The organism is uncultured Fibrobacter sp., from assembly GCF_947305105.1.
Lineage (GTDB): Bacteria > Fibrobacterota > Fibrobacteria > Fibrobacterales > Fibrobacteraceae > Fibrobacter.
Genome location: NZ_CAMZCS010000023.1, coordinates 1 through 52393 on the forward strand (window position 1 = coordinate 1; position 52393 = coordinate 52393).

The window sequence follows — 52393 nt, forward strand, 5'->3', positions numbered from 1 at the left end:
TCGGGCAAATCCTGGTTATCAAATAATCCGCATCAATATCAATAGATTGTTCTAGAACTTGCGTTCCCACTAAAATTCGACCACAAGTATTTCGCTTAGAATAGCCATTTTTTCCGTACAGAGAAACCCACTTATTTTCTATTTCAGAGCGTTGCTTCTTTATAAATCTGGAATGAATCAATCCACATTCCAAGCCCATTTCAGCAGATTTAGCGGCCAGTTTCTTGAAAACATCCTGAGCATCAGCAACAGTATTTTCTATCCAAAGAACTTGTTCCCCATTTTCAGCTTTTTCCAAAGCAACGTCAAAAGCCTTTTTATCATCTTTGCTTATTTGAATAGAGACATTCCGGTTAGATTCTCCCAAACTCGAAATTTCAGAAAAAGTCTTGTCCGTTTGGCTAGAAATTAGGGGATAACTATCGTTTAATACTTGTTCAAACGGTAAATCCAAAATTTTCTTTTTCTGGGATGAAGTCAATGTTGCACTTAAAATGATTACAGTACATCCAATGTGCTTTAATTCATCAACAAGGGCGTTCATTATCGTTCCTGTATAGGAATCGTAGCTATGCACTTCATCAAGAATCACAACCTTCCCAGCCAATCCAAACGCACGCACCATACTGTGCTTTACATTCATTGCCGCCATAAGCGCTTGGTCAATAGTTCCAACGGCAAAAGGAGCCAGAATTCCTCGCTTTTTGGAATCAAACCAAGACTTACCAACTTTGGCATCTTCACCAAAAGCGTCTTCTTCGAGCCAAGCTGAACTATGCAACAACTTTAAGCAATACGAGGATTCTTCGCCTACGATTTTTTCGAGAAACAACTGCACGCGTTCATAAATTTTATTAGATGTCAACTGAGTCGGAAGACCAAAATAAATTCCAGAAGCAAGACCTTTTTCAAGCATTTTATAAGCCGCATAAAGAGCCGCTTCAGTTTTTCCTAAGCCCATCGGAGCTTCCAAAACATAAACTCCGGGAGAAGAAACAGATTCAAAAAGATCCGACTGAATTTTTCTAGGAGAAAATCCAAAAATATCTTCGAATTGGAGTCCTTTCTTTATAGAAAGTGGAATAAAACCAGCATTATGGACAGCCCTATGAGCAATCTTTTTCAAATCATCTTTACTATAAGAATGATTTTGCTGAATATTGCCAAAATAACCACCAGAAGCAAGCCAGTCTGCAACAGTAATGAAACCACCTATAACACAAGCCTGCTTCCATTCGTTTAAATTATTTGAACCAGAATAAGGGAAACTCCGCTTCAAGTTCTCAATAAGCTTATGACGTAATGAGGTCCAATTATCACCGCCATAAATATCACTATTCTCCGCAACAGGGCTAAAATTAGGTTTAAAGCCGTGATGCATTCCTTCAATAATTGCAAGCATTTTTTGTTCAGGAAAGCTACTTTCAACAGATACCTGAGAAATCTTTCCATGAAAACTCACATCTTTTCGTTTTGCTCTATTTTCATTAGCGCTTTGCAACTGAGGAAAATCTTTAACATTACCAAGCCAAGATGTGTATATCATCCGTTGAAAATCTGGACTAATCTTTCCAACATCATGTATAGACGCAAAAAACGGAGCCGATTCTGTAAGAATCTGCTTCATATTATCAATTAAAGACCTGCATAATTCCTCTGCAACAAAACCCGTTATCAAGCAATGCTCAGCAACAGAAACACCGGGCTTTGATTCGCCCGTTTTTTCATCAACAACAAGTTTAGCAAGGCACATACCCAATGGAAGAGCCTCTATATCTTTACTAAAAAAAGTTTTTTGTTTACATCCAAGCATAAATCACATATAATATAAGTAGTCACTGCGTCATTTTTTGACGCAATGACTACTTAGTGGCGTAAATTTTTATTAACATTTCGCAAAAAAAATTGAAAGAAATTCACAATGAGCTGGAAAACTTTCAAAAAAGGATAACAAAGAAGGTCTTCATCTATATAAAAAAATGTCCATATTGATGTTGACAAAATTCAAAAAGTGGCGATAAAATCGTCTCTAACGGCGCAATTAGGAATAGAACATATTCCATGAAAAAAGTGCGGCATTTCCTACCCACAAAAATAAAATTATATTTAACTTCGATTGCTGCAAGGAACTCCGATGCGAAAGAAACCGTCAGAACTGGATTTTGAAGAATACATTCGTCAGGTCGAGCCCGCCAAGCGGGAAAAGTCCTACGCATGGTCTACGGCTATCGGCTTGCAGCAGGTTGATGGCCTGACGCCTTCAGATTATCTGCTCGAAGTTGCCAAGAAAAACATCGAGGGGAAAATTTCCCTGAACAAGGCGCAAGCGCTCATTGATTCTTATTACGAATCGAAGACTGAACGGGCGGATGACCAGGACGAAACGGAAGAAGCGGACAAGGTTTCGACCCGCATTGCACAGGTTTTGAGTGAAAAGGCGTTCAGTTTCTCGCCGTCTTTCTTGATAGCCATCCACAAGCGTCTCTTTGATCGGATTCTCAAACATGCCGGAGAAATCCGCAAATACAACATTTCAAAAAAGGAATGGGTGCTGAACGGGGATTCCGTGATGTATGGGGCTTCATACGAGTTACGGATGGCCCTGGATTACGATTTTGAACGTGAACGCGAATTCAATTACAGCAACTTGAGCATGGACGAGATTGTCCGGCACTTGACGTTTTTCGTATCGAGTCTATGGCAGATTCACGCCTTTGGCGAGGGCAACACGCGTACGACTGCGGTTTTTACCATCAAGTACCTGCGTTCCATGGGATTCAAGGTCGGGAACGATATCTTCGCCAAGAATTCGTGGTATTTCAGGAATGCGCTCGTCCGTGCCAATTACAAGAATGTGAGAAAGGGAATCCAGCAGGAGCCGGAGCATCTTGAAAAGTTCTTCCGGAACCTGCTAATGGGCGAACATAACGAACTGAAAAACCGCTATTTGCATGTTGACTACAAGAAGACACAAAGCCGCATCAATACTGAAAAATCAAGTCCAAAAGCAACGAAAAAACGTGGTAAAAATGTCCCTGTAAATGTCCCTGTAAATGTCCCTGTAAATGTCTCTCTAAAAGACCGACCAAAAAAGATTATTGCAGTTCTCTCCAAAGACCCTCATGTGTCAGCCACAAAGCTTGCTGAAAAATTTGGCGTTACAGAAAAAACAATCAAAAGAGATTTGCAGTTACTGAAGCAGCAAAATTTGATTACCCGTGTTGGTGCCGACAAAAACGGCTATTGGAAATTACGATAAAAAACCATCAAAATTTCAACAAAATTCATTTGTGTCATTTTATGTCACACTCTAAATCTATATTTTCATTGTAACCTTCAACAAGGAGGCCTACAATGGCAAACGAAATCTTCTACGTCAAGGTCGAAACTTCCAAGGCGGCGACTGTCTACGCCTTCAGCCGGAGCGATACCGGCATCATGGACTACGCGGGCACGGCATCGCCTTCTGCCAGCGATCTTTCGCAGATGCAGTGCGTCGAGGGAAGTTCGTATTTCACGCCTTCGTGGTACACCTACCTGCCCAAGGCTTTGCAGGCAGAGATTACTGTCTTTATCCCGGCGGCTATCAAGGACCTGGATGCAAACCAGTACTCCTTCTTACTGCACGTGGGCGCCCTGCTGCTCGCCATCCAAGAACGCGACAGCCTTCTCACGGCCGAGCTCCTGCACCGGCGTTCGATGGTATTCGCGAACTTCACGCCCATCTTGCTGCATATCCTGAAGCCCATTGCAGCCGAGGCGCTTTTCGCCTGGGTGTACGGGAGTTTCCGTGGCGACAGCAACTTCAAGAATGTCTACGCGGTCGATGCGCCTATTTCTACTGGCGAGACCGACACGGCGACAATCCTCCTTGCGGCCGCGCGCGACACGCTCAAGCCCGCTCCGCACAAGGAATCGCCCGAAGAGATGTTCATCCGCTACTTCGGCGAAGGCGACGCGCAACATTTCGATTTCACTATCGGGATTGTCGGCGCATCGAACCACCCGTGGGTCGATGGTGTCGAGAAATTCGGAGTCCTCTCCGATGCTGCCGTCAGTTTCCATTTCGGCGACGACCCTGCGGCCGCTGGCAAAAAACATCAGGAAATCTTTGCATCGCTCAAGGCAAAGGTGCAGGCGGAGCCGTACAACCCGCACGACCACAACGCCATCTGCGTGAGCATCGACGATCTGGAATCTATCTTGAAGGGTGTCCCGAGCAAGAGCAAGGCGGGTTACCTGCGGGCAACAGGCGCCGCCATTCTCCGCAAGGCGCGTCCGAACCTGTACAGCTACGAATCTGCGCTTTGGCGCATCGGCGGCAATCCCGATTACTTCGAGAATGCCATCGTGATGCGGGTCGGTTTCTAGCGGAGCAAGCGCCTGCGTTTATTCTTCGTGGGCGTTGACTTCTTCGGGGTTGAGGACGCGGATTTCGATCCTGCGATTGGCCATGCGGCCCGCCTCGGTGGAGTTGTCGGCCTTGGGGCGGGAATAGCCGTAGCCGGTAGCGGTCACGAGGTCTTCGGGGATGCCCTTGCTGATCATGTACAGGCGCACGCTGTAGGCGCGTTCTGCCGAGAGCACCTGGTTGAAATCTTCGCCGCCTTCGCTGCTGGTGTGGCCCTCGACTTCTATTTTCGCCTTGGGGTTGCGCTTGAGCCCGGCAATGGCCGCGTCGAGCGTCTTGAGCGAGCTCGGGACCAACTCGGCACTGCCCGCCTTGAAGGTGACTCCGGTGAGTTCCGCGCGCGTGTCGTCGAACACGACGGTGATGCCGCCGGTACTTGCCGTCAGCGACACGTACGGCGTCTCGCCACATTCGAACGGCCCGGTCAGGCTTTCGCAAAAGATGGTGTACTTGTCTTCGCGGGGAATCATGAAGCTCGCCTCGCCCTCGGCATCCGTGGTCACGGATATTTTGTTCTTGGGCTGGGCCTGGCCGACAAAGATCAGCTTCTTGCGGGCGTGGGGCGAATCGTTATCATCTACATAAGAAACATTCAGGACGGCATGCGTTTTGTTCGGCGCGAGGGCATAAGAAAGATTGAACGCAATCGACACGGCGATAACGAACTTGGGAAAAAACATTTGTACTCCATTCATAATGACACCTCCCCAAATGGAGGAAATCTGCCACAAAGATACATTTAGAGGGGCAAAAATGGACAAAATGTATTTGCAATATAAGATGTTTTTTTTAAATTTACGTCACCTTTAAAATAGGAGACTTCCATGAAGTTCACCAGTATCGCAAGCATGCTCCTGATTGCGGGCATGGCCAGCTCCGTTTTCGCTGCCGATGACAGTTTCAACCTCAAGGGGAACGTCCAGACACAGGTCACCAAATCCATCGCCGACGAAGACAATAACTTCAGCAGCGGCTGGATCCGCGCCAACGTGGGCGGGCAGTACAAGAGCGAAAGCCTCGACGGGCTCATCATGCTCCGTATCTTTGCCCCGGAATTCGGCAACAAGAACGTGACGGACGCGACGACCGACGAAAACGGCAAAGTCAAGGCGACAAAGTCTGCACAAGACAAGATTCTCGCCGACCTCTACTGGGCCAACTACAAGTGGAATCTCGGCGAAAAGGACAAGATGAACCTGAAAATCGGTCGCTGGAAGACCGACTGGTCGCAGTCCACCCACTTCGGTACCTACCTCGACAAGGACCTCACCAAACGCGGTCTCTGGATGCGCGATTACAGCCACAACGCTCTTGAACTGGGCTGGATTCACGGTCTCAGCACCCTCAACATCATGTTCGCCACACAAGACGGCCATGCAAACAAGGGCTATGTCCGTGTGGAAGAAGACATGAAGTTCACCTTCCCTCTCGAAGTCAAGGTCGGCTACCGTGCCAACCATGGGGACCCGATACAATATACGGCCTACACCACGCACAGGGTTGCAACCTACGCGAGCTATAAAATTGTTCCGGCCTTCCGTGTTTACGGCGAATATGCCTGCATCTACACTCAAGACGAAGAGCTCAGCGAAACAGCTCCTAACTATCTCGCTCCCGAATCCAAGTATTTCAAGCCGGGCATCTATTTCCAGCCGTTCTACCTGGGTATGGATTTCGCACCGCAAAGCGGCATCCTGAACACACTCATGAGCAACCTCATGGTGGAATGGGAATACATCAACAAGCGCGAAAACCTCTACCAGGACTCGGACACCTACGACGAATGGGCATGGACTGTTGCCTACGTGAAGAAAATCGCTTCTTCCAAGCTCCAGTTCAGCGTCTACAGCGAAAACGAACTGAGCGACGTCGGCCTCGCCTTCCGCCTCACGACGACACTCAAGTAATCTAAGCAGTATTTGGACATGGACCATCGGCATTAGCCGATGGTTTTTTATTTCAGGTCGATAACGCAGCGCACATAGAGACCTTTCTGCACGCTTTCGTCGGAGCGGTTGATGCTATGCGCCTGGCGGCGGAACTCCCATGCGCGGCCGGTGCCTTTCTCCACCGAAGTGCTAGACCAGTAATGCCCTGTGTACGTCTCGTCGCAGTATTCGTCCCAATCGCGGCACCCGCCACGTCCTAGGTTATCCCAATCCAGCTTGGACTTGTCTTTTTGATAATCTCTCCATTCACCGTCGTTCGGGAGGTGCCAGCCCTTCGGGCAGACTCTCTGCGCCTCGTCGAAGGTATAAAAGCGCCCATGGCGCTTGCAGAACACTGAATCTTCCAAGAAACACTGCTTTACGCTCGTGAGGTTGTACTGGAGATTCTGCTTCATCCACACTTTGGTGCTGTCGCGGATTTCCACCTTGTACTTTTTCCCGTCGCGGGGGTCCGTGAACACCATCTTGTCGCGGGAGATGCCCATATCTTCGAGCGGGTCGTAGTCGCCGACGCAGCGCACGGGCAAGGCCATGCTGTCGGTGACGGCGATTTCGCTGAACATCCCGCGGTTGAGATCGAGCATAATGCCGCGTTTCTGTTCACCGGCCACAGCAAAATAGCCGACTTCCGGGCCGACCTGCTTGTTCTCGTTTCCGCCAATTTCGTAAAAGCCGGCCGGGGCTCCGACAAAGCTACGCATGTTCTGCTTCTTGCGCGCACCGACAAACTGGTCGCGAGCAAGCATTTCCCATTCCTGCCAAGACGGAATACGCGTCTTTTCGGGGCAGACCTTGTCCCAGACCTTCGGGGTGTAATACGCCCTGTTCCTTACGACGAGCGAAGCCCCCTCTTTGTATGAAAGATTTCCTGTAAACCAGTTGAGAGTCCCGGAGCGATACACTCTGTAGACACGATTGTCGCGCGAATCGCTATAGTCGTTCGCGGCAAACGATACTCCCGCCACCATTGATAAGGCCACAACCAAACGGCCTAAATAACCTAACATTTTTCACCTCTACAAAACAGGTACAAACTACGGCCACTCTTAAAAGAAACTTTTAGGGGCGACCCTACCCTGAATATACAGGAAAAATCTCCAGGTTTTTGTAAAAATTAATTTAGAGTGGGTCCTATAGGAGGAATATCACACCCATGAAGCCCGGACCGACAACAATTCCATAATTTTGCGGTTTTTTCTTGTGAAATTCAAGTATGGAAAGGCTCACTCCCGTGCCCACTAGAGCACCTGCGACCACGTCTGTAGGGTAATGCTTGCCGGCGGCAATCCGGAGCGCACCGACAAAACCGGCGAGCGATAGCGATCCTGCCCACACAAGCCCGCTATACGGGGACGAGGGGTATATTTCGTCGAATGCAGTCGCCGTGAATATGGCGGTCGTAAACGCCGCGGAGGCATGCCCGCTAAAGAAGCTACCGTAGGCCTCGCCCTTCGCCTTTTCTGCGGCCTCTCTCCCCTCTCCGTCTTCGGCATATATATAGGGGCGCGGCCAAAGCTGCATCGAGCGCGCAATCGTGTTGAGACCATCCTGAATGGCGAGAGCCTGCGCATACATCAGCGTGTAACCTAGGAATCCGGAGGCCGTACCGCCATTATACCAAGCGTAACCGGCAAGCGCAACTGGCGCGACAGCCACGGGAGATGCCCAGTCGCTCATCCTGTCGGCCAAATCCGAATAGCGCCCGGCAACGGGCCTGTCCCAGGGCAGCAGTTCCGCCTTGGGCTTCACGTCGGCATCGTCGGGTTTTTCCATGTCGGAGTAGCGCATGTTGCCATAAACAGAGACCATGGCGGCACCGATAGTGAGCGGAACATCCCAAAGCGTGAGGACATATTCCGCAGCCACGGGAGAAAGCGCCCCCGAAACGAGAAACCAGGAAAAAAACAGCGCTTTCGGCAAAAAAGATTTCATTGACCTATAAACTAAAAAATTATATTCAACCTGTATATTATCAGGAGCTTCCGTGTCCAACCAAGAAAATATAAAAGAGCCTATCCGCCCCGACATGGGCCTGTTCTCCGCCATTTCCGACGAAATGCGTCTCAAGATCCTGTTGCTCCTCGACCAGGCCGAATTCACGGTCAACGAAATCAAGGACATCCTGGACATCCACCAGAGCAACGCAAGCCGCCACCTGGCCAAGCTTTCGGCATGCAACTTGCTGAAGGACCGCCGCGACGGAATCAAGGCCTACTACGGCTTAAGCGACGACCTCTACTTGAGCCGCCGGGTGCTTTCGGTCATCCGGGACGCCTGCGAAGCACTGCCAGACAAAGATATCATCAAGTGCCGTGCCGCCCAGATTCTGGAAGACCGCACCGACAAGACCAAGGGGCAAATCCACAAGCTCGACCAAGCGGGCGGGAGCCTCAAAGCGCAGATAAGCCTGTTCGCCAAACTCATGTACCCCTTCGAGAACGTCGTGGATATCGGCTGCGGCGAAGGCGGCGACCTCACGCTCATGATGGCCGGCCGCTGCAAGCACGTGACCTCCATCGACTGCGACCCCAAGGTGATTAGCGGGCTGCAAACGACGCTCGCCCAAAAGGGAATCAAGAACGTAAGCCCGAAAGTCGCCGAAATGACGCAGACCGGGCTCCCCGAGAATTTTGCCGACCTCGTGTTGATGAGCCAGGTGCTCCACCACGCGACCGACCCGCACCTTGCCCTCAAGGAAGCTGTCCGCATCCTCAAGCCGCACGGTACGCTCGCCCTTTTAGACCTCGCCCAGCACAAAGAAGAATCCTTCCGCACGACGCACGGGCATATCTGGCTCGGATTCGACAAGAACCAGATAGAATTTTTGCTCAAGGAACTGAACTGCAAGACGATTGTTTCCGAAATCATCCCCAGCGAGAACGAGGTCGACAAGAAACTCCCCGTCATTTGCATGATTCTGGAAAAACAGTAACTATTTTTTAACTAACCTCTTGCTTTTTCGGCGAGAATCGAATAGATTAGAAAAAAACAGCTAAGGAGTCCCGCATGGCAAAACTGATCAAGTTCATCGTCTTCGCCGCAGTTTGCATCATTACGGCATTCGGAATCTACAACCTCATCAAGACCACCAGGATTGACGAAAATACACTCGACTAGCCCGGTGCATTCCTAGCGCCCTTCTGGCACAAGCAAGCTTGTCACGAAGCCCGTCCCCGACGGGCTTTTCTTGTACCCTCCCCAAAAAACGATATATAAAGCATGAACAGCCCAGCATTCCTTATGTTCCGAGCGAGATATTTATTCAGTCATTGAGAAATTCATTTGTCGTTGTGAGAATAGAAGCGTCGGCCGGGGAAGGGGAGGGTGCAGGGAGGGGACCGGGCGGCCTTCGCAACTCCGAGCGCGGTCCCCTCCCGCATATATATAATTGAGTCATAAGAAATTCATTTTGAACACTAGATGGCTACCATTTTTTTATTTTATACTCTATGAATCTCTTGCAAAAGAAACCTGTATTTTTCACGGCAGCCGCCGTGCTCTTCCTCGCAGTCCTCATGATTATCTTCAGGGACTTCGCGTTCGACCCGAACAAGCTCATGCTCAACAGCGACCAGCTGAACGGCATCGGTAGCCGAATCCTCCGCGCCGAAAACGTCGTGCTCACGGAATGGGACGACAGCCGCTTGGGTGGCGTACCCACCATCGACGCCTTGTTCGGCGACGCCTACCACCCGCTAGTGTGGGTGCAGTTCCTCACGGACCCGGCCCGCGCCATCGGCATCAAGTTTATCCTGACCATCTGGGTCGCCTTCATGAGCGCGATGCTCCTCGCCTGGAACCTCACTGGGAACCGCTGGTGGGGCGCCCTACTCGGGTTCCTCTACGCTCTGTCGCCAGAATTCTTCACCTACTTGTACGGCGGTCATGACGGCAAGATGATGGTGTTCGCCATCGCGCCGCTCGCGCTGCTCGCCATCCGCAAGATTGTGCGCGACGGGAGCCTCCCCTACGTGGCCGTACTCGCGCTTTCCATCATCTGGATGATTCTCGGGAGCCACCTGCAGCTCACCTACCTGTTCCTGTGGGGTGCGGGGCTTTATACGCTCTACGAAGTGGCGTTCCATTGCGATGGGCTCTCGACGCGCGGCAAGCGCATTGGGCTTACTGCAGTAGGCCTCGCCTTCGGCCTTGCAATCAGTTGCTTCCAGCTTGTGCCACCTTACCTCTACACCACAACGCAATCTGTGCGTGGCGAAGGGGACCACACTAATTATGGCCACGCCGTCAGCTGGTCTTTGCACCAAGAAGAAATGGCCCAGATGCTCCTGCCCGGGTTCGTGGGCGTCGACGTCTATGAGCAAGATCCCAACACAAGTGACCTGAACGGCAGTTCGTTCGTGAACGTCACCATGCAGGAATACCGCCAGATGGCCGAAGCCGGTAGCCAGGGTTCGCCCTTCTACTGGGGCCACAACAGCTTCAAGCTCGACCACAACAACGCAGGCGCACTCCTCACCTTCCTCGGGTTCCTCTGCCTGTTCTTGCCGGGCAAGCGCCGTTGGGCTGCCTTCTGGGGGCTCGGCGCAGTCGTCGCACTCAGCTACGGCATGGGCGACCACTCCCCGTTTTTCAAACTCTGGTACAACGTTCTCCCGGGTGTCAAGAATTTCCGCGCACCGGGCATGGCTTTGTTCTGGTTGCCGCTTTTGCTCGTGATGATGGCGGGGCCCGTCCTCAAGTCGCTTGCCGGTGACGATGAAAAATCCGCTGCCGAACGCAAGGCTCTCTTGCACGGAACGGTCATGTACGTCATCCTCCTTGCACTCGCTGTAATTGCCCGCTTCTACTGGACAACCTTCATCGGCCCGGTCGGCTTCGTCGTGCTCCTCGCCTACGCCATCGCATGTCTCGGCGTCATGAGTCTCGACGATCAGGGCAAGGCATTCACCTTTGCGAACTTCACCGATGCGTTCAAGTCTGGGCTCCCTGGCACGCACCGCGCTATTCAGGTTTGCGTCCTTCTCGGGTTCGCTGTCATCGGCGTGTTCATGATGAGTGCGCAGAACTTGCTGAACGACCCTGTCACGGCACCGTACTTCAAGCCGCTGAACGAAACCGTGATGAACATGACTGCAAGCAAGGTGATTCCCGGATTCATCTTGATTCTCGTCGTCATCGGTATCACATGGGCGCTCACCAAGTGGAAGGGCACAACACCGATCAAAGCAACCATTCTCGCCGTCGCTGCTGGCGTCGAACTGTTCTTCATCGAAGGCGCGTTCGTGCAGAACGTCCAAGCAAACGAATACCTGCAGCCGGACAACGGAGTTGTCAAGGCGCTCAAGGCACCGTTCCGGGGCGATTCCCTCAACACGCCGCGCGTACTCTCGCTTTCGCGCAACAAGGCTTTAAGCGGCAACATATTCACGCAATACCACATGCGTAACGCCGACGGCTTCCACGACAACGAACTCGCGAGCTACCGCACTTTCCGTGGTGGGCAGGGCAACACCAACTACTTGATGAACATCAACGATCCCACAGCCCCGCACCCGTTCCTCGACCTCATGAACATCGGAGCCATTGTCTTCGACACTCGCCAGGGCACTTCGTACATGCCGATTGCAACGGCGATGGGCGAAGCCTACCTCTACGGCGAAGCCGTCACGATGAGCGACGAAGACGCCATCAAGACTTTGCAGACCCAGGCATCCATCCGCAAGCCCAAGGCTAAAACGGAGCAACCGGCAGAAACTGCCGGAGACACTTCCGCCGCGGCCGTGACCGCGGACAGCGCGGCCACGGACAGTTCCGTCGCTACGACGGAACCGGACGCTCCCGCCTTTGCCGACGAGGCCGGAAAGTTCTTCTACCGCGAAAAGGTCATCCTCTCCGAGAAGCCTGAATTCGACGGCAAGGGGAGCGTTGCGGCGGAAGGCCCCATCCAGGGTTCTGCCAAACTGGTCGAAAGCCCCAAGATGGACACGCAAGTGTTCAAGGTCAACGCAAGCCGCAAGGGCTTCATGGTCGTCGCGGGCAACTACCACCCCTACTGGAAGGCCTACGTGAACGGAAAAGAAGCCAAGGTCTACAAGGCGTTCGGCGCACTCCGCGCTGTCGAAGTCCCCGAAGGGCAATCCGAAGTGCGCATGGAATACCGCAGCGTTCCGTTCCACGCTTGCCTCAAGGTGAGCCTCGTCTTCGCCATTCTCCTCGTAGCACTGGCCGCAGGCCTTGTCGTGAAGGCGAAGGTCCTCGCAAAAAAATAGGCGCCAGAAAAATTATTTTCCTGGACACCGTTTAAATTTTTTTTGAACTGCCTCTCCATTTTGGGGCAGTTCTTTTTTTTTGAACTTTTTTATTCGGCCTTCATGCCGCTCAACACGGCACGGACGGCCGAACGGGCAAGCTGGTCTGCAGCAGCATCGTCATCAGCAGCCTGCTTCCTGGGGAGGATTTTCTTTTCTTCTTGCATGTTGAGCACGAGGCGCTTGATGCAGTAGATATCGTAATCCACTTCTTCGGAATACTTGTCAAAAACAAACGTCGGATCGGGAGTCTTGTCATCTTGGTAATCACCGAAGGCCGCTTCACAATCCTTCTTTTCGTAAGTGTTGCGAAGTTTGAACTTGATATTGCAAGTCTTCTTGCCGTAACCAAGCGTAATCGTTCCCGAATTCTTGGTGAAGTTGTTCATGCCGATAGAGACATCCCCGTTGTACATGGTCAGCTTGTTGCACTTGGGCGCACGGAGATCATCCATCATTTCTTTCGCATCGAAATGCCTGTCGTTTTCGGGCTGGAACATCACGTAGAACTTGGCCAATGCGGAATCGGCCTGCTCTATGGCACTGTTCTTATTCATCAGCTGGTGCAACAGCGACGAGGCAAAGCATTTCCCTTCGTAGCGGAACACGGATTCTACCGTACCGTTCTTGAGGAAGCGCTTAGCGTTCATGATGTTCTGGTCGGCCGCCTTGGGTTCGTACCACACTCCCGTGGGGAACGACTTGCCGTTGTACTCGAACTTTGTCCAGTTGTTCTCGTGGATTTTACGGATCGACGCAATTTCCCCATTACGGTAAGCCTTCAACGAATCGTGTTCTTCGCCCTTCTTGTTCCATACAACATAGCCGAGCGTACTCGCCTTACATTCGGGAGCCGTTATCACGAGCAAGGAATCCTTGGAACGGTAGGAGTAAGAAGCCTTACTCAGCACCATCTCAAAGGATTCATCGAATTCGATATGCGTCGGAGAATCGTCCCCGCAGGCGGAAAGAGTCATCATTCCGGCGGCAAAAGCCGAAATGGACAAAAGTTTCAGAGTATTTTTCATCGGCGGTTCCTCGGAAAAAATGTTACTTCTTCAATTGTTTCGGTTTTGGCAAATTCAGAGTAGGGCGATCCTTCCGCAATGCAGCCGCAATCTCATTGATTACGTTCGCCATAGATTTTGCATTGTCCAAGAAGTCGTACGTAAGGAAGTTCACTTCTACCACCTTCGCACCGAAATCCCTCTTAAATGACTCAACGGCCAACTTGTCGAACTGTGGCGGCACGAATACCATCTTTGCTCCGGTTTTACGCCCCAACTCAACAATTTTCTTGACATCCTTTGATTTCGCCACCTTCCCCGACACTTCCACAACTTGCGGTTGCAGGTCATAATCTTGAGCAAGGTAGGTGAACAACGGGCGTGTCGCAATAAATGTCCTGGCATCCTTGGGCAACCTGCGAACCGCAGCTTCCAATTCGTCATCAACTTGATTCAACTTCCGCAAGAAAAAAACATGTTTTGCAACAAAATACGAATCCCTCTCCGGGCGGAGTTTAGACAAAACAACACGTATGTTCGTAGATATCTTGGCCATCTGTTTTGGAGAAAGCCACAGGTAAGGATTGGGCTCATTGCCTTCGCCAGCAAGCCACACGATACCTTCGGAAATATCAACAATTTTGATTGTCTGCTTGACCTGTTTGAAACGCGGGAGCCAGGCCCTATCTACACCGGAACCATCCGTAAGGTAGACATCAGCCAACGAGAAATCCTTGATTTCTTTGGGCTGGGGCTTATAATAACGCATGTCGGTCCCAGGAGGCAGCAATGTCACCACCTCGACCTCGTCTCCTCCGATGGCTTGCACCATGTTTGCATACGGAGCAAACGAAACGGCGATGACTATCTTGTCCCTGGCGACAACAGAGCCTGCAAATACAATGGACATGACAACGGCCAATTTCAAGGCGAGAGAAAAACGAGACAACTTTTCAAAAAGAATCGGCATCAAATAGTTCCCTTAAAAAAAGAATCGAAGTCTATTTCGCTTACGTTCTCTACAATGAACTCGGGCTTGCATTCAAGCGCATCGACATCGGCACGCTTGGTCTCGCCGCACAAAGGCAGTACAAAGCGGCAACCAGCGCGCTTGGCCAGTTCGAAGTCCGTATAGAGACGGTCCCCGACAAAGAGAATCTCTTCGGGTTCAAAGCGGTTCAGCACCCCGGCAAGCATGGCCGGGCTCGGCTTGCCAAAACTGCGTTCGGGTTCCTTGCCGTATGCCGCCTTGAGGAGAGCCATGAAACTCCCGATATCTGGAACAGGGCCTTTCTCGTCGGGGCAGACAAAATCCGAGTGGGTCACCCAGAAGGGCACACCGCGCTGCACGCGGAAGGAGAGTTCGCAAAGTTCGCGGTAATCAAACGAATTGTGGTAAGCGACAAGTACAAGTTCCGTTTCTTCAACAGACGGATTCAAGTTCAACGATGGATCCTGTGCTGCAAACCATTCGAACACTTCTGGATTCGCAAAGAAGAATACGTTCTTTATGCCCTTCGCATGGATAGCTTCGAGCGAAAGGTAGAGCGCCGAAATGATGGAGCCATCCCGCAACGGCAGGCCCATACATTTGAGGCGGTTTTCGTAAAAAACGGGAGACTTGCTCGTATTGTTGCTCAAGTAATAGACGGGCACCGACTGTGCCACGCGACAAACCGTCTCGACCGCTCCAGGATAAGGACGGCCGCTCAAATACAGAGTTCCATCCAAATCAAAAACAACAGTCTTAACGGGTTTATGCAACATGCGTAAAAAATAACTAATTTCGCGATTCAAAACCACAAAGATTTTCTACCTTAAGGGTATGAAATCACCTGACAGCCATTTTTACTGTTCCGCCATCGTCAAAGGCCGCGCAACCCTCGACGAGAACGAAAGCAGCCACGCTATCCGCGTATGCCGTGCCACCGAAGGCGACACGTTGCAGCTTTGCGACGGGCTCGGGCATTTCGCCAATGCGACCATCGTTCGCGCCGACCCGAAGGCATGCGAGGTAGAGATTCCCGAAGTCATCACGGCATCGTCCGAACGCCCCAAGGTTTCGCTGGGCATCGCTTGCCTCAAAGATGACGCCCTGGAAGAGGTGGTTTTTCACGCGGCACAGACCGAAATAGACAAAATTATCTTCCTCCGCACGGACTTTTCGCAGGAGCCCAAGAATTCCGACCTCCACAAGACCGTCCACAGAGCCGAATTGAAGAGCCTTGTCAGCCTGAAGCAATCGAAAAAGCCTTGGCTTACGCAAATTGAAGGACCCATAACACTAGACGAATGGCTCAAAAGCTATACTGGCGACATCATCCTCTGCGACGAAAAGGGTTCATCCCTCCCAGAAAGCGTTGAGGACGAGACAATGTTGCTTATCGGCCCAGAAGGAGGGTTTTCTCCTCGAGAAATCGCTTTGATTACATCCCGCGAAGGCAAAACGCGGCTCCTCGGCCTTGGAAAAACACGGCTCCGAGCGCGCACAGCGGCAATAATCGCCCTCGGAAAAATCGTTTGCACATAAATGAACTTTACAACTGAAAAATACGTTTCCCCGACGGGAAACTTATTTTTTTATACATTCAAAAAAATTACTCCTCTTTTCAAAAAATTAAGTATAGATTCAAAACGTAAAAAGCAATAAACATTAGAGAGAGAAAAAATTGACGAACCCACTGATTGTCTATGTCGGAATTACTGTTGTATTGTCTTTGATCAACACGATTTCCCTGATAAAGGTCTACCCGAGAAGTGCAAACACTTTTTATCCGTCCTCCTTCTACATAGCGACAATTACCATTTTTGGATTCCTTTTCCAAATTTTATCGTCAAACATCGAAGAAGCCCTGCTTGCGAACAAAATTGTGCTTACCGGCGGTATTTTCTTGCCACCGTTCCTGCTGATGGCGCTTTTGAACCTCTGCCACATCAAGATTCCCGCATTTTATCGCATGGCGCTATTCGGCTTCAGCAGTGGTGTGTACCTTTTCGCCATCACGAGCGGCTATACCGATATTTTCTACAGCAATGCCGAACTTATCACCGTCAACGGTATCAGCAAGATCAAGGCGGATTTCGGGCCAGGATACTATCTGTTCTGCATGCAGTTGGCCGCCTACGGAGTGACCTACCTAGGCATCATTATATTCTTCTTGTTCCACAGGAAAAACGTCTCGTTCCAGAACCTATGCAGTCTGGCTTTCATCGGAGCGGTCACGCTCGCCTCCTTAGCCATATCCAAGAAAATGGAAATGGAAGCCCTCGTAATACCTGCCGTATTCCTGTTGGACGAATACATTTTGCTCATCCTCGTCCACCGCATGGGAAAATACGATATCGAGACGACCGTCCTGAACTCCCTAGTGCAATCAAACACCAGCGCCTACGTGACATTTTCCAAGAGCAAGCGTTACATCGGCTGTAACGAAATTGCCCGCAGCTTTTTCCCAGAAATGCAAGCACTCCGCGTAGACTACCCGCTCAGCAACAAAACGGAAATCGAAAAGACATTCTCCAAACTCCTGGACCAGTTCAGCCCCGACGATTTGAACAAAACCATGTATTTCCAGATCGGGCGACGCCACTACAAGTGCCTCATCAAGCACCTTTTCCACGGCAACAGTGACTGCGGCTACATGATGCGTATCGAAGACGACACCCGGACGCAGCGTTACATCCGCTTCCTCGACAAGTACAACAAGGAACTCGTGAACGACGTGCAAGACAAGGATTCGCACATTCAAGCCATGCAGGAGCAGATGATTGTGGGCATGGCCAACATGGTCGAAAACCGCGACAGCAACACGGGCGGGCACATCAAGCGCACAAGCCAGGTCATCCGCATTCTCATCTCCGAGATGCGCAAGGATGCAAGGCTCGGTCTCAGCAGCAAGTTCTGCCGCGCCGTCGTCAAGACAGCCCCGATGCACGACCTCGGTAAAATCGCCGTCGACGACATCATTCTCCGCAAGCCAGGCAAGTTCACCAACGACGAATACCAGATTATGAAGACCCACGCCGAAAAGGGTGCGGCAATCGTAGAAAACCTGTTGCGCGATATCGAAGACCCGGAACTCGTGACCATCGCGAAAAACATCGCAAACTACCACCACGAACTTTGGAACGGCGATGGGTACCCGGAACACCTCAAGGGCACACAAATCCCGCTGGAAGCGCGCATTATGGCCATCGCCGACGTGTACGACGCCTTGGTGAGCCAGCGTTGCTACAAGGAGCGATTCTCGTACAACGAGGCTTACGACACCATCATCAATTCTATGGGCACACAGTTCGACCCCAGTCTCAAGCCCTACTTCGTCAACTGCCGCGAAGAACTCGAAGCCTACTACGACTCTGCCCTCGTCAGCTAACAGGCGCAAAGCAACAGACAAAGAAAAAATTCTGAAAAACAAAAAAAACCTAGATTGTGCATCTAGGTCTTTTTTATTTAATCTGAAATGCGACCGAAGGCCGAAACCCGTTACGCCATCTTGCTATGGAACGTACGGTTGATGACGTCCATCTGCTGTTCGCGAGTGAGCTTCACGAAGTTCACAGCGTAACCAGACACGCGGATAGTAAGCGTCGGGTACTTCTCGGGATGTTCCATCGCGTCGACGAGCATTTCGCGGTGCAGCACGTTCACGTTCACGTGGTAACCCGTGGCGTGGACAAAGCCGTCGAGGCAGTTCGCAAGGTTCGTGATGCGGTCCTCAAGATTGTTGCCCAGGGCTTCCGGCGTTGCCGTTGCCGTCCAGGAAATACCGTCGAGGGAAGAATCGTAGTCGATCTTGGCCACAGAAGCGCCCGCAGCGACAAAGCCGCTCACGTCGCGACCGTTCATCGGGTTTGCGCCCGGGGCGAAGGGTTCGCCAGCACGGCGACCGTCCGGGGTGTTGCCCGTGTTCTTGCCGTAGACAACGTTGCTCGTAATCGTGAGCACGGACTGCGTCGGGACGCTGTTGCGGTAGGTCTTCTGCTTCTTGAGCTTGCCCATGAAGCGGTCAACGAGGTCCTTTGCGATGCTGTCGGCGCGGTCGTCGTTGTTGCCGTACTTCGGGAAGTCGCCTTCCACCTTGAAGTCCACGGCAACGCCGTTCTCGTTACGGATCGGCGTCACCTTGGCATACTTGATAGCGCTCAGGGAGTCCGCCGCCACGGAGAGGCCGGCAATGCCACAAGCCATCGTGCGGTAGATGTCGCGGTCGTGCAGAGCCATCTCGATGCGTTCGTAGTAATACTTGTCGTGCATGTAGTGGATGATGTTCAAGGCCTTCACGTAGGTCTTGGCGAGCCATTCCATCATGGCGTCGAACTTTTCCATCACGGTATCGTAATTCAGGACTTCGTCCTTGATGGGTTCGAAACCCGGGGCCACCTTGGCCTGGCTGATTTCGTCGACACCGCCGTTGATGGCGTAAAGGAGCGTCTTCGCGAGGTTTGCGCGGGCGCCGAAGAACTGCATCTGCTTGCCGACGCGCATGGCCGACACGCAGCAGGCGATGGCGTAGTCGTCGCCCCACTTCGGGCGCATCAGGTCGTCGGATTCGTACTGGATGGCACTCGTCTCGATGGAAGTCTTCGCGCAGAAGCGCTTCCAGGCGACCGGCAGCTTTTCGGACCAGAGCACGGTCAAGTTCGGTTCCGGAGCGGTGCCCAGGTTATAAAGCGTGTGCAAGAAGCGGAAGCTGTTCTTGGTCACCATCGGGCGGCCGTCAAGACCGATACCACCGAGGGATTCCGTCACCCACGTCGGGTCGCCGCTGAACAGGGCGTCGTATTCCGGCGTGCGGAGGAAGCGCACCAGGCGCAGCTTGATGACGAGATCGTCGATGAGTTCCTGGGCTTCGCTTTCGGTAATCTTGCCTTCGGCGAGGTCACGGGCGATATAGATGTCGAGGAACGTGGAGGTACGGCCAAACGACATGGCGGCACCGTTCTGTTCCTTCACGGTGGCGAGGTAACCAAAGTAGGTCCACTGCACGGCTTCCTGCGCGGTCTCTGCCGGGCGGGAAACGTCGAAGCCGTAATTCTTGGCCATCTGCACCAGCTCGCCGAGGGCGTTCAGCTGTTCGGAAAGTTCTTCGCGGAGGCGGATGACCTCTTCGGTGAATTCCACATCGTTGAGTTCGTCTTTTTCCTTCTGCTTCTGCTGGATGAGGAAATTCACGCCGTAAAGCGCGATGCGGCGGTAGTCACCGATGATGCGGCCACGGCCGTAGGCATCCGGAAGGCCCGTAATCACGTGGGACTTGCGGCATGCGCGAATTTCGGGGGAATAGACATCGAAAACGCCCTGGTTGTGGGTCTTGCGGTAGCTGGAATAGATTTCCGCAATCTTCGGGTCCATCTTGTAGTTGTAGGCGTCCAGGCTGTTCTGCACCATGCGGAGGCCGCCGTTCGGGGCAATCGCGCGCTTGAGCGGAGCATCCGTCTGCAAACCGACAATCTTTTCGAGGGACTTGTCGATATAGCCCGGAGCGTGAGCGAGGATGGACGTACCCACCTCGGTAGAAATATCAAGGACAACCTTTTCGCGTTCCTGCTTCAGGAGGTCGCGGACCTTGTCCATGATTTTATTTGTGCGTTCCGTCGCCGGAGCGAGGAAAGAGCCATCCCCTTCGTAGGGAGTGTAGTTGTCCTGAATAAAATCACGGACGTTTACGCTGTTGCGCCAGGATTCACCCTTGAATCCGCGCCAAGCAACGCTGTTACCTTCTGAGTTACTCATTTTCACCTCTTAAAAAAATCCTTTTAAAGTTTAACCTGAACCTTTTCGCGCATGGCCATGACCGCAGCCTTTGCTTCTTCTACGGTATCGCGGCGCGCAAGGAGCACGCCCATACGGCGGTGCCCATTGAGTTGCGGCTTGCCGAACAAACGGATATTCGTGTCCGGCTCGGCGAGAACTTCGCCCAGGTTGCCAAACTGCACGTGGTCGGACTCACCCTCGACGACAATTGCCTTGGATGCGCTCGGGCCGTGGAAGGCGATGTTCGGGATCGGCAGGCCGAGAACGGCACGCGCATGGAGCGCAAACTCCGAAAGGTCCTGGCTGATCAGCGTCACCATGCCGGTATCGTGCGGGCGCGGAGAAACTTCGCTAAACAGCACGTCGTCTTTGCACACGAACAGTTCCACGCCAAAGATGCCGCGGCCGCCCAGGGCGTCCGTCACCTTTTTCGCAATGTCTTTTGCCTTTTCGAGAAGTTCGGGTTTCATCGGCTGCGGTTGCCAAGATTCCTGATAGTCGCCACCCACTTGGTGGTGACCGACCGGTTCGAGGAAGCTGGTACCGCCCACATGGCGCACCGTGAGGAGCGTAATCTCGTAATCGAACGGCACAAAGCCCTCGACAATCACGCGGCTCGCTTGGCCCGTGCGGCCACCCGTCTGGGAAATGTTCCAGGAATTTTCAATGTCGGCTTCCGTCTTGATGACGCTCTGGCCGTGGCCAGAAGAACTCATCACCGGTTTCACGACGCAGGGGATGCCGATTTCCTTCACGGCGCTCTTGAATTCTTCAAAGTTGTCTGCAAAGCGGTACGGGCTCGTCTTGAGGCCCAGTTCCTCGGCCGCGAGGCGGCGGATGCCTTCGCGGTTCATGGTAAGCTTGGTCGCCTTGGCTGTCGGGATGACGTTGAAGCCTTCCTTCTCGAGTTCCACGAGCGTATCGGTCGCAATTGCCTCGACCTCGGGAACGATATAGTCGGGCTTCTCACGCTCAATCACCTCGCGAAGGGCCAGGCCGTCGAGCATGTTGATAACATAAGAACGGTGAGCAACCTGCATGCCCGGAGCGTTGGCGTAGCGATCGACAGCCACGACCTCCACCCCCAGTCGCATCATCTCGATGATGACTTCCTTACCCAGTTCGCCGGCGCCACAGAAAAGCACCTTGGTAGCAGTTGTGCTGAGCGGGGTTCCGATTTCAAACATACCTAGACTCCTTCTCGAAAAATTACTGTACAATTTTACTAAAAAAACTATATCTTGTGTAGGGTACAAGGTTAAATATACAAGATATTGGGGTTGGCATTCACTGCGTAACTAAACATTTACAGCAAAATGTTTAAATATGCAACCTTTTGATGTTCAACGAGATACGATTTTACCCCTCAAAAAACGGGGAACAGAATTATACATCCCTGCAAAAGCAAGGACCCCCTAGAGGCACTAAATGGCCCCTATTTAGAACTTCGTATCTACAGGGTTGAAAGTCATCTTGACGCCCAGGCGCAGCCAGCCGTCGACACCTTCCTTGCCTACTATATGTGCCAGATTGTCGTAACGGCGCGCCCCTCCCCCTAGGTAGAAGGAGAAATTGCTGTTGTATTGCATCTGGTACAGGGCATCCAATATATATTGGGCCTCTTCGCGGCCCGACGGAGAAGATTCGGTCGCCACGGCACGGTCGTAGCTCGTGTAAAGTTCGTTGTCTCCCTGACGCAGCCAGGCCAGCTCGAGCCTCGCGGAATGGCGTCCCCATTTCCAGCCCAAGTCAAGCCAGAGGTCCAAAGCATCGGAACCGCGGCGGTAGCCGATGGGATAATCGACAAAATACATGTCGGCAAAATCGGGGTCGTTCTGGTCGCGGTAGTTGCTGCGGTAAAGGCGGCGGCTGGAATATTCAAGAAGCGGCAGGCGTCCGTTGTTATGCACGGGGTCGGTACGCACCACGTCGAATCGCCACGAGAACGTTCCATAACGGTGCGTCGAGACTTCGTGGTAATAGCCGGCCATGTAACTGATCATGCTGCGGTTCGTGCCCTTGTCGTCATCCTCGCCCACAGGACTGTTGACATCTTCCAAGTTCACCTGCCCGTAGAACTTCGCGCCCTTGATTGGCGTAAGGCCGAGTTCGAACGTCGTGACCGCCTTGGTATAACCGCCACCAAAGTTATTATGCAAGAACATGAAGGGGTTGAGCGAACGGAGTTCCAGTTCCTTCCCGCCCACCATGCTTTCTTCGATGACATAAGTCCAGAAATGTTTCGTTTCTACACCCAAGCGGTGGTACACGAGGTTTTTCACATTCTCGTCGTAAATGCGGTTTCGCTGATTGTTCGCCTGCTTGTTCGGCGGAGTACACTTTTGTTCGTAGGCTTCGGTCCCTTCGGGAGGGCAGCCGGTCGCGGGGTCCACCACATCACCAAAAAGCCAGGCATTCAGTGAACTCACCATAAAATCGTAGCGGAAAATGCTCGGTTCGAACTTCCAAAGGAGCGCATCATGATAAGGCGCGCCGCCCAAGGCGAGATCGTTCGGAGAAACCTTCAAGTCGTCGGGGCTGAAGCGGCCCAACTGGACATAGCCGACACCGTTGTTCCACTTCGCATAGGCGTTTATAGGGACAGCAAGATCGAGTTCGCTCGGCTTGTAAGTAAAGTTTGTCTTGAGGTCGGAATCGTACCACGCCTCGATATCCTTGCGCAGCGGAGCCTCAATCAAAAAATGGAAATCCCTGTAACCCGCACGGAAACTGAGCATGAAGAACGGGTCCACATGGTCTTCGTAACTGCGCGCCGTCTCTAGCGGGATGCGGAGCCCGCGCCAGTTGTTCCCATAAGTTTCGACCGTATCCACAGCAAATGTCGGATCGGTGGGGCCACCATTCAAGCCAAAGTTGAAATCCGTACCAATCTGGAAATAACCTTTGTACGCCACGGAATCTGCCGGGGCGGCCAGAGCAGAGCCTGCAAATATCGCAAAGACAGGAAAAACGTGACGCAATTTCAGCATATTGTTAATCTAGTAATATCCGCAAACAAAAAGGACCGCCCAGGCAGGGAGTACCCAGGCGATCCCTTGTGTTGTGGAGGGTGCGCTCTCACGCACCCTTGTGTGTGTGTGACTCTCTAAGACGGTGTCGGCACCCCGACATCGCCACCATTCATTTTTGAACGGGATATTTAAACCGATGGCTAGAAAGCATCGGAATTCATGTTCATACGGCACCAGGTCGGCAAGCTGTAGTCGACCCCGCTGTCCTTGAACGGATCCGCTTCCTGGCTTTCAGAAGCCCTGGAAGAACCTTCCGTCGACATCGTGTTGCGCGTATAAGCAGGAGCCTGCAGGCCAGCCGTATTCAGGATACCGGACTGTCCGAGGGGATCTGTCTCACTTGCGCTCGGGATTTCCTCTTCGGCCACGGCGGTAGCCGTTACGGGGTCAACGGGGCTCAGCACGAGTTCTTCTTCGGCAGAGCGTGTCGCGTCAAAGCTGGGCTGCGAATAAGCCGACTCGGCAACCGCGGAGGTCAGCGTCGGCATTTCGACCGTGCTAGCATCCGGGAAAACGCGGGGCAGCGGCTGCGTTGCATGAGCGAGCGCGACAAAGTTCATGTCTGTCGGGCGCGGGGTCGCAGGGACCGGGCGGGCGCTCACGGCAGGCTGTTCCACCTGAACCGGCTGGGCAGCGACGGGCTGTACCGGCTGTGCAGCCACCGGCTGCACAGGCGCAGCAGCAGGTGCGGGAGCAACATGCGGCTGCATAATCGGAGAAGCCATGGTCGCGGCAGCGGCGGAAGCCCTCAGGGCGTTGACCGTCGCAGCCTGCTGCTGGGCGATTTCCTTGTTGGAACCGCCACAGCCCGTAGCGATAATGGTGATGCAAACCTTGTCGCCGAGTTCCGGGAGCAGGATGTCGCCGATGATGATGTTCGGGTCGTTCCTATCGCTCACAGCTTCGTGGATATGTTCCATAGCCTCTTCGTATTCGAGCATCGAGAAGTTTTCGCCGTGGGAGACGTTCACGAGCACGCCCGTGGCGCCATCGACGTTGATGTCTTCGAGGAGCGGAGAAGAAAGAGCGAGGTCGGTAGCCTTGACGCCGCGGCCTTCGCCTTCGGCGATGCCGGTGCCCATCAGGGCGCTGCCGCCGTTCTGCATGACGGTCTTGATATCGGCAAAGTCAACGTGAATGAGACCATGACGGAACATGATGTCGCAGATGCTGCGCACGGCGTTGCCGAGGATTTCGTCGGTGAGCTTGAAAGCGCCATCCAAGGTGAGGTTCTTGTCGGTGCTCTGCACGACGCCGAGAATCTTCTTGTTGTCGACCACAATCATGGTGTCGACATTGGCGCGGAGTTCCTTGATACCGTCGGCAGCGAGCTGGCCACGGCGCTTGCCTTCGAAGCCGAAGGGCTTGGTCACAACGGCCACGGTGAGGATGCCAAGTTCACGGGCAATTGCGCCCACGACCGGGGATGCACCCGTACCCGTGCCACCGCCCATACCGGCGGTAATGAAGATCATGTCGGCGCCCTTCATGGCTTCCTTCAAATCTTCCATGTTCTCTTCGGCAGCCTTGCGGCCGATTTCGGGCTTCATGCCCGCACCGAGAGTCTTCGTGGTCTTCTGCCCGATGGCGATCTTGTGGTCTGCGCTGCTCAGGTCGAGAGCCTTCGCATCCGTATTGACGGCGTAGTATTCCACGCCCTCAATATTCATCTTCACCATACGGTTCACGGTATTGCCGCCGGCACCGCCGACGCCAAACACCTTCACCTTGGCATTGTTTGTATCCGTTTCGTCCACCGCTATGCGGGACCTTGTCTCGAAGTCGAGGTTGTTTATTTCACTCATTGATTATTTCTCCCTGATGTGAGTGGTTGGTTGTTGTTAGAAATACGTTTTCACGAAATCCTTGAAGCGCTGCAAACCCTTCTTGACGGATACAGAAATCTGCGTACCCGTTTCGCGCTTCTTATTTTCGCGATGTTGCTTGGCCGCGTAGTACAAGAGGCCAATGCCTGTTGCATACGACGGCTTCTGGAAAGCGTCCTGTATCCCGCTCATGCCGGTCGGGTGACCGATGCGCACGGGTTTTTCAAAAGCCTGCTCGGCAACGGCTTCAATTCCTTCGAGGGCACAGCATCCGCCCGTGAGCACGACGCCCCCGTTGATGAGCACGTCCAAATGGCGTTTCTGGAGGTCCTTGGCGAGCATCTTGAAAATTTCCTTGACGCGGGCCGTAATGACATTCGCAAGGAGCTTGCGGGAGCACTGCACGTCGCCGCGCCCACCGACAGCCGGCACCGGGAACGTTTCGTCCTCGATGAGGTTGCTTATCTTGCATGTACCATACTTCTTCTTAATTTCTTCGGCCTTGGCAAGGGATATAGGCACCTTGAGGCACTTGCTGATATCGCTCGTAACCGTATTGCCGGCCAAATCAAGCGATGCTGTATAGCGCACAGAATCACCGACGAACACGGCGATGTCTGCAGAACCCGCACCAAAGTCAACCAGCGCGACACCGAGTTCACGTTCGTCGTCGGTCAACACGGCGCTTGCCGCTGCAAGGGGTTCCAGCACAAAATCGGCAATAGTCAAACCCGCCGATTCTACGCACTTGGTAATGTCCATGAGGGCATTCTGCCTAGAGGTGACAACTTGTACATCCACACCGAGTCGGCATCCTGTCTTGCCCTTCGGGTTTTTGATACCGCGTTCTTCGTCAAGCGTAAACTCGCCCGGGAACACATGGATAATCTGGCCTGCAGACGACGGCACTGTACTCGCCTGCTTGACGACGGCCTCGATATCGACATCGCGGACTTCACTTGTCGGGAGCGTAACCAGGCCCTTGTAATTTATCGAGGAAACATGCTTGCCTGCAATACCCACATAGACGTTGTGAACATCAATGCTTGTCGAGGATTCAAGCATGTGGACAGCCTTCCCGAGAGTTTCGACCACCGAGTCAAACGCATCCGGATTTGCAAGCGGGAAATCCCCACATTCCAGCACCCGGACCGAATTCCCTTCGATAGCCCCCACGAAAAGGTTTATTTTGGAGGTACCAATATCAAGGCCGAATATGTAATCGTCCTTTTTGATCATGTTTTGTTTGTTGTCATCCATTGAGACACCTCTTATCAAAATCCCTTATATAGGCAAAGCCGTCAAAACGCAAGTCGACTTCGCCCGCGCAGCGCAAGTCCCCAGAAAATCCCTTCCGGAGCGAATCGTACAACCTAAACTGACTTTCGTTCCAGCCCGAAGACGGGAACAACGTGCGGTAAGCCGCATCGCTAAAAAACACTTCCATCGCAGAATCCGCATCGTCCCAAGCCACCTGAGACACCTTGCCATAAAGCAGCGGTGCATTTTTCCGCATCGTTGAAAGGAACTCCGTAACCGTCGCAATCTTGTCCATTGATTCGGGTGCGACAATCGGCAGGTGGAGCGCCAACGTGAGCGCCATCGGGAGCACAAGGCCGCGTTCGGTATAAACCGTCGCCTTCCCTTCTTCGATAACCGACGCCACGGGAGTCGCCTCCTGCACATGAATCTTCAGGAACGAGGGGAACCTTTTTTCCACCTCGACCGAATGAATCAGCGGAATCTGCAAAAGCGAAGCCTTCACGGAATCGGCATTGAGTTCAGACATCGGCATGCCCGTTTCTACCTGGGCACCCTGCATGATGTCTTCCCATGTGAGCATACGATTTCCATCAATCTCGACAATTTGCAGATAACGGAATTCCAGCGGATTGAATCTTTGTACATAGAACCTGAAATGCCAAAGGGTCATGCCCACGGCAGCAAGCAACAGACAGAAAATCCAGCCACGACGCCTAAACCAGGAGCAGGCATGGCCCACACCGGACTTCATCTTCTTCGCCCGGGCGCGCTTGCGCTGTTCCTCGTTCAAGCCGATTCGACGGCCTAGAAATGTCGTCTTGTTTTGGTTCAAATACATTCCTCCAGAATCTTCGTACCGAGTTTCCAGACGTTACCGGCACCCATAAGGACCACCACATCGTTCGGGCGGAGTTCCTTCTTGAGAATCGGGAGCAGATTCATCTGGTCACCCACGAAGCGGGCATCGCGATGGCCACGCACGGTCGCGCTGTCGGCAACGAGCGCACCGGTAATGCCTTCGATGGGCTTTTCGCGGGACGGGTAAATGTCGGTCACCAGGAGCACATCGCAGTTGGCAAAAGCGCTGCCGAAGGATTCGTGCTGGTCACGGGTGCGCGAGAACAGATGCGGCTGGAAAGCGACAATCACGCGCTTGTCCGGGAATGCCTCACGGAATCCTAGAAGCGTCGCAGTAGCTTCTGTCGGGTGGTGAGCATAATCATCAAACACCATGACGCCGTTCTTTTCGCCGATAAACTCAAAGCGACGCTTGACGCCTTCAAAGGCGGCGGCAGCGTGGCGGGCGATCTCGATATCAATGCCTTCTTCGACCGCAAGGGCGATAGCCGCCGTCGCGTTCAGCACATTATGACGTCCAGGAATCTTCAGCTGGAACTGTCCCAGGCTCACCCCATCGTTAAAAATTTCGAAATGCGGATAGCCATGGTCAAAGCGCAAGTTGTCGATACGGTACTTGGCCTGGCGCGTGAAACCGTAAGTAATCACGGGCTTCTTGAGCTTGGAGAGAATCTGCTGCACGTTCGGGTCGTCGAGGCAGACAATCACTTGGCCGTAGAACGGCACCTTGTTCGCAAATTCCACGAACGCGGCCTTGATTTCTTCAATATTACCGTAAGTATCCAAATGGTCCGAATCGATGTTGGTGATGATGGCGGAACTCGGCATCATCGAAAGGAAACTGCGGTCGAACTCGTCGCTTTCGGCAATCAGGTAATCACCGCGGCCCACCTTGGCGCCGCTGCCCTTGCCCTTCACCACGCCGCCCACGATAATCGTCGGGTCACGCTTCGCCTCTTCCCAAATCTGGCCCACGATAGAGGTGGTCGTCGTCTTGCCGTGCGTACCGGCAATAGCGAGCGTGTACTTGAGGCGCATCAGTTCACCGAGCATTTCGGCGCGGCGGATAATGGGGATGCGACGGTTGCGCGCTTCGACCAGTTCCACGTTGTCGTAAGGGATCGCAGAAGAATACACCACCAAGTCGGCGTTTTCCACATTTTTTGCTTCGTGCTTAGGAGCAATGCTTATGCCCAGTCCCTTCAGGTAATCGATGACCTGGCCCTCGCCCATGTCGGAGCCGGTGACCTCGAAGCCGTTTTCCTTGACGACCTCGGCAATGCCCGACATACCGGCACCACCGATACCTACAAAATGCAGGCGACGGACACGCTTGCTGTACATAATCGGCATTATAAGCTCTCCTTGTCCAAAATAATTTTCGCAATCTGGTCGGCAGCATCGGGCATTCCGAGGCCCTTCGCTGCGGCAGCCATTTTCGCAAGTTTGGATTCATCGAACAAAAGCCCCTCGACCTTGTTCCACAAGTCGTTCGGCTCGGAATCCAGTTCCACGAGGCACGCACCCGCCTTCTCGACCACACGGGCATTGAATTCCTGGTGGTTCGCTGTCGCATGCGGGTAAGGCAGCAAAATGGAAGGCTTGCCGAAGGCGAGAATCTCGGCCAACGCCGATGCTCCCGCACGGCTGATAATCAAATCGGCATGCTTCATGTACGCATAAATATTGTCGAGGAATCCGCGAACAGCCACGTTGGGCAAAATGCCCAGACGGCGATTGATGTCGTCGACGTTCTTCACGCCCACCTGCCATACAACGGATACATCGCCATTTGCTGTAATCTTCTCGATGCTTTCTTCAATCTTCGTGTTGATGCCCACAGCACCCTGGGAACCACCCACGATGAACACGGCCTTCTTCCCTTCGCGGAATTCCACGGGACGCGGCAAGTCGTTCTCGTTGGGCAGTTCACGGACCGGGTTGCCGAGGATGCGCGTCTTTTCGATGGGGAATCCCTTCGCCGCCTCTTCGGAAGTCACAAAGATTGTCTTGGCGTAACGGGCACCCACCTTGTTCGCAATGCCCGCAACGGCGTTCTGTTCTTGCAAATACACAGGCAGGCCGAGGCTACCGGCAGCGAGCACGATGGGGAGCGACACGTAGCCACCCGTCGCCACGACGACATCCGGTTTTACCTTCTTGATGACACTTTTTGCACGGACAAGCGACTTGCTCAGGTTGAAGGGCAGCGTCAGGTTCTTGAGGAACGGGCCACGATGCAGCGGAACCGCCGTGATGAATTCATACGGCCAGTTCTTCGACACCAAACGTTCTTCCATGGAGTCCTTGCGTCCCGCGAACACGATGTCTTCTACGCCCATCTTCTTGAGGCTTTCCGCAATCGCTACGGCCGGGAAAATATGGCCTCCAGTGCCACCACATACAAAAAGGAACTTTTTCATGCGCCTCTCCTTGCATAGTCAGGTTTTTTCATAAAGTTGATGTTCAGGGATACCGTATTGTTCATGAATGGTTCACGAATCGTACGCCCCGAAGTCGGCTTGGAAATGTTCAGCATAACACCAATCATTGCCGAAGAGAAAATCAAGTTCGTTCCACCAAAGCTGAGGAACGGCAGCGGCTGCCCCGTCGTTGGGAAAAGCCCCGTGCAAACACAGGTATGAATCATGAAGTTGCAGAACAACGAGAACGTAATCGCAACAGCCATATACTTCCCGAACCGAGAAGACGAAGACCGAGCGACATTGAACCCTTGCCAGAACAACGTTGCAAACAAAATCATCACGATAAACGTGCCCACAAATCCAAATTCCTCGCCAATCACCGAGAAGACCACGTCTTTGTGAGCTTCGGGCAAGTAGCCGAGTTTCTGCATACCCATGCCCACGCCCGTGCCGAACAAGCCTCCATTACCGAGTGCCTGCTGCGAATGCATCAATTGGAACGCCGATTCCGCATGTTCTTCGGGATGCAAGAATGCAAGCAATCGCTTGGAACTATGCGCCTTGTACATGAGCCCCCCAATCCCGACCGGGATAGCGGAACAAATGCAAATCAACAGATACTTGCCCCGCGCACCAGCCGCAAAAAGCACGGCCAGCAACACCAGGGCAAACAAGATAAGCATCGACATGTTCGGCTGCAACGCAAGCAGCACGGCAGAAATCACAAACGGGACCGCCGGTTGGATGATACTGCATCGGAGAGTCTTGATCTCGTCGCCAGCATCGGAGAGCTTCGCGCAGACCATCGTGATAAAGCCAAGTTTCAAAATTTCGGAGGGTTGGATACCCCAAATCCAGCGGGACGCGCCCTTGACCGAAGTTCCCGACACGAGGGCCGCAATCGTCAGGATTACTCCCACGGCAAAGAACACACGCGCAAACTTTTTCCACGCGCTGTAATCCAGCAAGTAGCAGAACACCAGGGCCGCAATCGCCACAAGGACTTTTTTCAAATGCGAAAGGAGGTAATACTCGGTAGAAAGGCCAAGACGCTCCGCCAGCGGCGCTGACGCAGTGTACACAATAACAATCCCCAATACCATCAGCAATACAGCCGGTAGCAGCAGGAGTTTGTTAGAGCCTTTGTTTTGAGCAGAGACCATTCCTTAAACTACTCCTTGAAAATCGGGGTGGCTTGGAGCAAGGCTTCGACAACCTGTTCCATCTTCATACCGCGAGAGCCCTTCACCAGCAGCACATCGCCTTCGGAAACCGTATCGATCAGGAAGTCAATCACCTCCTGCACATTCGAGAAATGGAATACGGAGCGCATGCCACGGCTCTTGGCGCCCTTCACGAAAAACTTCGCCATCTCGCCCACAGTCACGAGGATATCGAAATTCGCCTCGGGAACCATGGTGCCAATCTGTTCGTGCAAGTTACGGCTTTCTTTACCGAGTTCAAGCATGTCGCCAAGTACGGCAATGCGGCGATTCACCTTGCTCATGTTGCCAATCGTCAACAGAGCCATCTTCGTCGAAGACGGGTTGGCATTGTAGCAATCGGAAACAATCTTGAAACCGTTCGCACTCTTCACGTCCATGCGCATACTCGTACCGCGGAAAGCATTGAGCGCAGAGGCAATGCGAGCCTTGGGAACCCCGAAAGCGAGCCCGACAGCTATCGCTGCCAGTGCATTGTACAAGTTGTGTACACCGGGGACATTCAGCTGGATCTTGGTGCGCCCAATGCTAAAGCAGGCGCAGGAATTTTCGTCCCAGGTGAGCCCTTCGGGCTTGATCACGCCACGACGCATACCAAACGTGACAACCTTGTAATTCTTGTTGCTGCGAGCCTTGCAGAGGTGTTCATCGTCGGCGTTCACAATCAAGACACCGCCCTTCTTGAGGCCTGCGGTAATCGTCATCTTTTCCTTGAACACACCGTCCAAATCGCCGAGGCGTTCCAGGTGGCTTGCGCCCACATTGGTAATCACGGCCACATCGGGTTCTGTCGCGAGCGAAAGCGGGCGGATTTCATCCGGGCCGCTCGTACCCATCTCGATGACTGCAGCCTCGTGGGTGCGCTTGAGCTGGAACAACGTCATCGGCACACCGATATGGTTGTTGAAGTTGCCTTGTGTAGCATGAGTATTGTAGCATGTCGAGAGGACAGCCTTCACCATTTCCTTGGTCGTCGTTTTGCCATTGCTACCGGTAATGCCGACCTTCTTCACCTTGAAGCGGCGTTGGTAGCCTTTGGCCAGTTTGAGCAAGGCCTTGGTTGTATCGTCCACTGGGGCGTACATTTTGAACGCACCCTGTTCTACGGCATCCTGATTTACTATGCTCATCAATGCACCGTCCTTCTCCATTTGGTTAACAAACTGGTGGGCGTCAAAACGGACACCCTTGATTGGCCAAAAAACAACACCCTTCGCCGGTTCTCGCGAATCCATGCAAAGGTTCACTTTTCGCGACAGCGTACGGGCAGGAACGCCCACGGCATCCGTTTCGAGGATGTCGAGCATCTCGCGAACTGTCAAATCCAACTTCAGCATTTCTCCATCGCCTTCACCGCCTCTTCGCGGTCGTCAAAATGGTGTTTCGTCTTACCGACGATCTGATAATCTTCGTGGCCCTTGCCCGCAATCACCAGCCAGTCGCCCGGTTCGAGGGAGGCGCAAGCCTTCGCAATCGCCTCGGCACGGTCTTCCACCACGACAAACTTGTCGGTCACCATGCCAGCGCGCACGTCCGCAATGATGGCGGAGGGGTTTTCCGTACGCGGGTTATCGGAGGTGAGCCAGGCCCTGTCGGCCATGCGCTCGGCAATTGAGCCCATGATGGGGCGCTTTGTGCGGTCGCGGTCGCCGCCGCAGCCGAACACGGTGCTAAGGCGTCCGCGACAAAGCCCGCGAGCCGTAGCAAGGACACGTTCCAGCGCGTCCGGGGTGTGGGCATAGTCAACAATCACGTGCTTTCCACCCTTGTTCCAGACCTTTTCGAATCGACCCGGGACGCGCACTGAGGCAAGGGCTTCGCGCATAGCGCTCTCAGGCAAGCCAATAGCGTATGCCCACGAAAGCACAAGTAAAACGTTATCCGCATTGAAATCGCCGCAAAGCGGGGTGGAGAACTTCTCCGCAGAAATCTTCGGCACCGTAAATTCAAGCCCGTCTTCGGTGCTCGACACAGCTCCAACAGGAGAAATGTCCGCACCGGCTTTACCGAGGCGAGAAACAGAAACCTTCTTGCAAACGTCAATGCCATCAAAAAGCTTTGCACCGTATTCGTCGTCCACGTTGATTACGGCGACACCGTCATCGGCCAAGTAGCGCGTGAACAGCAACTTTTTCGCCTCGAAATAGGCTTCCATCGTCTTGTGATAATCGAGGTGGTCTTGAGTCAGGTTGCTGAACAAACCGCTCCTGAAGCGGATTCCCGCAACACGGCCCTGGTGCAGCGAGTGCGATGAGGCTTCCATCACGAGGTCGGTACAACCAGCTTCTACTGCGCGGGCGGCAAAAGCAAAGAGATCGAGTTGCCCCGGAGTCGTAAGCGAAGCCGGTACAGAATCTTCACCAATCTTGTTCTTGATGGTACCAAGAAGCGCTACCTTATGGCCCGCAGCCGTCAGCATGGAATCCATCAAGAAAGCACTCGTTGTCTTTCCGTTCGTCCCCGTGACTGCATGCACAGCGATCTTCGCAAAAGGATCCTTGTAGAAAATTTGAGCGGCTTCCAGGCGGGCTTCACGCACGTCCTTCACCTGGATCCATTTCGAAGCCATCCCTTCCGGCGCAGCGGTCTCCGCAACCACGGCGACAGCGCCCTTCGCGATGGCGTCACACGCGAACTTCTCGTAATCGGCAACCGGGAACGAGAAAAACAGGTCCCCTTCCTTGACGCGGCGGGAATCGTCGCAAAGACCTCGGACAGACAAATTCTGCATCAGCGCTTCCGAAAGCATCAGCCTTTCTCCTTTAAAGTCAACTTGCAAGTCAGTCCCTTGTGAATTTCCTCGTCGGCCTTGGGGCTTTGAGACACGACGCGGCCCTTTCCGGTATACTCAACATTCATGCGGATATTCCCCATGATTTCGAGGGCATCCTTCAGCGAAAGCCCTGCGAGGTTCGGCATCTTCGTCGCGGAAACTTCGCCAAGCATCAAAGAAACCTTGCCGTTATCGCTCATATCGCTACGCTGCGACACCACGCGATTTCCATCGCCACGGAAGGCAACCGGGCAGCCCTTCTTGCGGGCAAGTTCTTTTGCGTCGCGGGCAGAGAGGCCGACAAAATCCACATCGCAACGATTGTCCAGTCTCACATGCTGCAAATTGTGGGACGCCGGGGAAAGTTCCGGATGGTAATAAACAGCTTCCATGATGCGGCGGAAAATCGGGCCTGCCGTAAGGCCACCCACGTGCATGCCCTGCGGGTCGTCCACGAGCACCAAGCACACATAGCGCGTATCTTCGACCGGCGCAAGGCCGATGAACGAAGCCACCTGCGAATTGCGATCGTAACGGCCTGTTTCTTGGTTGAACTTTTCTGCCGTACCGGTCTTGCCACCAAAAAGGATATCGGGCAATTTCTTGCTTGCCACCCTCTTTGCCGTACCGCTGTTCACGACGTTGTTCAACATCTTGCGAATCTTCGCTGCAGTCTTCTCCGAAATCACGCGACGGACTTCGACAGGTTCCTTCTTTTCGACCAGGTTACCATCGGCATCGCGCCATTCCTTCACAATCATCGGTTCCATGAGCTTGCCGCCGTTGGCAACCGCGGCATAAGCCATCACCATCTGAATAGGCGTCACGGAAACGGCATGGCCAAAGCCCATCGTTTTAAGCGTACGGTCGTCACGCGTGAGTTCATACGGTTGCAACAGTTTGCCGGATTCTTCGCCTTCGAAGTCTTCGGACGTGCGCATGCCAAACCCAAAATTACGCGCCATTCTATATAGGCGTTCGGCCCCCACTTCGGAGGCAATCTTTGCAAAGACGATGTTGGAAGACTGCACCATCGCCTCTCCCATATTCATATCGCCGTAAATGTGCGTATCGCAAATCTGCTCGGATCTCGAATTCCAGCGCCAGCAGCGGCCTTCGTCCTTGTAAACCTTGGTCGTGTCCACGACTCCGTTTTCTAGAGCGGCGGCAGCGGTAATCACTTTGAACGTGGAGCCCGGTTCGTAAGACATGCTCACGATATCGTTCTTGGACATGCGCCCGACCCCTTGTGTTTTGGAGTTCGGGTCGAAAGTCGGGTAGCTTGCCATGGCAAGGATTTCGCCGGTGAACGGATCCACCACGACAGCGCTCGCGCTCGTCGCATTGAATTCCATCACGCCATCTTTCAAGGCCTTCTCGACAATCTCCTGCATGTTGCGGTCAATCGTCAGCACCAAATTCTTGCCCGGTTCGGCATCGGCCACTTTTTCGGAGCGGCCGTAAATCTCGCGCTGGTGAGCGTCCTTCACACTCAAGCGGAAACCGCCGTTGCCACGCAAGCGGGAATCGAAGCGGCGTTCCATGCCCATGCTGCCAGAACCATTGTAGCCCACCTTCCCCACAATCTGTGCGGCCAGTTTGCCCTGCAAGAAGATGCGGCTGTAATCCAGGTTCCTGTTCGCTGTATCGCGATAGTTATCGGCAAAGACGATACCGTTACGGTCCATGATGCGGCCACGGTCGGCATACACGTTCTTCGTGTCCATCACCATGCTCTTTGTCTTCGCCTTGTACACATCCTGATTCACCACCTGGATATTGAAAGTCTGCCAAAGGAGCACGCCAACACAGCCGAGCGTAATAAACTTGATGATTCCGAGCGGTTCTATATAGAAGTTGTTCACTGAACACCTCCTAGCGGCATCACCTTTTGCGGCAAGCCGTTCAAGCCCAAGCCAACAGAATCGGCAAACTTCGAAAGTTGTTCGAGCGAAGAAAGCTGGTTAATTTTCAATTCTAGAGCCAGTGCGTCGTGCTTCAAGAAGGCGATTTCCACCTGGAGCCCATGCGCGGTCTCGTACAAACTATTGATGCGGTTCTGCATATAGAGCGGCAACATGCAGAGCAGAGCGAGCACGACAACGGCACCGGCCACAATCAGCGTGACCGAGCGGTTGGAGGCCCCGATGGCCTTTATCTTGTCCGTCTTGCTCATACCCTTTCGTACACTCTCAGTTTTGCAGAACGAGCCCGTCCGTTCTTTTCAATTTCTTCGGCCGAGGGCAAAATCGGCTTGCGATTCACCTTTTTCAGGCGTTGGTGATTGCCTCCGCACATGCACACAGGCATGTGTTCGGGGCATATACATGCCCTTTCGAACTCCGCGGTGGTCTCCTTGACGCACCGGTCTTCTACGGAGTGGTAGCTCATCACCACCAGGCGGCCACCCACCTTGAGGCAGTCCACCGCGGCGCGGAGGCTATCCTCGATTTCCTTGAGTTCCCCGTTGACTTCCATGCGGATTGCCTGGAACACGCGAGCCAAAAGCCCGTTCACTTCGCGACGCTTGTCGGGGAATACGGACTCCACCACAGATTTCATATCGGAAGGCAGTATCTCGCGACCTTCGCCAGAAACAGCGGCAACCATTTCAAGGATCCGTGTTGCCAATTTGAAAGCACGGTCCATGTCCGCATTCTTGCGGAGGGCCGCGGCAAGCGTATCTGCATCAACGTTCTTGAGCCATTCCTGCGCCGAGACACCCTCGCGACGATCCATGCGCAAGTCAAGCGGATTGTCGCCGACAAACGTAAATCCGCGTGCGGAATCATCCACCTGATGGCTGCTGATGCCCAAATCGTAGAGGATTCCGTCCAAAGTATCGGGAGCGATTTCGTTCTTGAGTTCGCCAAAGCGCACCGGATGCACAATAAACTTGGGTTTTACTCCAGCAAGGCGCTTGGTCGCAAAAGCCACCGCTTCTTCGTCACGGTCGAAAGCGTGGAGCGTACCCTGTTCGTTCAGGCGGGTCGCAATCGCGTAAGAATGTCCACCACCGCCTAGCGTGCAATCGGCATAAGTCCCGTCCGCCTTTATATTAAGGCCTTCCAAGCATTCCTTGAGCATCACCGGATCGTGGTAGAACACGCCATCCGTCGCCCCGGCCACTGCCGCCGGAGAAAATTCTTTTATACGTAATGCTTTTGGAGATAAACTACTTTGCGGCACTTGGACCCTCCGTCAAACCTTCTCCATAGAACGCAGCATCGAATGCGGCAACAGATTCATTTGTCTGCAATCCGTATTCAGCATTGAAGCGTTCCGGGTTCCATAGTTCAAGAGTCTTACCGCTAGCTTGCACATAAAGGACTTCACCCTTAAGGCCTGCGTACTCCAACAAGATCTTTGGGAGTAAAATGCGATTCTGGCCATCGAGCTCCACGAATGCGGGGCATAGGCCTCTCCGAACTAGGTCGGCTTGACGGCGGTCGGACCGGCAGTCCAGGTCCGCCATGAACTTTTCGTATTCGGGCAAGGTAAACAACCGGAGGGTACGGTCCGGGCCACGCGTGACCACGAATTCGCTCCCTTCGGCAGCCGTAAGCTGACGACGGAATTCCCTAGGGAAGGAAGACCTTCCCTTTCCATCGATAGCCGTTTGGGCTTGACCTATGAAAGACGTAAAGTTCATACTAGTTTGACACATTTTACCACAACACGTGATAAATATACCACTTTCTACCACCTTCGGCAATGGACACTCGGATTTTCTTATAAAAAACATACCAGGGACCGAGGTCCTCTTTTTTTCAAAAGTGAACATCCGAGCACATTCCGCAAAGATTTCTTACGGGATGACGAAGCTCTCCAAAACGACAAAAATCCGGCCAGAGGCCGGATTCTTTGTTTTATTGTCTTATTATGTTAGCCTGTTCGCTACGGTTTCGCTGCCGGAGCGGGCTTGTCTGCGGGTTTTGCCGGAGCAGCCGGAGCTGCCGCAGGAGCGGGCTTGTCTGCGGGTTCTGCCGGAACAGCCGGAGCTGCCGCAGGAGCGGGCTTTTCGACGCTTTCTTCCATCTTCTCCGAGAATCCGGAGTCACCTTTACCTTCCTTCTCGAACGGGATGAGTTCCACGCGGCGGTTCTTGGCGCGGCCCTCGTCCGTCTCGTTATCGGCAAGCGGCCTACGCGTACCGAAACCAACGGCGCGCAAACGGTCCTTCGCGATGCCCTTCGAAATCAGGTAGGTCGTCACGGAATGAGCGCGGTCTTCGGAAAGTCTCTGGTTGTAGTCTTCCGTTCCCACAATATCCGTGTGGCCCTGCACTTCAAGGTTCGCTTCGGGGAACTCCTTCATGAGCGCCACGATGTCGTCAAGAGTCGGATAGCTGTTCTGGGTGAGCTTCGAAGAATTGAATTCGAAGTTGATTCCCTTCTTGAGCAGGTTCAAGTCATGCTTCTTCTCGAGCGGGCAACCGACCGTATCCACGGCAACACCCGGGATAGTATTCGGGCACTTGTCCTTGTAATCGGGCACCTTGTCCTTGTCGCTATCGAGCGGGCAGCCGACCGTGTCGACCGGGACTCCCAGCGGAGTATTCGGGCACTGGTCCTTATAATCGGGCACCTTGTCCTTGTCGCTGTCGAGCGGGCAACCCACAGTATCAACCTTCACGCCCTTCGGGGTGTTGGGGCACTGATCCTTGTAATCGTACACGCCGTCTTCGTCGGTATCGAGCGGGCAGCCTTCCACGGTCACCTCGACTCCCTTCGGGGTGTCGGGGCACTTGTCCAGACCGTCGAACACCTTATCGCCGTCGGTATCGATGCCACAACCGTCGGCATCCACCACGATGGGCTTAGGCGTATGCGGGCACTTGTCCTTGTCGTTCTTCACACCGTCACCGTCGTCGTCGCCCACAGGAGGCTTGCCAAAGGTCCAGGTGAGTTTCGCGATGCCGGCAATGAGCGGGTGCGCCACATAGCAGTAGTGGAGCGTCTTGCCGTTCTTGCCCTCGTATTCGAGCATGAAGTCTTCGCAGCCGTCCATTTCGTCGTCTACGTCGTAACCCACGTTGAGCAGGTTCCTTATGCCAATGTCGATACCCATGGCAAATTCGATGTCGCCAAGGAAGTCGAGGAACGGCACCTTCAAGCTAAAGCCGGGCGTGAGCAACATCGGGTCTACCAGCGGATTGATCGGGTAGTCGTTGTTGCCAAGACGCATTTCGCCGCTGAATTCCAGGAACGGATGGAACCATTCGTACATCATGTAGTTGATAGCGGTACTGTACACGAGCGTATTGGAACCGTCGCCAAACACCGCCATGAACCCAAGGCTGGAATTCCATATAAGCGGGAGACCCCGCTTGGTGTAATCCACTTCGGCGACACCCGTAAGCCCGACCACGACGCTATTTGCGGTGTAGGCATACGTCGGGCCACCGTTCCCGTTCAGGAACCAGGCATGGCGGGGGCGCATACCGGCATTTTTCCAGCCCGTGGGCAGGTACAGGTCGAGCACCGCCGCCGTCCTCAAGATATCGGGGCCGAAATGTGGAGTGCGGTACTTGCCATAAAGCTGGAGGTCACCAAGGCCACCCTCAATCATGCCCGCCCAGGCCGCCTCACCGGAATAATCCTTGGCGTGGTCATAATAGATGGGCAAGCTGACGCCTACATCCAAATCGTCGCGCAGGCCAAAGGCGAAATTGAAGTTACCGGCGAGCGCACCGTCGATACGCCCCTCTTCCATGTCGGCATCCCACACGTCAAGCTGCTGATTGGTCCCGTCCGGGCCTACAAACTTGCCCGCGCGGGTATAACCCCAGTTGTCAGTGGCGATGGTTCCACCAGTCCCTGCACGGAAATGGAAGAACCCGAGAGTGTTAGCATCTTGCTGGTGCAAGCCGGTCTTTCCCCCGAGCAGACCCGTCTGCGCGAAGGTCGCCGCCTGCACAAGAAGCAAGAATAAAAGAATTTTTTTCATCTACTTTCTATTTCCTTTGTTCTTACTTTCTCTATGCTTGGCCAGAATACCAGATGCCATCTTGACAACGCGGGGTCATACGCATGAAGGGATATTCGGGGCAAGTCCAACTATCATAATCGTCATAATCCACACATCCTTCCGCATTTTCCGTTTCTTCACAAAAATCCACAGTCGTGCATGCTCTACTTAGCGTATTATGGTTATCGCAATAATCTTCCACGGACGAGCATTGTGTCAATCCCATCTCCTCAAGAGTCATCCACTTACCATAATCATTAGGTCCATTTTTGTAATTGAAGTTGTAGTAATATTTTATCCCTCCATACAAGCACGGATGATCACAAGACGATTCCTCGCCATCTTCTTCTACAAATTCACTATGCATTGCCGAGCAAGCGGTTTGGACATCGGTCACCTTTATACAATGTACATTTGAAGCTGAATCTCTACGAATCTTGTAAACCTCCGGCAACACAGTCCCTTCCATAGTATATCCGGATAGGAATATAATGTAGTCCCTATAATACGAATAAACCACATTCCTGCTGAGATAGGACTCGTCTTCCGGATCATACCGATCATACACCTTATTGCAAAGTTCCTCACCTGTCCGGTAAGCCGAAGCAGAAGTAATATAAGGAGGAGAATAAACGATTTCTTCCCTCAGGGATTCCTCGTGGACAGAGTCCTTGACAAGGCAGACAGAGGCGGTTTGCGCATAGCAATCCCCCCCACTAGGAGCACACTCTTCTTTTTTGATATTCTGTTTATTTTGTTCACAATAATCATGTATGTTGAGGCAGGTTTCGCCATCGGCTAACGTAATCCACCCCCCCCTCTTTAAGCTGTAATAGAATGTCCTGCCGGCATAGTCACAACGGTAATTGCAGGGCTCATCAAGCCAAGGTTCACCACCGTTCGGAGCAACGATTCTCGGGCATTCCCTATCAGGATCCACTTGATTCCAATCCCTATGGATAGACGAAGAACTTCCGATATATTTTTCTATTTGGTCACAAGTATATTCGTCGCTACCAGAAGAAACAACCGTATCGATGATGCTGGAATTGCAGGCCTTATTCAACTTGAGATCAAGGTTACCCGCTATAGTCCAGCGGCAATTTACATAAGAACGTTTTGCCACCGTAACTTCGCCGTCCGCCGTTTCTTCCCAAACATAATCGCAATCACACTTGTAATGTTCCATACCGGTCCTATCGGACAACTTCCATTCAAGTGAGTCCATTTTATAAATCGCAGAGGTCTTCATCAAGGTTTCGGTACAAACCCCGGACATGACTTCGATTGGTTCTGCACGAAGCCATTTACCCACACCATTGTCATTAAGTTTGCACACAACAAAACCCTGTCTTAGCTTAGTTGCATAGATCGTGTCAACTTCATTCACTTTAGCCGAATCACATTCACCCAATTGAATACGGGCAAGTGGATCAATCTCATACACAGGGACAAAAGCCTTTTCCGATGTATCACACCTAAAGAAGGTTTCAAACTCCGGAAGCGTGAACAACGAATCCTTCGTTTCGGCATTGCACACTTCACCGATAGTATACTCGTAATAACTGACAGGCTTGCCGACAAGGTCGCCCGTAGAATCGGCCACGCACTGGAAATACTGGGTACCCATTCCACCGACTCCCGATACAAGGGAGCCCTCCTGTTTCCCATTACAAATGGCAGACTTCATGTCATTAGACCTTTTCCAAGATTTCTCCTTACATTCAGCAACAATCGACGTGCCCATGGAATCGATTATGAAGAACTTACCCGCAGTCGAGTCATTGCATTCGCCTGCAATGCTGCTTGCAATCGCATCGATACTCTGATCGAATTTCGCTATAGGATACCAAAGTTCCAACCTTCCATCACACTTGAAGTACTTGAACAAACCTCCCGTAACATGACTTTCGTAAATAGGAGCCTGTTCCAGGTTGCAAGCAGGCAATTCATAAGCATCCTTCAGGCCATGCTGGGTAATTTTTTCATAAGCATTCTGCGTATCAGGAATTTCTCCACTCTGCCCATTCATGCGCAAGTTGAAATACACAACGTAGTAGTCAATAAAGAATATGGGGTATTCGAAACCATTCTTCAACTTGAATAACGGCTGGTTAATTGCCGTCTTGAAATTACCTTCCTTCGCAAAAAGTTCCCTGTAATCGGCGTAGGTCCTGTTATAATTAGATACATAGTTAGAGCTGGATTCAAGACTTGAAAGAACCATAGGCCAGCTTATTGCGGCAGAAATTTCATTGATTTCAATTGTATCCGACATGTAGAAGTCCACCGCGTAGAAATCCTTGCCGAGGGCCAGTGCTTCGGTAATTTCGTCGTTAGCCTGCTTGCTTGCCTTGGCGAAGTCCGTTCCTTTTTTCTTCATAAGCGTTTCGATACGGGCAGCCTTGTAATCGCTTACGAAATCAACAACAATGGTATCGCCGTCATCCATATTGACAAACGCCATATAGACAATTTCGGAGGTCCCTTCTGAACTTTGACTACGACCATTACCAGAACCGTTGCTGCGATCAAGTCTCACACGGAACTGCGCATAGGAGTTCATCATGTTCGTTATATCGACATCGTTTGCAAGGAAACTCACGTAGTAACTCACTTTGTACAGACTAGGATCTTCGTAAGTAGTAATTATTGTCTGCTTTGTGAGATACAGTTCCGAAACAAAATTCTTCCCAGTCCTTTCAAAGTTGGAATCCACTTCCATCACAGTCAATTCAGCCGAATTGCCGAAATCATAGAGACTTACATCTTTTTGATACGGGAACCTGAACATGACGGTCTTCTTGTAGTGCTTAGTCAGGTTCTTGTTAGGGATAAGCGTCGGCAACTGGATGATGCTTGAACCCGAGCCGCATGATATCTTCACGTTGATGAGGGAAGCCTCCGTGTCGGTCCAACTCGAGTCCATACGGCAGGAAAGGCTATCCACCAACATCTCGGTGAGAGTATCGATAACGGAATCGGCCACCTTCTTGGATACAGTCCTGGAAACACTGTCCACGTTGACTTCCTTGCCGTTCTGTCCAGCCTTGCCGTCGGCACCATTCTGACCGGCCTTGCCATCGGCACCCTTCTGGCCGTTCTGACCATCGGTACCGTTCTGAACAGTACCGATAGTCTTGCCATCGCATATAATCTTGTAACCGGAGGAATCCTTCAGGGGCTCGGACTTGCATCGGAGGTCCACGGCTTCAGAGGCGTTGACCACGGACCATTCGCCATCGGTACAGGCATAAAGGACACCGGTCGACTTCACGAGGGCCATTTCCCCTTCGTTCTCGCCATTACAGGCAAGACTGTCGAGAGAATCCACAATTGCGTATTCGTCGTTGTGGACGTGGATAACGTCATCACCGCAAGCGGTGTAAAAAAGTGCTAAAAAGCTAGCAGCAGACCATGTAAGAAATAACTTTTTCATATTTCCCCTTTTTTTGTTAAACCCACCCCTAAAATAGTAAAAAAAAGTTTTCAACAAATGTTGTCCAAAAAAAAGACCCCGCGGAATGCACCGCGGAGCCGATATTTTTTTGTCCTATTTTACTTCTTGAGGCTCGGAACACCACCGAAGTCGACGTTCGTCTTCTTGCCGAGCAAGAGGGCGCGCGTCTTGAGCGGAAGACCGTAGCAGCGGATGAAGCCCGTAGCGTCCTTCTGGTCGTACATGTCGACGTCGGTGAATCCACCGAGGCCCATATCGTAGAGGCTGTAGGGGCTCTTGATGCCGGCCGGGATAATGTTGCCCTTGTAGAGTTTGAGGGTCACATCACCGGTAACAACCTTGTTCACTTCGTTGAAGAAGGCGTCCATAGCCTGGCGGAGCGGAGTGAACCACTGGCCATTGTACACGAGGTTCGCATACGTCATGGACATCTTCTGGGCTTCGAACAAAGTTTCCTTGTCGAGCACGAGCTGCTGCAGGCATTCGTGAGCCTTGTACAGGAGCGTGCCACCCGGAGTTTCGTACACGCCGCGGCTCTTGAGACCCACAAGGCGGTTTTCGACGATATCCAGGAGACCGCAAGCGTTCTTGCCACCAATCTTGTTCAGGTATTCGAGGAGTTCGACAGCACCCATCTTCTTGCCGTCGATAGCGACCGGATTGCCCTTTTCGAAGGTAATCGTCACGTGGTCGGCCTTGTTCGGGGCCTTCTCGTACGTGGCCGTGTGCTTGAGGAACTCGTACTTGTGTTCCTGTTCCGGGAATTCCAGAACACCACCTTCGTGAGAGAGGTGCCAGAGGTTGCCGTCTTCGGAGTAAATCTTCTTCTTGCTGATGCCGTTGAGCGGAATCTTGTGGGCGGCAGCGTAGTCGATAGCGTCTTCGCGGCTATGGAAGTGCCACTTCGGGTCCTTCCACGGAGCGATAACTTCGAGCTTCGGGTTGAGAGCGGCGTAGGTCAGTTCGAAACGGACCTGGTCGTTACCCTTACCGGTAGCACCGTGAGCAACAGCGTAAGCGCCTTCCTTCTCGGCGATCTTGACCTGGTACTTAGCGATGAGCGGACGAGCAAAGGACGTACCGAGGAGGTAAGTGCCTTCGTACTTTGCACCGGCGCGAACGGTCGGCCAAACGTATTCTTCAAGGAATTCCTTCTTGAGGTCGAGAACGTAGCACTTGGAAGCACCGGTCTTGAGAGCCTTTTCTTCGAGAGCCTTTGCGTTCGGGAAATCGTTCTGTCCCAAGTCAGCGGCGAAAGCGATCACTTCGCAGTCGTAGTTTTCCTTGAGCCAAGGAATGATGATGGAGGTGTCAAGTCCACCGCTATAGGCGAGGACGACTTTCTTCTTGGATTCTGTTTTAGCCATTTTGAATGTCCTTTGAAAAATTTTTAGACGGAATAAATGTAGTAAAAAAAAGTGGTTGGTGATTAGTGGCTAGTAAACAGGACTGCGCAAGAGTTACTATATTCAAAATATGAAGATTTCCAACAGGGCCCTCGGCTACATTTCGATGCTTGCGCTCATCGCCTTTTTTGCGTACATCGCCTATAGCATGTACACGGCACAGCAAAGTGTGAGCCATGTAGCCATCGTCGATTTCGACGAGCTTGGGTCGCTACAACCCGAAGACCCCGTCGTCATCCGGGGATTCAAGGTCGGTACCATCGGGACAGTCACCTGGCTCGGCGACAGGGCGCGCATCACCGTCAAGTTCGATGACCCCATCGTCATCCGCGAAGGGACCGAGTTCAACAACGTGAACTTCGCCCTCATGGGCCAACGCCGCCTGGAAATCACCCCGTCCAAGACGGGAAAAGCCTTACCCGAAGACCACATTTTCATCGGGCACTTTGAGCCGGGCATCGCCGAGGCACTCCGCTTCATCGAAAACGTGAACCAGCAGATAGCCGTCATCCGGGATGTCATCCACGTCATCACCGAAGGCGATTCCACGCACCAGTCCGCACCGGAAGTATTCGAGAACACATTCAATGCCATCGAAGCGTTCTTGGACAGCGCCGACCAAGAAGCCGCAAAATTTTCTCCGAAGATTATGCAATTGTTCAACCAGGTCAACCAGACGAGCCAAAGCATAGGCGAAGCAACTGTCAAGGCAGACTCCACGATAAGGCTTGCGACCAGCGCCGTCAACGAAAAACTTGAAGGCATCCAGAACACGATGAAGACAATCTCGGAGACTGCGGAGAAGACGAACAAGGCCATCACGGATATCGAGAACAGCACGCTCTCTGCCGAAATCCTGAAGACGACGCAGACCGTCGAAAAGGTGAACGCCATCATCGACAAGTTCAACAAGCTGGTCAAGGCCATCAACACCAAGGGCATCAAGGTTTACGACGAGAAGGGTAACCCCGTCAAGCTCATCAAGTGGAAGAACATGAACATCATCGGGCAGACGGCCCGCAGCAAGGCCAAAGACCGCGCGGATTCCGCAGCCGTTCCGACAAAGACAGAAGCCCCGAAAACAGACTCTTCCGCAGTAGCTCCAAAGGCAAAGCAGTAGGCACCGGCATGGACCTTTCGCAGTTACCAGGACTTGGTCCCAAAAGGCTAGAAGCCCTGCACAAGACGGGAATATTCACCGTCAGCGACCTGCTTTACAACATTCCCCGCACCTACCTGGACCAGACAAAGGTTTCCAAAATCGCAAACTGCAAAATCGGCGAGAAGGTCGTACTGATCGGCACCGTGAGGCGCGCCGGTATCGTACGCGGGCGGACATCGAGGTTCATCGCATCGTTTTCCGACGGCACAGGGGAAATCTCGCTCCTGTTCTTCAAGGCATGCCACTTCTGGAGCAAGAAAATCAAGCCGGATTCGCACTGGCTCGTGACAGGCACCGTCGGCGACTACAGGGGCCTGCAAATCACGCACCCCGACATGCAGCCCTTCGACGAGGGTGAAGAATTCAACGGGCGCATCCTCCCCGTCTACCCCATCAGCGAAGCCTGCCGCGAAGCGCGGATGGAACAGAAATTTTTCAGGCAACTGTACGCCACCGTGTTCAAGTTCCCGGGCCTCACACTCCCCGGAGTCTGCCCGCGCGAGCTCACGGACTACCTGCACTTTGCGCCGGTCCTCGACAATTTGAGGGTACTGCACAATCCCGTGGACTTTGCGGCGATTCGCAAGGCCAAAGGCGAACTCAAGATTCTGGAACTCATGCCGTTCTGCCTGCGCATGATCCGCAGGCGGCAAAACCAGATGGTGCGCGGCCACGAAAGGCAAGTCGACCTGGGCCGCGTCATGCAGGCGCGCGCAGCGCTCCCCTTCCAGCTCACCGACGGGCAGGAGAACGCGCTGAACGAGATTGTCGCAGGGCTCAACGGAAAAAAACAATTCCATGCGCTGCTGCAAGGGGATGTCGGCAGCGGCAAGACCGTTGTCGCCATGCTCGCGATGCTTGCCGTATGCGGCGCGGGCGAACAGTGCGCCCTGATGGTGCCTACCGACATTCTGGCAAGGCAGCACTACAAGACGCTCAAGCCGTTTTTTGACGCCGCAGGAATGCACCTGCAACTTTTGGTAGGCGCCACGTCCGCCGCCGAGCGCAACGTGATTTTGGGAGAGTTGCAGATGGGCCTTTGCGAGGCCGTCATCGGCACCCACGCCTTGTTCAGCAAAGATGTCGCGTTCCGTAACTTGGGACTCGTCATCATCGACGAACAACACCGATTCGGCGTGGGCCAGCGCGAAGCGCTGCTCGCAAAGGGCGAATACCCCGACATGCTCGTGATGAGCGCCACCCCTATCCCGCGCAGCCTCGCCATGACGCTCTACGGCGACCTGAAAGTCATCAGCATCAAGGACAAGCCCGTAGGCCGCAAGCCCATCCGCACGCGCCTCGTACCATCCGAGAAGCGCGACGACATGAAAAAGTTTATCTGCAGCGAAGCCGCAAACGGCAATCTCTGCTACTGGATTGTGAGCCGAGTGAATGCCGACGATTCGGGCGATTCGACGAGTTCAGAGACAGGCGAAAGGAGCGCCTACAGCGTCGACGACATCGTCAAGGAAATGCGCAGCTACATCGCTGCCACGCAGGCCGAAACCGCCGGGGGTAAAAAACTCCGCGTCGAGGGAATCCACGGACAGATGGACGAAGCGAAGCGCGACGAAATCCTCAAGCAGTTCGCCCAAGGCGAAATCCAGATTCTCGTCGCGACCACCGTCATCGAAGTCGGCGTGAACGTCCCCGCCGCGAACCTCATGGTCATCGACCAGCCCGACCGATTCGGCCTGGCCCAGCTCCACCAGCTGCGCGGGCGCGTAGGCCGCGGAAGCACACAGGCATGGTGTTTCTTGATGTTGCCGCCGGGCGATGCCGCCGAAGCCTCGATGGAGCGACTCACCAAATTCGCGGGCACCGAGGATGGGTTCGAAATCGCCGAGATCGACTTGCAGACGCGCGGTGCCGGCAACCTCGAAGGCAACGAGCAGAGCGGAGCCTGGGTGTTCCGCTGGTTCGACTGGATTGCCGACCAGGAACTGATTTCCAAGACGCTCACCATGGCCGAGAACATCCTCGCAGACGCAGGCGCATTCGACGAACCCGCCCGCGAAAAAATCCAGACCTGGTACAACGAAAAACCGTCCGCCAATGCAGACGGAGTACACTAGATACAAGTTTCCTCCCCCTTCCACATTTCCCCGGACAAAAACCGCCGTAAAAACGTCTATAGGAACAGACGGGTTTTCTCTCGTTTGCGCGATGCCGATTTCAGTGAATTTGCAAACAACCCCATTTTCAGAGTATCGCAAAACGAAGTGAAATTATGTAAAAAGCTCCGCTCCAAATTCAGATTGAACCGGAGATTTTCCAGAATCATCATCTCCGCAAGAGACAAGCATTAGTAAAGGAAGAAGCAACAGTATCAAATATTTTGGCACGAACTTTTCCTCTGCAAATTAAACATCAAGCAAGAAGGGGGATGGGCTTTGGGCATAGCATGCTCCTTATTCCTTTATACATCGTATTGCTATATAAAAGGCTTCACCATACGATTGATATAGAACATTATTTTTTGAATCGCTAACCTTAACGGCATTCGATTGAATTGAATTGCTATTTTTTATGGCATAAACAGCTGGAGCGATAGAATCTACTTTATTAAAACCAGTAAATCTACTATAATAGCCTGACGGTATAGCAGAAAAACCCGATTCATTTGTAGCAAATTCACTTGGCCAATAGGCCTCATCAGCAAATTTCATTTTTTGACCAGCATTATCATTTCCGAGATAATCAATTAATATTTCCCATTGCGCATTAGCAGGGATTTTCCACCCATCAGGGCATAGATTTTTGTTATAACCATCATACGCCATGATTATCACGTCATATAACCTTCCAAAAATAGAGCAATCGCCCTCTTGCAGAGACTTGTACTCACCACCACCACATACTGAATGACCGCCAAAATAAGTTCCAACAGTGTCTTTGGGCAAATAATTCAAATTTTCCGCCATCCAAACCTGTAATCCGATGGTTACAGTTTTGTACACCTGACCGTCTCGTAAATCCGTCAACGTATTGTTTTCAGCATCATATATGCTATTCAATGCAGGAGAACTTGAGGAACTCATCTCCGAAGACGATGATTCGACCGGATTCAGGCTAGAAGAACTTTCTTCTGACGAAGACGAAAACAACTCGGTTGAAGAGCTCTCTACCGATGATAATGGTTCGTGTTTTTTCTCACTTGAAGAGCTCATGTTTTCGGACGACGACGAATTCTCTTTCTTTTCGCTGGACGAGCTCTTTTCCGAGGACGAGGACTTGTCTTCCTTTACGCTGGAGGAACTTTGCGTGGACGATGATTCCGTCTTTTTGCTGGAGGAACTTCCTTTCACCGAAGAAGACGACGTCTTGGTCTGCTTTACGCTAGACGAACTCGCCTTCACCGAAGACGACTTTGCCGAACTAGAAGAAGTTTTTTCACTGCTGGAGGATTCCACCTCCTGTTCCAGGGAAGAACTCGATTCCACAAATTCCGGCTGGGTAGATGAGTTGCTGGAGCTTTCATCCCCGCAAGACACCAACAGGCAAACAGCACTCAATGGAATCAACAACCGCTTCAACATGGACATTCGCTCCCTTCTTCAAGTTCTCATAGACCAATATATACTCATTTTCCGCCTTTTCACCCCGACCGGGCCAAAAATGCCGTCCAAAGGCGCAAAAAAACGGCCATTAAGGCCGCCCAAAATCACTCAATTATACAAGCTACAACTCGCGGATCTGTTCTTCTGAAAGACCGGTCGCTTTAACAATAAAGGACATATCAGCGCCCATATTGCGCATTTTCTTCGCGATTTCTTCTGCCTTATCCATGGCTCCTTCATAGCGTTCCATGGCCTTGTCAAAGTCGCTCATGTCTACCGTCATAAGATACCTCGAACTGAATCTACATAATTTTACTTCGTTTTGCAACACCTTGAACACGGGATCGTTCGCAAACTCACTGAAATCGGCTTCTCTGTTCAACGTGTCGATGGCGCGGAGCCACTGAGCAAGGCGGCTGCTGTCGTCCGCAAAACGTTCGGCTTTCCTGAAGAACTTCTCCACCTCAATCAGCGTGACTGTCTGCCGGTCAAAATAGACCTGCTGTTCCTGATTGCGCAGCTGTACCGTATGGCGGTAGTTTGCAGATTCGGGGAACGCATCGAAGAACTGGAATCCGACCACGTTCAGGTTTTCAAGACGGGGATTTTCGCCCTTCCTGGCCATGTTGCTTGTAAGACGGGCTACGTAAAGGACCAAACGGTCTCTGAACACCCTCTTGTCTTCATGCTGGACCTCGATGGATATTCGGTCCCGGGGCGTATCGCCATCGCGATCGTTCGTCAGGAGAATGTCCGGCTCTACGCCTCGATAGCCCAATTCCCCCGGGATGAACGGGTTGACGAGTTTCGGGTTCGTGATGCGGTCTGAGCCGATGAGCCCCAGGGCCGCATTCACGAGGTCCGTCGTGAGCATCAGGTTTTGCTCGCTGGCGAGAATCTTCTTGATGCAACCGTCGTTGTAGAAGTATACGTTCCGGTGCTCGTGTTCCTTGACGAATGCGTCAACGTCTCCGCCGTTGTTGTTTATTTCCCTCAGTTTGCCGAGGAACTGCGCAAATTCTTCTCGATTCATATGAGTTCCCATTCCGGGACGCGCCGGTTCGCAAACGGGCGCACGCCCGTTCGTTACTATAGACGTTTATGCGGGGAAATTTTTCCTCGGAAATGTGAAAAAAATGGAAGAAGGTTCGGAAGAGCCCTGATTAAAGTGTTCCCATAATGCAAAAGCCCTGTCTTGGGCAGGACTTTTATTCAACAGGATATTAGGCTAGAAAAGGATGGCATTCCCTTATTTTTTTATGCAACGAACGGAAATTGCATATTGCGGACCAACATACCCAAGATCTCTAAGTGAATCTTCGTCATCATAAATCGTTTTTGATTTCATCTCTACAGACTCAACGGGATATACGAGCATCGATGTTCTATTGTAAGAATCCGTAATTTCGTTAAACCCTCTATATACAGTATAATAGCCAGCTAAAGTAGCTGAGAATCCAGATTCATTCGAATGTTCCATATTTTCGCCCCACATAGAATTATCATCCAATTTCATTTTTTTTCCTGCAACAGAAGCCCCCCCTAAATATTCAATCAATACATTCCAATGAGTCAGTGTTGGAACTATCCACCCATCCGGACATATAACTCGTCCATCGCCAATAGGATCAATAAGAACTTCTCTTGTATACAATCTTCCATGGATAGAGCAATCACCTTCATTAAAGGTTCCCGTTGTACCGCCTCCGCAAACAGTATTCCCCCCATATTTCGTCCCCACCGTATCATCCGGCAGATAATCAATATTTTGAGCCATCCATACTTGAGTGCCGATGGTTACAGTTTTGTATACGTGGTTGTCTCGTAAATCTGTTAATGTATTATTAGTTGCGTCATATACACTGTTTAAAGAGGACGAACTCTTTTCTGATGAAGAAGAACGAACCTCACTAGATGAGTTTTTTTCTGATGAAGATGACACATCCTTGCTTGAGGAGCTTTCAACTGACGAAGACGATTTTTTATCACTAGAAGAACTGTCTTCCGACGAAGATAAAACACCCTTGCTTGAGGAACTCTCAACTGACGATGACGATTTCTTACCACTAGAAGAACTATCTTCCGACGAAGATGATGCACCCTTGCTTGAGGAACTCTCAACTGACGATGACGATTTTTTACCACTAGAAGAACTGTCTTCCGACGAAGATAAAACACCCTTGCTTGAGGAACTCTCAACTGACGATGACGATTTTTTTTCATTAGAAGAAGAGCCTCTCAATGATGAGGACATAATCTTACTTGAAGAACTTAATCCTTCAATAGACGAACTAGATTCTTCTATTTCGGGTCTTACTAGAGGTTTGCTAGAATCATCGTCTCCACAAGACGAGAAAAAAAACAAAAGAACAAATAATATGATTAAAAATTTATACATAGAGATCTCTTTTATAGCTGTTTCCCCATACGGGCCGTGTAACTTATATAGATTATCACATCGTCAATGATATTTGGATTAAATCCATACGTCATTTCATTGTTCTCGTCCTTTTTTGCTTCATAGCCATTAACTGTCAAATTCCATTTTGAAATAGCTCCGGCACCTTCAAACGGATTGAACTTGTCTCCGTCAAAGCGGAAATCAAATTTATCGCCACTTTTATGAGCCGTACTAGTTGCAGATGTTTGAATTCCTATACGATTTTCTATCGTCCTTCCATCTTTCAAATCAAGAGTATTTGATTCCAAAGACAATTCAGCATTTAGATAATGACCAATATAATCCGGAGCAATGACTTCTATACGAACATCCCTAATACGGCGGAAATAGTGATTTAGAAAATCTAACTTGAACAAGTTTTCAGGTATGAAAATCTGACATGTCCCTTTTTTTTGTAAATCGTCTAAAGGATTTTGATCTTTATCTAATATTTTTTTATCTCTTCTCTCAAACAATTCCTTCAAGCTCACCGGCCTCGTTATTTCCAGCTCATTCCTGTCATTCTCAAGATAGGCAACTTCCATTGCATGCAAGTCGGCGAGCAGCTTTTCGCCAGCGAGCAAGCCGCTGTGCAGGCCGT

General features: G+C 52.3%; 39 protein-coding genes and 1 pseudogene. 11 read left to right on the forward strand and 29 right to left on the reverse strand.

What is annotated here, in order from left to right:
- Positions 1-1813 (reverse strand): CRISPR-associated helicase Cas3' (gene cas3, locus Q0Y46_RS10500; RefSeq protein ID WP_297947239.1); only part of this gene is annotated, 1813 nt, incomplete at its 3' end.
- A gap of 321 nt (positions 1814-2134) precedes the next feature.
- Between cas3 and Q0Y46_RS10505 the strand changes: the two genes are divergently transcribed.
- Together Q0Y46_RS10505 and Q0Y46_RS10510 are read left to right on the forward strand one after the other, a co-directional pair.
- The gene (locus Q0Y46_RS10505) at positions 2135-3259 is read left to right on the forward strand and encodes an HTH domain-containing protein (RefSeq protein ID WP_297947241.1); all 1125 of its coding nucleotides are present in this window, start codon (positions 2135-2137) and stop codon (positions 3257-3259) included.
- A 95-nt stretch (positions 3260-3354) separates the two neighbouring features.
- Positions 3355-4371, forward strand: coding sequence for a hypothetical protein (locus Q0Y46_RS10510; protein WP_297947243.1), 1017 nt, complete (start codon positions 3355-3357; stop codon positions 4369-4371).
- 18 nt (positions 4372-4389) lie between these two features.
- Here Q0Y46_RS10510 and Q0Y46_RS10515 read toward each other — a convergent pair whose 3' ends face one another.
- Entirely contained in the window at positions 4390-5091 is a 702-nt protein-coding gene (locus Q0Y46_RS10515; RefSeq protein WP_297947245.1) for an OmpA family protein, read from the reverse strand.
- Between the two features lie 144 nt (positions 5092-5235).
- Here Q0Y46_RS10515 and Q0Y46_RS10520 point away from each other — a divergent pair, with 144 nt between their 5' ends.
- On the forward strand, positions 5236-6318 hold the full coding sequence (locus Q0Y46_RS10520; protein WP_295682633.1) for a hypothetical protein: 1083 nt from the start codon (positions 5236-5238) through the stop codon (positions 6316-6318).
- A gap of 47 nt (positions 6319-6365) precedes the next feature.
- Here Q0Y46_RS10520 and Q0Y46_RS10525 read toward each other — a convergent pair whose 3' ends face one another.
- Together Q0Y46_RS10525 and Q0Y46_RS10530 are read right to left on the reverse strand one after the other, a co-directional pair.
- Positions 6366-7367 carry an FISUMP domain-containing protein gene (locus Q0Y46_RS10525; RefSeq protein ID WP_295682636.1) on the reverse strand — a complete coding sequence of 334 codons (1002 nt, stop codon included), beginning with the start codon at positions 7365-7367 and terminating at the stop codon, positions 6366-6368.
- Between the two features lie 124 nt (positions 7368-7491).
- Positions 7492-8292, reverse strand: a complete 801-nt coding sequence (locus Q0Y46_RS10530; protein WP_295682639.1) for a phosphatase PAP2 family protein — start codon at positions 8290-8292, stop codon at positions 7492-7494.
- 52 nt (positions 8293-8344) lie between these two features.
- Here Q0Y46_RS10530 and Q0Y46_RS10535 point away from each other — a divergent pair, with 52 nt between their 5' ends.
- Together Q0Y46_RS10535 and Q0Y46_RS10540 are read left to right on the forward strand one after the other, a co-directional pair.
- Entirely contained in the window at positions 8345-9292 is a 948-nt protein-coding gene (locus Q0Y46_RS10535) for a metalloregulator ArsR/SmtB family transcription factor (protein ID WP_295682642.1), read from the forward strand.
- A 517-nt stretch (positions 9293-9809) separates the two neighbouring features.
- Positions 9810-12590, forward strand: a complete 2781-nt coding sequence (locus tag Q0Y46_RS10540; RefSeq protein ID WP_297947248.1) for a hypothetical protein — start codon at positions 9810-9812, stop codon at positions 12588-12590.
- Between the two features lie 89 nt (positions 12591-12679).
- Here the strand turns inward: Q0Y46_RS10540 and Q0Y46_RS10545 are convergent, their stop codons facing one another.
- Genes Q0Y46_RS10545 through Q0Y46_RS10555 form a run of 3 tightly spaced genes read right to left on the reverse strand, consistent with a single transcriptional unit; the run spans position 12680 to position 15403 of the window.
- On the reverse strand, positions 12680-13657 hold the full coding sequence (locus Q0Y46_RS10545; RefSeq protein ID WP_297947250.1) for a hypothetical protein: 978 nt from the start codon (positions 13655-13657) through the stop codon (positions 12680-12682).
- Positions 13658-13679: 22 nt separating this feature from the next.
- The gene (locus Q0Y46_RS10550; protein ID WP_297947252.1) at positions 13680-14546 is read right to left on the reverse strand and encodes a zinc ABC transporter substrate-binding protein; all 867 of its coding nucleotides are present in this window, start codon (positions 14544-14546) and stop codon (positions 13680-13682) included.
- Positions 14547-14605: 59 nt separating this feature from the next.
- A complete protein-coding gene (locus Q0Y46_RS10555) occupies positions 14606-15403 on the reverse strand; it encodes an HAD-IA family hydrolase (RefSeq protein ID WP_295682651.1) in 798 nt (265 codons plus the stop codon).
- 58 nt (positions 15404-15461) lie between these two features.
- Here Q0Y46_RS10555 and Q0Y46_RS10560 point away from each other — a divergent pair, with 58 nt between their 5' ends.
- Complete coding sequence (locus Q0Y46_RS10560; protein ID WP_297947254.1) at positions 15462-16166, forward strand: RsmE family RNA methyltransferase; 705 nt, start codon at positions 15462-15464, stop codon at positions 16164-16166.
- A 139-nt stretch (positions 16167-16305) separates the two neighbouring features.
- Positions 16306-18012: an HD domain-containing phosphohydrolase gene (locus tag Q0Y46_RS10565; protein ID WP_295682656.1), complete on the forward strand. Its 1707-nt coding sequence runs from the start codon at positions 16306-16308 to the stop codon at positions 18010-18012.
- A gap of 110 nt (positions 18013-18122) precedes the next feature.
- On the opposite strand, the gene pflB is transcribed toward Q0Y46_RS10565, so the two are convergent.
- The 18 genes from pflB to Q0Y46_RS10655 form a co-directional block, all read right to left on the reverse strand.
- Entirely contained in the window at positions 18123-20372 is a 2250-nt protein-coding gene (gene pflB, locus Q0Y46_RS10570; protein WP_295682659.1) for a formate C-acetyltransferase, read from the reverse strand.
- A 23-nt stretch (positions 20373-20395) separates the two neighbouring features.
- Positions 20396-21580 carry a formate-dependent phosphoribosylglycinamide formyltransferase gene (purT, locus tag Q0Y46_RS10575; protein ID WP_290958831.1) on the reverse strand — a complete coding sequence of 395 codons (1185 nt, stop codon included), beginning with the start codon at positions 21578-21580 and terminating at the stop codon, positions 20396-20398.
- Between the two features lie 252 nt (positions 21581-21832).
- Positions 21833-23383, reverse strand: a complete 1551-nt coding sequence (locus Q0Y46_RS10580) for a hypothetical protein (protein WP_297947256.1) — start codon at positions 23381-23383, stop codon at positions 21833-21835.
- Between the two features lie 182 nt (positions 23384-23565).
- Entirely contained in the window at positions 23566-25230 is a 1665-nt protein-coding gene (gene ftsZ, locus Q0Y46_RS10585; RefSeq protein WP_297947258.1) for a cell division protein FtsZ, read from the reverse strand.
- A gap of 36 nt (positions 25231-25266) precedes the next feature.
- Entirely contained in the window at positions 25267-26511 is a 1245-nt protein-coding gene (gene ftsA / locus Q0Y46_RS10590) for a cell division protein FtsA (RefSeq protein WP_295682670.1), read from the reverse strand.
- A complete protein-coding gene (locus tag Q0Y46_RS10595; RefSeq protein ID WP_297947261.1) occupies positions 26504-27346 on the reverse strand; it encodes an FtsQ-type POTRA domain-containing protein in 843 nt (280 codons plus the stop codon). The genes ftsA and Q0Y46_RS10595 overlap by 8 nt, the downstream gene beginning before the upstream one ends.
- Positions 27343-28725: a UDP-N-acetylmuramate--L-alanine ligase gene (gene murC / locus Q0Y46_RS10600; RefSeq protein WP_297947263.1), complete on the reverse strand. Its 1383-nt coding sequence runs from the start codon at positions 28723-28725 to the stop codon at positions 27343-27345. The genes Q0Y46_RS10595 and murC overlap by 4 nt, the downstream gene beginning before the upstream one ends.
- A complete protein-coding gene (gene murG, locus Q0Y46_RS10605) occupies positions 28725-29795 on the reverse strand; it encodes an undecaprenyldiphospho-muramoylpentapeptide beta-N-acetylglucosaminyltransferase (protein ID WP_295682677.1) in 1071 nt (356 codons plus the stop codon). The genes murC and murG overlap by 1 nt, the downstream gene beginning before the upstream one ends.
- Positions 29792-30961, reverse strand: a complete 1170-nt coding sequence (locus tag Q0Y46_RS10610) for a putative peptidoglycan glycosyltransferase FtsW (protein WP_297947265.1) — start codon at positions 30959-30961, stop codon at positions 29792-29794. The genes murG and Q0Y46_RS10610 overlap by 4 nt, the downstream gene beginning before the upstream one ends.
- An 8-nt stretch (positions 30962-30969) precedes the next feature.
- Positions 30970-32358, reverse strand: a complete 1389-nt coding sequence (gene murF / locus Q0Y46_RS10615) for a UDP-N-acetylmuramoyl-tripeptide--D-alanyl-D-alanine ligase (protein WP_297947267.1) — start codon at positions 32356-32358, stop codon at positions 30970-30972.
- Positions 32352-33770, reverse strand: a complete 1419-nt coding sequence (locus Q0Y46_RS10620; RefSeq protein WP_297947269.1) for a UDP-N-acetylmuramoyl-L-alanyl-D-glutamate--2,6-diaminopimelate ligase — start codon at positions 33768-33770, stop codon at positions 32352-32354. Before Q0Y46_RS10620 ends, murF begins: the two co-directional genes overlap by 7 nt.
- Positions 33770-35659, reverse strand: coding sequence for a penicillin-binding transpeptidase domain-containing protein (locus Q0Y46_RS10625; protein WP_297947271.1), 1890 nt, complete (start codon positions 35657-35659; stop codon positions 33770-33772). The genes Q0Y46_RS10620 and Q0Y46_RS10625 overlap by 1 nt, the downstream gene beginning before the upstream one ends.
- Positions 35656-35970 carry a hypothetical protein gene (locus Q0Y46_RS10630; RefSeq protein ID WP_297947272.1) on the reverse strand — a complete coding sequence of 105 codons (315 nt, stop codon included), beginning with the start codon at positions 35968-35970 and terminating at the stop codon, positions 35656-35658. The genes Q0Y46_RS10625 and Q0Y46_RS10630 overlap by 4 nt, the downstream gene beginning before the upstream one ends.
- Positions 35967-36983 carry a 16S rRNA (cytosine(1402)-N(4))-methyltransferase RsmH gene (rsmH, locus tag Q0Y46_RS10635; protein ID WP_295682691.1) on the reverse strand — a complete coding sequence of 339 codons (1017 nt, stop codon included), beginning with the start codon at positions 36981-36983 and terminating at the stop codon, positions 35967-35969. The genes Q0Y46_RS10630 and rsmH overlap by 4 nt, the downstream gene beginning before the upstream one ends.
- Positions 36970-37446, reverse strand: a complete 477-nt coding sequence (locus Q0Y46_RS10640) for an MraZ family transcriptional regulator (RefSeq protein WP_295682693.1) — start codon at positions 37444-37446, stop codon at positions 36970-36972. Before Q0Y46_RS10640 ends, rsmH begins: the two co-directional genes overlap by 14 nt.
- A gap of 245 nt (positions 37447-37691) precedes the next feature.
- The gene (locus Q0Y46_RS10645) at positions 37692-39743 is read right to left on the reverse strand and encodes an OmpA family protein (RefSeq protein ID WP_297947274.1); all 2052 of its coding nucleotides are present in this window, start codon (positions 39741-39743) and stop codon (positions 37692-37694) included.
- 31 nt (positions 39744-39774) lie between these two features.
- The gene (locus Q0Y46_RS10650) at positions 39775-43203 is read right to left on the reverse strand and encodes a hypothetical protein (RefSeq protein ID WP_297947276.1); all 3429 of its coding nucleotides are present in this window, start codon (positions 43201-43203) and stop codon (positions 39775-39777) included.
- Positions 43204-43322: 119 nt separating this feature from the next.
- Entirely contained in the window at positions 43323-44591 is a 1269-nt protein-coding gene (locus Q0Y46_RS10655) for an argininosuccinate synthase (protein ID WP_297947278.1), read from the reverse strand.
- Positions 44592-44700: 109 nt separating this feature from the next.
- Between Q0Y46_RS10655 and Q0Y46_RS10660 the strand changes: the two genes are divergently transcribed.
- Positions 44701-45750, forward strand: coding sequence for an MlaD family protein (locus Q0Y46_RS10660; protein ID WP_297947280.1), 1050 nt, complete (start codon positions 44701-44703; stop codon positions 45748-45750).
- A gap of 8 nt (positions 45751-45758) precedes the next feature.
- Positions 45759-47867, forward strand: a complete 2109-nt coding sequence (locus tag Q0Y46_RS10665; protein ID WP_297947283.1) for an ATP-dependent DNA helicase RecG — start codon at positions 45759-45761, stop codon at positions 47865-47867.
- Between the two features lie 336 nt (positions 47868-48203).
- Here the strand turns inward: Q0Y46_RS10665 and Q0Y46_RS10670 are convergent, their stop codons facing one another.
- Entirely contained in the window at positions 48204-48833 is a 630-nt protein-coding gene (locus Q0Y46_RS10670; RefSeq protein WP_297947284.1) for an FISUMP domain-containing protein, read from the reverse strand.
- Here Q0Y46_RS10670 and Q0Y46_RS10675 point away from each other — a divergent pair.
- Positions 48799-49500: a hypothetical protein gene (locus Q0Y46_RS10675; RefSeq protein WP_297947286.1), complete on the forward strand. Its 702-nt coding sequence runs from the start codon at positions 48799-48801 to the stop codon at positions 49498-49500. The two genes, Q0Y46_RS10670 and Q0Y46_RS10675, sit on opposite strands and share 35 nt — an antisense overlap.
- Here Q0Y46_RS10675 and Q0Y46_RS10680 read toward each other — a convergent pair.
- Positions 49474-50385 carry an Rpn family recombination-promoting nuclease/putative transposase gene (locus tag Q0Y46_RS10680; RefSeq protein ID WP_297947288.1) on the reverse strand — a complete coding sequence of 304 codons (912 nt, stop codon included), beginning with the start codon at positions 50383-50385 and terminating at the stop codon, positions 49474-49476. The genes Q0Y46_RS10675 and Q0Y46_RS10680 overlap by 27 nt on opposite strands.
- Positions 50386-50601: 216 nt before the next feature.
- Entirely contained in the window at positions 50602-51147 is a 546-nt protein-coding gene (locus tag Q0Y46_RS10685) for a fibrobacter succinogenes major paralogous domain-containing protein (RefSeq protein ID WP_297947292.1), read from the reverse strand.
- On the opposite strand from Q0Y46_RS10685, the gene Q0Y46_RS10690 reads away from it, so the two are divergent.
- Complete coding sequence (locus Q0Y46_RS10690; RefSeq protein ID WP_297947294.1) at positions 51146-51820, forward strand: hypothetical protein; 675 nt, start codon at positions 51146-51148, stop codon at positions 51818-51820. The two genes, Q0Y46_RS10685 and Q0Y46_RS10690, sit on opposite strands and share 2 nt — an antisense overlap.
- Here Q0Y46_RS10690 and Q0Y46_RS10695 read toward each other — a convergent pair.
- Positions 51762-52393, reverse strand: a pseudogene (locus Q0Y46_RS10695) (hypothetical protein); the annotation flags it as partial. The gene Q0Y46_RS10690 and the pseudogene Q0Y46_RS10695 sit on opposite strands and share 59 nt — an antisense overlap.

Bases quoted from the DNA above. Each gene is read 5' to 3' on its own strand.
- Q0Y46_RS10505 (WP_297947241.1), top strand. From the start codon at position 2,135: ATGCGAAAGAAACCGTCAGAACTGGATTTTGAAGAATACATTCGTCAG.
- Q0Y46_RS10510 (WP_297947243.1), top strand. From the start codon at position 3,355: ATGGCAAACGAAATCTTCTACGTCAAGGTCGAAACTTCCAAGGCGGCG.
- Q0Y46_RS10515 (WP_297947245.1), bottom strand. From the start codon at position 5,091: ATGTTTTTTCCCAAGTTCGTTATCGCCGTGTCGATTGCGTTCAATCTT.
- Q0Y46_RS10520 (WP_295682633.1), top strand. From the start codon at position 5,236: ATGAAGTTCACCAGTATCGCAAGCATGCTCCTGATTGCGGGCATGGCC.
- Q0Y46_RS10525 (WP_295682636.1), bottom strand. From the start codon at position 7,367: ATGTTAGGTTATTTAGGCCGTTTGGTTGTGGCCTTATCAATGGTGGCG.
- Q0Y46_RS10530 (WP_295682639.1), bottom strand. From the start codon at position 8,292: ATGAAATCTTTTTTGCCGAAAGCGCTGTTTTTTTCCTGGTTTCTCGTT.
- Q0Y46_RS10540 (WP_297947248.1), top strand. From the start codon at position 9,810: ATGAATCTCTTGCAAAAGAAACCTGTATTTTTCACGGCAGCCGCCGTG.
- Q0Y46_RS10545 (WP_297947250.1), bottom strand. From the start codon at position 13,657: ATGAAAAATACTCTGAAACTTTTGTCCATTTCGGCTTTTGCCGCCGGA.
- Q0Y46_RS10550 (WP_297947252.1), bottom strand. From the start codon at position 14,546: ATGTCCATTGTATTTGCAGGCTCTGTTGTCGCCAGGGACAAGATAGTC.
- Q0Y46_RS10555 (WP_295682651.1), bottom strand. From the start codon at position 15,403: ATGTTGCATAAACCCGTTAAGACTGTTGTTTTTGATTTGGATGGAACT.
- Q0Y46_RS10560 (WP_297947254.1), top strand. From the start codon at position 15,462: ATGAAATCACCTGACAGCCATTTTTACTGTTCCGCCATCGTCAAAGGC.
- pflB (WP_295682659.1), bottom strand. From the start codon at position 20,372: ATGAGTAACTCAGAAGGTAACAGCGTTGCTTGGCGCGGATTCAAGGGT.
- purT (WP_290958831.1), bottom strand. From the start codon at position 21,580: ATGTTTGAAATCGGAACCCCGCTCAGCACAACTGCTACCAAGGTGCTT.
- Q0Y46_RS10580 (WP_297947256.1), bottom strand. From the start codon at position 23,383: ATGCTGAAATTGCGTCACGTTTTTCCTGTCTTTGCGATATTTGCAGGC.
- ftsZ (WP_297947258.1), bottom strand. From the start codon at position 25,230: ATGAGTGAAATAAACAACCTCGACTTCGAGACAAGGTCCCGCATAGCG.
- ftsA (WP_295682670.1), bottom strand. From the start codon at position 26,511: ATGGATGACAACAAACAAAACATGATCAAAAAGGACGATTACATATTC.
- murC (WP_297947263.1), bottom strand. From the start codon at position 28,725: ATGCCGATTATGTACAGCAAGCGTGTCCGTCGCCTGCATTTTGTAGGT.
- murG (WP_295682677.1), bottom strand. From the start codon at position 29,795: ATGAAAAAGTTCCTTTTTGTATGTGGTGGCACTGGAGGCCATATTTTC.
- Q0Y46_RS10610 (WP_297947265.1), bottom strand. From the start codon at position 30,961: ATGGTCTCTGCTCAAAACAAAGGCTCTAACAAACTCCTGCTGCTACCG.
- murF (WP_297947267.1), bottom strand. From the start codon at position 32,358: ATGCTGAAGTTGGATTTGACAGTTCGCGAGATGCTCGACATCCTCGAA.
- Q0Y46_RS10620 (WP_297947269.1), bottom strand. From the start codon at position 33,770: ATGCTTTCGGAAGCGCTGATGCAGAATTTGTCTGTCCGAGGTCTTTGC.
- Q0Y46_RS10630 (WP_297947272.1), bottom strand. From the start codon at position 35,970: ATGAGCAAGACGGACAAGATAAAGGCCATCGGGGCCTCCAACCGCTCG.
- Q0Y46_RS10640 (WP_295682693.1), bottom strand. From the start codon at position 37,446: ATGAACTTTACGTCTTTCATAGGTCAAGCCCAAACGGCTATCGATGGA.
- Q0Y46_RS10645 (WP_297947274.1), bottom strand. From the start codon at position 39,743: ATGAAAAAAATTCTTTTATTCTTGCTTCTTGTGCAGGCGGCGACCTTC.
- Q0Y46_RS10650 (WP_297947276.1), bottom strand. From the start codon at position 43,203: ATGAAAAAGTTATTTCTTACATGGTCTGCTGCTAGCTTTTTAGCACTT.
- Q0Y46_RS10655 (WP_297947278.1), bottom strand. From the start codon at position 44,591: ATGGCTAAAACAGAATCCAAGAAGAAAGTCGTCCTCGCCTATAGCGGT.
- Q0Y46_RS10660 (WP_297947280.1), top strand. From the start codon at position 44,701: ATGAAGATTTCCAACAGGGCCCTCGGCTACATTTCGATGCTTGCGCTC.
- Q0Y46_RS10665 (WP_297947283.1), top strand. From the start codon at position 45,759: ATGGACCTTTCGCAGTTACCAGGACTTGGTCCCAAAAGGCTAGAAGCC.
- Q0Y46_RS10675 (WP_297947286.1), top strand. From the start codon at position 48,799: ATGCTATTCAATGCAGGAGAACTTGAGGAACTCATCTCCGAAGACGAT.
- Q0Y46_RS10670 (WP_297947284.1), bottom strand. From the start codon at position 48,833: ATGAGTTCCTCAAGTTCTCCTGCATTGAATAGCATATATGATGCTGAA.
- Q0Y46_RS10680 (WP_297947288.1), bottom strand. From the start codon at position 50,385: ATGAATCGAGAAGAATTTGCGCAGTTCCTCGGCAAACTGAGGGAAATA.
- Q0Y46_RS10690 (WP_297947294.1), top strand. From the start codon at position 51,146: ATGGTTACAGTTTTGTATACGTGGTTGTCTCGTAAATCTGTTAATGTA.